The sequence below is a fragment of the Hymenobacter sp. DG25B genome (genome assembly GCF_000801315.1).
GTDB lineage: Bacteria > Bacteroidota > Bacteroidia > Cytophagales > Hymenobacteraceae > Hymenobacter.
Genome location: NZ_CP010054.1, coordinates 1,551,298 through 1,608,560, shown reverse-complemented (window position 1 = coordinate 1,608,560; position 57,263 = coordinate 1,551,298). Strand labels below are relative to the sequence as shown.

At 57.4% G+C, this 57,263-nt stretch carries 52 protein-coding genes and 1 tRNA gene (2 of these 53 only partly in view); 18 read left to right on the top strand and 35 right to left on the bottom strand.

The genetic code is table 11. The features are described from left to right. The 6 genes from mraY to mraZ form a co-directional block, all read right to left on the bottom strand. A protein-coding gene (gene mraY / locus PK28_RS06885; protein ID WP_044512736.1) for a phospho-N-acetylmuramoyl-pentapeptide-transferase crosses the window boundary here: on the bottom strand, positions 1–589 show its 5' portion. 632 nt of this gene lie to the left of the window's left edge; 589 of the gene's 1,221 nt are visible here — the first part of the coding sequence; it begins with the start codon at positions 587–589; the stop codon falls past the left edge of the window. A 140-nt stretch (positions 590–729) separates the two neighbouring features. After that, entirely contained in the window at positions 730–2,211 is a 1,482-nt protein-coding gene (locus PK28_RS06880) for a UDP-N-acetylmuramoyl-L-alanyl-D-glutamate--2,6-diaminopimelate ligase (protein ID WP_044512734.1), read from the bottom strand. Between the two features lie 45 nt (positions 2,212–2,256). Next, entirely contained in the window at positions 2,257–4,581 is a 2,325-nt protein-coding gene (locus tag PK28_RS06875) for a PASTA domain-containing penicillin-binding protein (RefSeq protein WP_082016999.1), read from the bottom strand. After that, positions 4,565–5,296, bottom strand: coding sequence for an FtsL-like putative cell division protein (locus PK28_RS20720; protein WP_065814132.1), 732 nt, complete (start codon positions 5,294–5,296; stop codon positions 4,565–4,567). The genes PK28_RS06875 and PK28_RS20720 overlap by 17 nt, the downstream gene beginning before the upstream one ends. Positions 5,297–5,420: 124 nt before the next feature. Then, entirely contained in the window at positions 5,421–6,365 is a 945-nt protein-coding gene (gene rsmH, locus PK28_RS06865; protein ID WP_071885079.1) for a 16S rRNA (cytosine(1402)-N(4))-methyltransferase RsmH, read from the bottom strand. Further along, positions 6,362–6,835, bottom strand: coding sequence for a division/cell wall cluster transcriptional repressor MraZ (gene mraZ / locus PK28_RS06860; RefSeq protein WP_044512732.1), 474 nt, complete (start codon positions 6,833–6,835; stop codon positions 6,362–6,364). The genes rsmH and mraZ overlap by 4 nt, the downstream gene beginning before the upstream one ends. 445 nt (positions 6,836–7,280) lie before the next feature. Here mraZ and PK28_RS06855 point away from each other — a divergent pair, with 445 nt between their 5' ends. The 3 genes from PK28_RS06855 (at position 7,281) to PK28_RS06845 (ending at position 10,494) form a co-directional block, all read left to right on the top strand. Further along, positions 7,281–7,730 carry an HYC_CC_PP family protein gene (locus PK28_RS06855; protein ID WP_044512730.1) on the top strand — a complete coding sequence of 150 codons (450 nt, stop codon included), beginning with the start codon at positions 7,281–7,283 and terminating at the stop codon, positions 7,728–7,730. A gap of 93 nt (positions 7,731–7,823) precedes the next feature. Further along, entirely contained in the window at positions 7,824–10,082 is a 2,259-nt protein-coding gene (locus tag PK28_RS06850; protein WP_044516481.1) for a TonB-dependent receptor, read from the top strand. Positions 10,083–10,119: 37 nt separating this feature from the next. After that, a complete protein-coding gene (locus PK28_RS06845) occupies positions 10,120–10,494 on the top strand; it encodes a heavy-metal-associated domain-containing protein (protein ID WP_044516479.1) in 375 nt (124 codons plus the stop codon). Positions 10,495–10,567: 73 nt separating this feature from the next. Here the strand turns inward: PK28_RS06845 and PK28_RS06840 are convergent, their stop codons facing one another. Next, positions 10,568–11,137, bottom strand: a complete 570-nt coding sequence (locus PK28_RS06840) for a hypothetical protein (protein ID WP_156126283.1) — start codon at positions 11,135–11,137, stop codon at positions 10,568–10,570. A 291-nt stretch (positions 11,138–11,428) separates the two neighbouring features. Between PK28_RS06840 and PK28_RS06835 the strand changes: the two genes are divergently transcribed. Next, a complete protein-coding gene (locus tag PK28_RS06835; protein WP_044512726.1) occupies positions 11,429–12,163 on the top strand; it encodes a LytR/AlgR family response regulator transcription factor in 735 nt (244 codons plus the stop codon). Here PK28_RS06835 and PK28_RS06830 read toward each other — a convergent pair. The 14 genes from PK28_RS06830 to PK28_RS06760 all read right to left on the bottom strand — a co-directional run bounded on the left by PK28_RS06830 (position 12,144) and on the right by PK28_RS06760 (position 26,611). Next, positions 12,144–12,824, bottom strand: a complete 681-nt coding sequence (locus tag PK28_RS06830) for a sensor histidine kinase (RefSeq protein ID WP_231576247.1) — start codon at positions 12,822–12,824, stop codon at positions 12,144–12,146. The genes PK28_RS06835 and PK28_RS06830 overlap by 20 nt on opposite strands. Beyond that, positions 12,809–14,224, bottom strand: a complete 1,416-nt coding sequence (locus tag PK28_RS06825) for a tetratricopeptide repeat protein (RefSeq protein ID WP_044512722.1) — start codon at positions 14,222–14,224, stop codon at positions 12,809–12,811. The genes PK28_RS06830 and PK28_RS06825 overlap by 16 nt, the downstream gene beginning before the upstream one ends. A 110-nt stretch (positions 14,225–14,334) precedes the next feature. Further along, complete coding sequence (locus tag PK28_RS06820) at positions 14,335–15,072, bottom strand: fatty acid desaturase (protein ID WP_044512720.1); 738 nt, start codon at positions 15,070–15,072, stop codon at positions 14,335–14,337. 30 nt (positions 15,073–15,102) lie between these two features. Then, on the bottom strand, positions 15,103–15,951 hold the full coding sequence (locus PK28_RS06815; protein ID WP_044512718.1) for a 4-hydroxy-3-methylbut-2-enyl diphosphate reductase: 849 nt from the start codon (positions 15,949–15,951) through the stop codon (positions 15,103–15,105). Between the two features lie 173 nt (positions 15,952–16,124). Further along, positions 16,125–16,598 carry a hypothetical protein gene (locus PK28_RS06810; RefSeq protein ID WP_156126281.1) on the bottom strand — a complete coding sequence of 158 codons (474 nt, stop codon included), beginning with the start codon at positions 16,596–16,598 and terminating at the stop codon, positions 16,125–16,127. Positions 16,599–16,670: 72 nt separating this feature from the next. Further along, positions 16,671–17,513, bottom strand: coding sequence for a phytoene/squalene synthase family protein (locus PK28_RS06805; protein ID WP_044512713.1), 843 nt, complete (start codon positions 17,511–17,513; stop codon positions 16,671–16,673). A 112-nt stretch (positions 17,514–17,625) separates the two neighbouring features. Beyond that, entirely contained in the window at positions 17,626–19,095 is a 1,470-nt protein-coding gene (crtID, locus tag PK28_RS06800) for a bifunctional phytoene desaturase/3,4-desaturase (protein ID WP_044512710.1), read from the bottom strand. A 300-nt stretch (positions 19,096–19,395) separates the two neighbouring features. Continuing rightward, positions 19,396–19,911, bottom strand: coding sequence for a sigma-70 family RNA polymerase sigma factor (locus tag PK28_RS06790; RefSeq protein ID WP_044512694.1), 516 nt, complete (start codon positions 19,909–19,911; stop codon positions 19,396–19,398). Between the two features lie 252 nt (positions 19,912–20,163). Further along, positions 20,164–21,075: a MerR family transcriptional regulator gene (locus PK28_RS06785; RefSeq protein ID WP_044512691.1), complete on the bottom strand. Its 912-nt coding sequence runs from the start codon at positions 21,073–21,075 to the stop codon at positions 20,164–20,166. Next, complete coding sequence (locus PK28_RS06780; RefSeq protein ID WP_044512689.1) at positions 21,075–21,575, bottom strand: sterol desaturase family protein; 501 nt, start codon at positions 21,573–21,575, stop codon at positions 21,075–21,077. Before PK28_RS06780 ends, PK28_RS06785 begins: the two co-directional genes overlap by 1 nt. 149 nt (positions 21,576–21,724) lie before the next feature. Then, the gene (locus PK28_RS06775; protein WP_044512687.1) at positions 21,725–22,534 is read right to left on the bottom strand and encodes an enoyl-CoA hydratase/isomerase family protein; all 810 of its coding nucleotides are present in this window, start codon (positions 22,532–22,534) and stop codon (positions 21,725–21,727) included. Positions 22,535–22,688: 154 nt separating this feature from the next. After that, complete coding sequence (locus PK28_RS06770) at positions 22,689–24,917, bottom strand: ComEC/Rec2 family competence protein (RefSeq protein WP_082016998.1); 2,229 nt, start codon at positions 24,915–24,917, stop codon at positions 22,689–22,691. Between the two features lie 152 nt (positions 24,918–25,069). Further along, positions 25,070–25,510: a GNAT family N-acetyltransferase gene (locus PK28_RS06765; RefSeq protein ID WP_044512683.1), complete on the bottom strand. Its 441-nt coding sequence runs from the start codon at positions 25,508–25,510 to the stop codon at positions 25,070–25,072. A gap of 21 nt (positions 25,511–25,531) precedes the next feature. Further along, complete coding sequence (locus PK28_RS06760) at positions 25,532–26,611, bottom strand: PhoH family protein (protein ID WP_044512681.1); 1,080 nt, start codon at positions 26,609–26,611, stop codon at positions 25,532–25,534. Between the two features lie 129 nt (positions 26,612–26,740). On the opposite strand from PK28_RS06760, the gene PK28_RS06755 reads away from it, so the two are divergent. The 5 genes from PK28_RS06755 to PK28_RS06735 all read left to right on the top strand — a co-directional run bounded on the left by PK28_RS06755 (position 26,741) and on the right by PK28_RS06735 (position 29,285). Then, positions 26,741–27,514 (top strand): SAM hydrolase/SAM-dependent halogenase family protein, encoded by a 774-nt coding sequence (locus tag PK28_RS06755; protein ID WP_044512679.1) that lies wholly within the window; start codon positions 26,741–26,743, stop codon positions 27,512–27,514. 127 nt (positions 27,515–27,641) lie between these two features. Next, complete coding sequence (locus PK28_RS06750; protein WP_044512676.1) at positions 27,642–27,959, top strand: putative quinol monooxygenase; 318 nt, start codon at positions 27,642–27,644, stop codon at positions 27,957–27,959. 41 nt (positions 27,960–28,000) lie between these two features. Then, positions 28,001–28,537, top strand: coding sequence for a Fe-S protein assembly co-chaperone HscB (gene hscB / locus PK28_RS06745; RefSeq protein WP_044512672.1), 537 nt, complete (start codon positions 28,001–28,003; stop codon positions 28,535–28,537). Positions 28,538–28,561: 24 nt separating this feature from the next. Continuing rightward, positions 28,562–28,643, top strand: a tRNA-Leu gene (locus PK28_RS06740). A 237-nt stretch (positions 28,644–28,880) separates the two neighbouring features. Continuing rightward, positions 28,881–29,285, top strand: coding sequence for a hypothetical protein (locus PK28_RS06735; protein WP_044512669.1), 405 nt, complete (start codon positions 28,881–28,883; stop codon positions 29,283–29,285). Between the two features lie 76 nt (positions 29,286–29,361). On the opposite strand, the gene aspA is transcribed toward PK28_RS06735, so the two are convergent. The 6 genes from aspA to PK28_RS06705 all read right to left on the bottom strand — a co-directional run bounded on the left by aspA (position 29,362) and on the right by PK28_RS06705 (position 37,233). Then, entirely contained in the window at positions 29,362–30,768 is a 1,407-nt protein-coding gene (aspA, locus tag PK28_RS06730; protein ID WP_044512667.1) for an aspartate ammonia-lyase, read from the bottom strand. A 201-nt stretch (positions 30,769–30,969) separates the two neighbouring features. After that, entirely contained in the window at positions 30,970–31,887 is a 918-nt protein-coding gene (locus PK28_RS06725) for a DUF6929 family protein (RefSeq protein WP_044512664.1), read from the bottom strand. A 59-nt stretch (positions 31,888–31,946) separates the two neighbouring features. After that, entirely contained in the window at positions 31,947–33,971 is a 2,025-nt protein-coding gene (locus PK28_RS06720) for an RICIN domain-containing protein (RefSeq protein ID WP_082016997.1), read from the bottom strand. A gap of 176 nt (positions 33,972–34,147) precedes the next feature. After that, positions 34,148–34,369, bottom strand: a complete 222-nt coding sequence (locus tag PK28_RS06715; RefSeq protein WP_156126280.1) for a hypothetical protein — start codon at positions 34,367–34,369, stop codon at positions 34,148–34,150. Positions 34,370–34,658: 289 nt separating this feature from the next. After that, positions 34,659–35,384 (bottom strand): response regulator transcription factor, encoded by a 726-nt coding sequence (locus PK28_RS06710; protein ID WP_048825697.1) that lies wholly within the window; start codon positions 35,382–35,384, stop codon positions 34,659–34,661. A 283-nt stretch (positions 35,385–35,667) separates the two neighbouring features. Beyond that, complete coding sequence (locus PK28_RS06705; RefSeq protein WP_044512656.1) at positions 35,668–37,233, bottom strand: amino acid permease; 1,566 nt, start codon at positions 37,231–37,233, stop codon at positions 35,668–35,670. Between the two features lie 202 nt (positions 37,234–37,435). Here PK28_RS06705 and PK28_RS06700 point away from each other — a divergent pair, with 202 nt between their 5' ends. Beyond that, positions 37,436–37,924 carry a DUF4890 domain-containing protein gene (locus PK28_RS06700; protein WP_044512653.1) on the top strand — a complete coding sequence of 163 codons (489 nt, stop codon included), beginning with the start codon at positions 37,436–37,438 and terminating at the stop codon, positions 37,922–37,924. Between the two features lie 92 nt (positions 37,925–38,016). Here the strand turns inward: PK28_RS06700 and PK28_RS06695 are convergent, their stop codons facing one another. Both PK28_RS06695 and PK28_RS06690 read right to left on the bottom strand, forming a co-directional pair. Next, positions 38,017–38,661, bottom strand: coding sequence for an NADPH-dependent F420 reductase (locus tag PK28_RS06695; RefSeq protein ID WP_044512651.1), 645 nt, complete (start codon positions 38,659–38,661; stop codon positions 38,017–38,019). 72 nt (positions 38,662–38,733) lie between these two features. Continuing rightward, a complete protein-coding gene (locus PK28_RS06690; RefSeq protein WP_044512649.1) occupies positions 38,734–39,171 on the bottom strand; it encodes a MarR family winged helix-turn-helix transcriptional regulator in 438 nt (145 codons plus the stop codon). 213 nt (positions 39,172–39,384) lie between these two features. Here PK28_RS06690 and PK28_RS06685 point away from each other — a divergent pair, with 213 nt between their 5' ends. The 4 genes from PK28_RS06685 to sbcD all read left to right on the top strand — a co-directional run bounded on the left by PK28_RS06685 (position 39,385) and on the right by sbcD (position 43,198). Further along, positions 39,385–40,764, top strand: a complete 1,380-nt coding sequence (locus PK28_RS06685) for an MBL fold metallo-hydrolase (RefSeq protein WP_044512646.1) — start codon at positions 39,385–39,387, stop codon at positions 40,762–40,764. 117 nt (positions 40,765–40,881) lie between these two features. Beyond that, positions 40,882–41,220 carry a DUF6970 domain-containing protein gene (locus tag PK28_RS06680; RefSeq protein ID WP_156126279.1) on the top strand — a complete coding sequence of 113 codons (339 nt, stop codon included), beginning with the start codon at positions 40,882–40,884 and terminating at the stop codon, positions 41,218–41,220. 70 nt (positions 41,221–41,290) lie between these two features. Continuing rightward, the gene (locus PK28_RS06675; protein WP_156126278.1) at positions 41,291–41,797 is read left to right on the top strand and encodes a hypothetical protein; all 507 of its coding nucleotides are present in this window, start codon (positions 41,291–41,293) and stop codon (positions 41,795–41,797) included. Between the two features lie 171 nt (positions 41,798–41,968). Further along, the gene (gene sbcD / locus PK28_RS06670; protein WP_044512639.1) at positions 41,969–43,198 is read left to right on the top strand and encodes an exonuclease subunit SbcD; all 1,230 of its coding nucleotides are present in this window, start codon (positions 41,969–41,971) and stop codon (positions 43,196–43,198) included. 89 nt (positions 43,199–43,287) lie between these two features. Here sbcD and PK28_RS06665 read toward each other — a convergent pair whose 3' ends face one another. Beyond that, a complete protein-coding gene (locus PK28_RS06665) occupies positions 43,288–44,568 on the bottom strand; it encodes a glycoside hydrolase family 2 TIM barrel-domain containing protein (RefSeq protein ID WP_231576231.1) in 1,281 nt (426 codons plus the stop codon). Positions 44,569–44,772: 204 nt separating this feature from the next. Here PK28_RS06665 and PK28_RS20380 point away from each other — a divergent pair, with 204 nt between their 5' ends. Together PK28_RS20380 and PK28_RS06660 are read left to right on the top strand one after the other, a co-directional pair. Then, positions 44,773–45,009: a hypothetical protein gene (locus PK28_RS20380; RefSeq protein ID WP_156126276.1), complete on the top strand. Its 237-nt coding sequence runs from the start codon at positions 44,773–44,775 to the stop codon at positions 45,007–45,009. A gap of 308 nt (positions 45,010–45,317) precedes the next feature. Beyond that, positions 45,318–46,130 (top strand): IS5 family transposase, encoded by an 813-nt coding sequence (locus PK28_RS06660; protein ID WP_044512637.1) that lies wholly within the window; start codon positions 45,318–45,320, stop codon positions 46,128–46,130. 280 nt (positions 46,131–46,410) lie between these two features. Here PK28_RS06660 and PK28_RS06655 read toward each other — a convergent pair whose 3' ends face one another. The 4 genes from PK28_RS06655 to PK28_RS06645 all read right to left on the bottom strand — a co-directional run bounded on the left by PK28_RS06655 (position 46,411) and on the right by PK28_RS06645 (position 52,161). Beyond that, positions 46,411–48,705, bottom strand: coding sequence for a GH92 family glycosyl hydrolase (locus PK28_RS06655; RefSeq protein WP_044512635.1), 2,295 nt, complete (start codon positions 48,703–48,705; stop codon positions 46,411–46,413). A 78-nt stretch (positions 48,706–48,783) separates the two neighbouring features. Then, complete coding sequence (locus PK28_RS20375; RefSeq protein ID WP_156126275.1) at positions 48,784–49,182, bottom strand: hypothetical protein; 399 nt, start codon at positions 49,180–49,182, stop codon at positions 48,784–48,786. Between the two features lie 57 nt (positions 49,183–49,239). Continuing rightward, on the bottom strand, positions 49,240–49,731 hold the full coding sequence (locus tag PK28_RS06650) for a nuclear transport factor 2 family protein (protein ID WP_044512632.1): 492 nt from the start codon (positions 49,729–49,731) through the stop codon (positions 49,240–49,242). A gap of 141 nt (positions 49,732–49,872) precedes the next feature. Beyond that, positions 49,873–52,161 (bottom strand): GH92 family glycosyl hydrolase, encoded by a 2,289-nt coding sequence (locus PK28_RS06645; RefSeq protein ID WP_071885068.1) that lies wholly within the window; start codon positions 52,159–52,161, stop codon positions 49,873–49,875. Positions 52,162–52,344: 183 nt separating this feature from the next. On the opposite strand from PK28_RS06645, the gene PK28_RS06640 reads away from it, so the two are divergent. Then, complete coding sequence (locus PK28_RS06640; protein ID WP_044512630.1) at positions 52,345–55,776, top strand: AAA family ATPase; 3,432 nt, start codon at positions 52,345–52,347, stop codon at positions 55,774–55,776. Here the strand turns inward: PK28_RS06640 and PK28_RS06635 are convergent. Next, positions 55,773–56,837 (bottom strand): DUF6687 family protein, encoded by a 1,065-nt coding sequence (locus PK28_RS06635; RefSeq protein WP_044512627.1) that lies wholly within the window; start codon positions 56,835–56,837, stop codon positions 55,773–55,775. The two genes, PK28_RS06640 and PK28_RS06635, sit on opposite strands and share 4 nt — an antisense overlap. 420 nt (positions 56,838–57,257) lie before the next feature. On the opposite strand from PK28_RS06635, the gene PK28_RS06630 reads away from it, so the two are divergent. Continuing rightward, positions 57,258–57,263, top strand: partial view of a hypothetical protein gene (locus tag PK28_RS06630; protein WP_044512625.1) — the start only. The gene runs 444 nt beyond the window's last position; only the first 6 of its 450 coding nucleotides appear in the window; the start codon lies at positions 57,258–57,260; its stop codon lies beyond the right edge, outside the window.

Sequence of the window (57,263 nt, the reverse complement as noted above, 5' to 3'; positions counted from 1 at the left end):
AGTTCAGCTCGTTGTTTTTGGCGAAGGGAATGGTGGTAATCATCAGCTTCACATCCTGATACACGGTGCTGGCATCTACCGCCGACAGCTCCCCGTTGGGCAGCAGGTACTGGCGCACGGTTACGTCCTTGCTGAAGAACAGCACCCAACCTACCGTAAGACCCAAACCAATCTGACCCAGCACCTTAAAGCGCCCGGCCAGGCCTTCCTTATCCTTCTTTACTACTTTGATGTAGTCATCCACAAACCCAATCAGGCCCAGCCACACGGTGCTCAGCAGCATCAGCACGATGTACACGTTATCAAGCTTGGCAAACAGCAGTACCGGCACCAGAATGGCCAGCAGGATAATGAGGCCGCCCATGGTAGGTGTGCCTTTTTTCTCCATCTGGCCCGTCAGGCCCAGGTCGCGGATGCTCTCCCCTATTTGCTTGCGCTGAAGGATGCGGATGAGCGGCTTGCCAAAAAACTGCGCGATAATGAGCGAAGTAACCACCGCCATGGCCGCCCGAAACGAAATAAACTGGAAAACACCCGCGCCCGGCAGGTGGTAAGTCTTATAGAGATACGTAAAAAGGTAATAGAGCATGGGCGCAGGGTTCAGCTGATAACAGAGAGGTAGTTTCCTTACTGCAAATATTCCGCTTTTTGGGTTGGGGTCAAAGGTTGTGTTTTAGCAGATTTTGAAGTACTACTGGTTCATAGTCGGCGCTATTAGCTGGGTTATTTTCATTTTCCCAATAGCGTAAACATTTCCTGTAGTGTCTGTTTGTCGTCGAAGGCGGAGCGTACGCCTTTGATTTCCTGATAAGTTTCGTGGCCTTTGCCGGCTACCAGCACAATGTCGCCGGGGCCGGCCAAGGCGCAAGCGGTTTTGATGGCCTCGCGCCGGTCGGCAATGGTGAGTACTTTGCCCAGGTCCTGGGGCAGTACGCCGGCCTGCATTTGGGCCAGAATATCATTGGGGTCTTCGAAGCGGGGGTTGTCCGAAGTCAGAATTACTCTATCGGAACCCTTGCAGGCCAGGTTGGCCATGATGGGGCGCTTGGCCCCGTCGCGGTTGCCGCCGCAACCCACCACGGTAATCACCTGCTGCTGGGGCTGGCGGATATCGGCAATGGTATCGAGCACATTTTCCAGCGCATCGGGCGTGTGGGCGTAGTCTACAATGCCCGTTACGCGGGTTTTCGCTGAAACCACCGGCTCAAAACGCCCGGGCGCGGAGGTCAGCCCCGATAGTACGGTGAGCACCTCGGCGGCATCTTCGCCCAGCAGCACCGCCGCGCCATAAATGGCCAGGATGTTATAAGCGTTGAACACCCCAATGAGGCGGAACTGCACTTCGTGGCCGCCTACCTCCAGGTGCAGGCCATGCACGGCATTTTCAATCAGCCGGGCCCGGAACGTGGCCGGACCGCGCAGCGAGTAGGTTTCGCGGCGGGCGGCGGTGTTCTGCAGCATCACCATGCCGCGCTTGTCGTCAGCATTGGTCAAGGCAAACGCCGTTTTCGGCAGCGCATCGAAAAAGCCTTTTTTGGCTTTCAGATACTCATCAAATGTGCCGTGGTAGTCGAGGTGGTCGTGGGTGAGGTTGGTAAACACACCGCCCGCGAAGTGCAGGCCCGTGACGCGGTGCTGCACCACGGCGTGGGAGCTTACCTCCATAAACACGTGGGAGCAGCCGGCCTGCACCATACGCGCCAGCAACTCGTTCAGCCGGATGGCATCGGGCGTGGTGTGCGTGGCCGGAATTACCTCCTCGTCAATCTGATTCTGCACCGTGCTCAACAGGCCCACATGGTAGCCCAGCTCCCGGAAGAGCTTGTGCAGCACCGTGGCGCAGGTGGTTTTGCCGTTGGTACCCGTAATGCCCACCAGCTTGAGCTTGCGGGAAGGCTGCCCGTAGAAAGCGGCGGCCACAAAAGCCATGGCGGCCGCGCTGTCGGGCACCTGCACGTAGGTGGTGGCGGGGTTCAGCTCGGTGGGCAGCTCTTCGCAGAAAATAACGCTTACCCCCTGCTCCACCGCCTTCGGAATAAACTGGTGCCCATCAGTAGCGGCGCCGCGCAGGGCGAAGAAGGCCAGCCCGGGAGCTGCCTGCCGCGAGTCCAGCGTAAGGCCGCGCACTGCCACCTCGGCCGGGCCGTGCTGGGCCACTACATTCAGGCCGGTCAGCAGAAACGAAAGGGGGTGCGAGAGAGAAGATTCCATGCAGAAAAAGAGCCTAGGCCGGGCAGGTAGCCCGGTGCCGGAGCGTTATACTTTAGCTTTCGATTTAGATTTGATTTCCGGCGCGTCGGCGTCTTCCTGGGTGAGCTGCTGCTTGAGCCGGCGCTGCTTTTCCAGCAGGGCGGCCCGGGTTTTAGCAGGGTCGGGGTCGGCGGGGGTCAGCAGCTTGTTTTCGGCCAGCTTGGTAGCCTCCGGAGCCGGCAGCGGGGCCGGAGCCGCCGCTTTCTGGCCAATAGGCTGCAGCTCCAGCATCACGGTAGCGCCCCGCTGCAAGGGCGTGCCAGCGGCTATCGACTGCGCCTTTACCCGGCCAGTGCCGTTCAGGCGCACGCGCAAGCCGCGGTTTTCCAGCAGGAACAAAGCATCACGCAGCGTCATGCCCACCACGTTAGGCACCCGACCGCGCTTAATAGGATTCACCTGCAAGGCCAGGGTTTTAGTATTGCTGTCCGTCTGCTCGGTACGCACCCAGTCGTCACCATCGGCCTGACTTTCACTTTTCAGACCAATACGCTCACACACCAGCTGCAGCTCATCCTGCATACCGCCGCCCACGTAGGGAATGCGCTTTTTGTTGACGGGCGCCCGGGCCAGCAGGGGCCGCTGGCTGGCGGCGTCGCGGGCCATGGCTTTGTCGGCCAGCTCCCGGAAAACGGGGGCCGCCACGTCAGCGCCATAAATGCGGCCGTTCTTGGGCGAATCGACCACCACAATGCAGCTGTACTTGGGCTTATCGGCGGGGAAATAGCCGCAGAAGCTGGTGGAATATACTTTGGTGTAGGCGCCGTTCTTGAATTTCCAGGCGGTGCCGGTTTTGCCGGCCATGGTAAAGTCGGCGGAGCGGATGCCGCGGGCGGTGCCTTCCGTTACCACGCCTTCCATCATGGCGCGCACTTTGGCCAGCGTTTCTTCCGAGCAGATTTTCTGATTCAGGATGCGGGGCTCAAAGTGCTCCAGCACCTTATCGGCCTGCTTGATTTCCCGCACAATAATGGGCTGCACCTTCACGCCATCGTTGGCCACGGCATTATAGAAAGCCAGGGTTTGCAGGGGCGCCAGCTTCAGCTCGTAGCCAATGCTCATGGTAGTGAGCGAGGTACGGCTCCAGCTACGGTCGGTGGGGTCTTTCACGTAGGGGCGGGCCTCGCCGGCCATCTGGAAGCCCAGCGGTTTATCCAGCCCAAACTTCTTCAGGTAATCGGTGTACTTGCTGGGGTCTTTGCTGAACTGATGATCTACCAGCTTGGCCACGCCAATGTTGGAGGATTTCTCGAACACCTGCTTCACGGTAATCTTGCCGTAGCCGTGTGAGTCCGTTTTTACGGCGCCCCCCACGTATACGCGGCCGTTGCCGGTGTCCACCATGTCGTCCAGGGTGATGTCGGGGTTTTCCTCAAACAGGGCCATCATGGAAGCCAGCTTGAAGGTGGAGCCCGGCTCGGTCCGGCCCTGGTCGGCAATGGCGTAGTTGTAGTCTTCCTTATAAATGCCCTCGGCCACCTTACCCAGGTTGGCCACGGCCTTGATTTCGCCGGTTTTCACCTCCATCAGAATCACGCAGCCATACTGGGCATTGTTATCTACAAGGGACTTGTACAGGGCATTTTCGGCTACGTCCTGCAGGTTGATGTCCAGGGTGGTTTTCACGTCGTAGCCGGGCACGGGCTTCACCTCGGTGCCATCGTAAATGGGCTTGTTGCCGCCGGGCAGGCGCTCAAACAGGGCTTCGCCGTCTTTGCCGGCCAGGTGCTTGTTGAAAGTATACTCCAGGCCCGCACCGTTTTTGTCTTCGTTGATGAAGCCAATGGTGCGCTGGGCCAGCCCGCCGAAGGGCCGGAAGCGCTTGTCTACCTTTTCAAAAATAGCCCCGCCCTTGTTTTTGCCGGCCCGGAAAATGGGCCACTGCGCCAGCAGCTTTTTCTCCTGAAAGTTGATCTGGCGTGAGTTGAGGCGCAGGTAGCGCACGGCCGGGTCCCTGGCACGCTTGGCATTCACCAGCTTGCGGCGGTATTCCTGCGGGCTGCGGTCCTTGAAAAACTGCGAAAGCAGCAGCGCCAGGGAATCTACCCCACCACGAAAAGTCTGCTCATTTACCACGGAAGGGTCCCAGGCCACCCGGTAGAAGGGCAGCGAGGTAGCCATGATGCTCTCGTTATCGGAGTAGATATTGCCGCGGGTGGCAAACACGGGCTGGTACACAATGCGGCGCTCCTGCTCCAGGGCGCGCCACTTTTCCCCTTCGTTAAACTGAATGCGCGCCACCTTCCACACCACTGCCGCCGAAAACAGGCAAACGCCCAGGAATGCCAGGCGGACGCGGGTAACAATGGATTTTTTAACGTTTCCTTTCATTGCGGCGGTTGGCTGAACGATTGGAAGAAGGCTTGGCGGTAGTTTTTGCTTTGGGTTGTTGTAAGCCGGTTTCAGTAGCCTCAGTGGTGGGCACTCCCACCGGCACGGGCGGCGCACCTACATCCACGGGCTCATCTTCGGCGGCGGGCGGGTTGGCACGGGCGGCGGAGTCGGCCACGGCCTGGGCCGCTACGGAGTCAGCCGTCAGCAAGGGCTTGGTATCCAGCTCGGCGGCATCCAGGCGGCCGGCGGGCACGGTAATGCGGAACGGCGGCGAGGAGCTTTCCACCAGACCGTAGGCGGCTACTTTGCGGGCCACCTCGCTTTGCTTGCTGGCCTCCATGTAGTCTGATTTCAGCGTGGTGTAGTCGGCGCGCAGGTCTTCAGTTTCCAGCTTCAGCTTCTGAATGCTGCGATTCATGCGCAGGCCGTAGTGCGTGTTGCCGATGTAAACCAGCGTCAGGAACATGATAAAGAGCACGTGCGGCAAAAAGCGCACGGGCAGCCCTTCGCGGAACAACCCATCCATACTGGCGAGGCGGTCCAGCAGGGAAAAAACGCTCCAGGTGCTGCGTGGCCGTGTGGGGCGCGGGCGCTCCGGCTTTTCGCGCGCTGGCTCGCGCGGCGGCTCCGGAGCGGGAGCCGGCGGCACCACCTCCCGGGGCACATTGGCCCGGGGCTGCGAGGAAGGCGGACGGAGCGTGTTAAGGGCCATGTTTACTTAATTCTGAATTTTGAATTCTGAATTATGAATGGGTAGATAGTGCTTCTTGGCAGGCAAACTTTAAAATTTCGGTTGGCCTTGAATGGACGAGGAAGGTTAATTCAGAATTTATCATTTAAAATTCAGAATTGAACGTGTTGCGAACTGCAATGCGCAGCTTAGCTGAGCGGGCGCGGCTGTTGGCAGCTACTTCCTCCGCCGACGCTTCTACCGGCTTGCGCGTGAGCACCTCAAAGGGCACGTGCGTGTGGCCGAAAAGGTCTTTCTCGGCTTCACCGAAGAATTTTCCTTTGGCCATGAAGTTCTTCACCAGCCGGTCTTCCAGGGAGTGGTAGGACATGACTACCAGCCGGCCGCCGGGGCGCAATACCCGGGCGGTTTGCTCCAGCATTTCCTGCAGGGCCGTCATTTCATCGTTTACCTCAATGCGCAAAGCCTGAAATACCTGGGCCAGGTACTTATTCTCCTTGCCGCGGGGCATGCAGCTGGCAATGGCCTTTTTCAGCTCGCCAATGGTCTGGATGGAATTTCCGCGGCGGGCGGTGGACAGGGTGCGGGCCAGGGTGCGGGCGTTGGTCACCTCGCCGTACATCCCAAAAATGCGGTGCAGGGCAGCTTCCTCGTACTCATTTACTACGTCGGCGGCGCTGGGGCCATCCTCGGAGTTCATGCGCATGTCCAGGGGGCCATCAAAGCGGGTGCTAAAGCCGCGCTCCGGGGTATCAAACTGGTGGGAGGATACGCCCAGGTCGGCCAGCAGCCCATCTACGGGCAGAGCGTTGCGCTGGGCTAGCTCCTGGTAAAGGTTACGGAAGTTGCTGCGGATAAAGGTGAACTGCGGACGGGCCAGCTGGGCGGCTTCGCGCTCCGCGTCGGCATCCTGATCAAAGCTGTAGAGGTGGCCGGTGGTAAGGCGCTCCAGCATGCGGGCTGAGTGGCCGCCGCCGCCAAACGTCACGTCTACGTACCGGCCGTCGGGCTGCATATCCAGCCCGGCCAGGCATTCGGCCAGCATGACGGGGCGGTGGTAGGCGGTATCGTTCTGGTATTCGGTGCTCATGCGGCCAGGGGGCCAGCAGGGCCAGTTTCGGTGGTCAGGAATTTCTGCGCCAGCTTGGAGAAGCTCTGCTGGTCTTTGATGAGGTATTCTTCGTAGCGCTCGGGCTCCCAGATTTCGCAGCGGTTGCCGAGGCCCACAATAATGGCTTCCTTCTCAATGCCGGAGTAGCGCAGCATAGTGCGGGGCAGCATAAAGCGGCCGATGTTATCCAGCTCTACCTCCGTCATGCCCCGGAAGAAGTTGCGCTGAAACTGGCGGTACTCCTCATTGAACTCATCCAGCGCCATCACCTTATCATGAATTACACGCCAGGACTCCCGCGGGTACAGCACCAGGCAGGGCTCAAAGCCGCGCACCAGCACCAACTGGTTGCCGGAGGCTTCCGGCAGGTTCCCCTTCACCTTGGCGGGCAGCACCAGGCGCCCTTTCGGGTCCAGCTTGCACTCGTATTCGCCAGAGAGAAGATTCATGAATTAAGTGGGGCGCGTTTCAGGGATGTTAGCAAAAGTACACATTGCCCGGCAAAACACAACCACGATTTACCATTTTCTACCACAATCCAAAAACCGCATTTCAAGCCAATAGAAAGGGTTTTTTGAATATTCAAGGGGGCATCGTGCTCCTTCTTGGAAGAAAGTGGAAAGGCCTTTGACAGAATGTCAGGTCCAGAAAACCGGCTCCCACTTTACACCATCAGCGCCGTTTTTGGTCCTTAATCCGCCGGGGTCAATCAACTACCACCAACTGTTTTATCCCTCGTCCTCGCCCCCTCTTATTTCCTACCAATAGGCCGGCAAATATCCGTGTTTTTTGTGGGATGCGGACGATGGCCGGCAGCATTTCAGGCCCGGATTATATACACCCCGGCGGCTGGTTTGCACGCAACCCTGCTTCTGGCTGTGTATCTTTGTATCTGTGAAACGCCCCCTTGCTCATCGGCTGTTTAGTGCCTGGCTGGCGCTGCTGGTCCTTACCGCCTCGGTAGGGTTCACGGTGCAGCAGCATGTATGCCGGAGCAGCGGGCAGCGTACGGCGCAGCTGGTTTTTACCACGCCCCAGCACGGCTGCGGCACTGCTATGCCGGCCGCGGCTAAGTCTGACGCTGGCAAGTTCCAGCTCAAAGCCCCTTGCTGCGACTTTAAAGCCCACCTGCACAAGCTGAGCGTACCCGGCACCGAGCACGCCTGGAGCAAAGTGCTGCTCCCTGCTTGGATGACGGCTGCGTTTGTGGCGCCCAGTTGGCCCGGTATTCCTTCGGCTTCGTTGGCCCGGCAGGCCAGCGCTTGGCACGCTTCTGATTCTTCCCCGCCTGGTGCCCGGGCCGGGCGTGTGCTGCTGACGTTTGTCTGCACCCTGGTGGTATAGTTGTTTTCAACCCTGTGCTGCCCTGGCAGCCGGGCCGGTTAGCCTATGTCTTTCGGCCCGAGTGTGTTGAATAACCGCTTTACCTCCATTATTATGAATTTCTTTGAAATGCCCCGCCTCCTGCTGGTGGGCGCCCTTTCCCTGGGCGCGGTGGCCAGCCAGGCGCAGTCGGCGGCCATAGCGCCGGTGCGGGGGCAGGTAACCGATGCCGCTACGGCCTCAGCCGTGCCCGGCGCCGTAGTACGCTGGTTGGGTACTACCGATGCCACCACTACCGACGATAAAGGCGCCTTTTCTCTGGTGCGGCCAGCACGAGCCGAGGCCAGCCAGCTGATAGTCAGCTTTCTGGGCTACAAAGCCGATACCGTAAACGTAGCGGCCACCGGCAGCCCCTACCTGCGCGTAGCCCTGCGCCGCAATGCCGAGCTGCAGGAAGTGCGCGTAGAAGCACAGGCCCTCTCCTACTCTTCGCTCACGCCTACCAATACGCAGGTTATTACCAGCCGGGACCTAACCAAATCGGCCTGCTGCAACCTGGCTGAAAGCTTTGAAACGAATGCCGCGGTGGAGGTGTCTACCACCGATGCCGTTTCCGGAGCCAAGCAGATCCAACTACTGGGGCTGGATGGGGCTTATTCTCTTTTGACGGTAGATAATCAGCCCGCCCTGCGGGGCCTTTCCACCCCCTACCGCCTAAGCTATTTGTCGGGCACCTGGATTGAGAGCATCGATATCATTAAGGGTATGGGCTCGGTGGTGAATGGATACGAAGGCATATCCGGCCAGGTGAACGTGCGCCTGAAGGAGCCCGACAAAACCGACCGGCTCTCCTTTAATGCCTACGGCAACGACCTGGGCAAATTCGACCTGAACCTGAACGCCTCCGCCCGCCTCACCAATAAGCTGAGCACCGTGCTGCTGCTGCACTCCGACCACCTGGGCCGCCGCGTAGACCGGAACAAAGATGGGTTTATGGACCTGCCCCTGGCTACGCAGTACAATGCCTTTAATAAGTGGAAGTATAACACCGGCAAAGGCATCGTAACGGAGGTGGGCCTGGGCGCGCTGCGCGAAACCCGGGAAGGCGGCCAGCTGCAGTTCCGCAAGGAGGCCAACGACACCACGCACTACGGCACCACCCTCACCACCGACCGCTACACCGGCTATGCCAAAACCTCCTACACCTGGGCCGGCCGGCCCTACCAGAGTCTGGGCCTGCTGCTCTCCGGCACCAACCACGATTTTAACTCCCAATACGGGCGCACCACCTATGATGGCACCCAGCGCACGGGCCAGGCCACGCTATTGTTTCAAAGTGTGCTGGGCACTACCGCCCACACCTACCGCACGGGCCTGAGCTATCTGTATGATGATTACCGGGAGGTATTCCAGCAGAAAACTATTCCTGTGGAACACCGCAACCGCTTGGAGCGGGTACCCGGTGCATTTGCCGAATACACCTACCAGAACGCCAAAAATCTGACCCTGGTAACCGGCCTGCGCCTCGACCACCACAACCTCTACGGCTGGTTTCTGACGCCGCGCCTGAACGTGAAGTTTGATGCTACCAAGAACACGGTGCTGCGCCTGGCAGCGGGCCGGGGCTTCCGCACTGCCAACCCCCTAGCCGAAAACAGCGGAATGCTCGTCAGCTCCCGCCGGTTTGTAATTGATAATAACCTAACGCCCGAGCGGGCCTGGAACGTAGGCGGCAGCTTTACGCAGTACTTCACCGTAGCCGGCCGCGCCGCTACGTTCATCACCGACTACTACCACACCGAGTTCCAGAACCAGGTGGTGGCCGATATGTACCTGAACCCGGATTACCTGCGCTTGGGTAACCTGAATGGGCGCTCCTTCTCCCGCAGCCTGCAAACTGAAGTGCAGATTGAGCCTCTCAAAGGCCTGCAGGCCAAAGCGGCTTACAAGTACCTGGATGTGCGCACTACCTACGCCGGCGAGTTGCTGCCCAAGGTGCTCACGCCCAAAAACCGTCTGTTCCTGAATTTGAGCTATGCCACGGCTTTTGACAAGTGGCGCGCCGACCTGACCATGCAGGGCTTTGGCCGACGTCCCCTGGCCGGGGCACCCGGCAAGGCCGACCACCAACACAGCTTCGATGAAGGTGCCTTAGCCTATGCCCCCCGGTTTGCGCTGTTTAACACCCAGCTTACCCGCGCTTTCAAACACTGGGAAGTATATGCCGGGGTAGAGAATCTGCTGGATTATCGGCAGAAAGACCCCATTATGGGCGCCGCCGACCCATTTGGACCCACATTTGATGCGGCCATGGTTTGGGGGCCTACCTACGGCCGCCTGACCTACATGGGCCTGCGCTTCCGACTTGAGTAACCTTGAATCTTTTCCCCTCTTTTTAGCTTTTTACCCTATGAAATCTATCAAAGCGCTTTTGCTCACTCTCGTAGTTCTGTTTTCGGCTCAACTCACGCAGGCGCAGGAAAAAACCAAGACCAAAACCAAAGGTCCCGCTACTGAGCAGCTTCAGATTAAAACCTCCGCCGTGTGCGACATGTGCAAGGCCCGGCTGGAAAAGTCCATGGCTTATGAGAAAGGCGTGCAGGCCGCGGTGCTTGATGTTCCCTCTAAAATACTGACGGTCACCTACCGCCCGGATAAAACCTCGGCCGAAGCCCTGCGTACCGCCGTGCAAAGCACCGGCTACGATGCCGATGCTCAAATGGCTAATGACAAGGCCTATGAGCGGCTGCCGGATTGCTGCAAAAAAACCAACAGCACGCACTAAGCTGCCTGCCCCTACTACCAACAAAAAGCCCGCTAGCAGTAGCGGGCTTTTTGTTGCTGGAAGAAAAAGGAACCTAGGCCGCTAAGGCCTGCTGGGCTACCACATCAAACTCCAGCCGCACGCTAAAGCCCAGCGGCCTGACCAGCCGCCGCCGATTGGTGCCGGATATTTCCAGGGTAAACCACTCCGTACGTAGGTATTCCAGCAGGTTGGGCCGCCCCAGCAGCTCCATGGTAATATGGTTGGGGTGAGCCGAGTGATTGGTGAAGCTGGCAATATGTATCTTATGATTATTGGCCGTTAAAAAACAGTTGCCGGTTTCCAGTGCTGCCAGGGTAGGCGTGCCGCGGCCAATGGCATGGCCTTCCTCCGGGTGCCATTCCAGAGAAGCTTTGCGCAGCATAACGGCTATTACTTCCGGCCGCGTGAGGGCCTCCAGGCAGTCCAGGGAGCCCGGCAGCTGAATCTCTGATAAGTAGATCAGGTCCAGGCTGGGGTCTATGCGCAGCCGAATGGCGCGGGTATTGATACCAAAAGCTGAACGAAGCGAACGGCGCAGATCTTCCTGATGCTCTATCTTCAAATCTACCCCCAACACCACAGGCGGAATGGGAGGCACGGCCGACGAAGCTGGCTGTCTCATAGCAATAGGTGGTGTGGCAAGCGAGGTCAGAATAACTCAATGAAGCGCCTGGTTTACCAGGGCCTGATTAGAGGTAAAGAGGCAGAGTATTAAGTTGATATAAAATATTGATTACCATGGCGTATAGTAGAGCAAACGACCAAATAAGTATACCAGTACCTTGTGGAAAGGCATCAATATCCTGGATATTCATTTTTTCAGAGGCATGTATTTTTTAAATAATATTCAGTATTAATTGATTTATTTCCTTTATATTCCCCCCAATACAACTAGCTAATAGCTATCCGGAGTATGAAAATATCATGCTTGCTTCTTGATGATGATCCGCTGGTGCTGGACTTGCTGCAGGCTTACGTATCCATGACGGAGGTGCTGGAGGTGAAAGCCGCCTTCACCGACCCCCTGGAGGCGCATACTTATCTGCTCAGTCATGAGGTGCAGGTACTTTTCTCTGATGTAACCATGCCCCACCTGAGCGGGCTGGACCTGGTACGCTCCCTCCGCCAGCCCCCGCTGGTAGTCCTGATGACGGCCTACCCGCAATACGCCATGGAGGGCTTTAATCTGGATGTCATCGATTTTCTGCTGAAGCCTATTTCCCTGGAGCGCTTCCTCAAGGCCGTCAATAAAGTAGCCAGCATTCTGCGCACCAGCTTTACCGATACCGAGGGCAACGACATGCACTCCGGCAACGGTTCCTTCTTTATCCGGACCGATGCTCAGTTTGTGCGCCTGCACTACCGTGACGTTTTATTTATTGAGGCGCTAAAAGACTTCACCAAAATTAATACGGCCGATGGCCGCACGCACCTCACCCTGGTTAACCTAAAAAACCTGGAAGAGCAGCTGCCCGCCGGCTTGTTTGTGCGCACGCACCGCTCCTATCTCGTGAATGCTGCCAAAATTGAATCGGTGAGCAATCTGGAAGTGCGGGTGGGCGGCCATTCGCTACCGCTGGGGCAAACGTACCGGGAGCGGGTAACGGAGCGCATTGTAAACCGCACCCTTATCCGGCGGCAACACTAGCATCTTCGGCCTCATCCTGCACAGAAGTTATGGGTAGGTGGGCTTCTTTGGCCACCGCGGGCAGGGTAAACCGAAATACGGAGCCCGTTTTCAGCTCACTGGTAAAGGAGAGCTTGCCACCGTTCATCTCTACAAAATCCTTGCACAGGCGCAGGCCCAGCCCCGTGCCCCGCTCCCGGTCGGTGCCCAACGTAGAGCGCACCCCAATACCGAGTACCTTGTCCCAGTCGGCTTTAGGAATACCTACGCCCGTATCGGCCACGGCTATTTCCCAGAAAGCCCCCTCCCGCCGGTTAGCAATAGAAATACAGCCGCCGGACGGCGTAAACTTGATGGCATTGCCAATCAGGTTGCGCAGAATCAGCCGGGTCATGTCCACATCGGCCCGCACAAAGCAGCGCGTGGTTAAATGGTTCTGAAACATAAGCTCTTTGCGCTCCGCATCATTCAGAAGCAGCGTGAGGCACTCTTCTACCAAATCATCCAGCGCAAACACTTTAGGCTTCATGCCCTCATTGCGAATCTGCGCCATAGACCAGTTCAGCAAATTATCCAGCAGGTGCAAGGTAGCATCCAACGCCCGCGACACCCGCACGGAGTGCTCCGCCAGCCGTTGTGGGGAGGAGCTTCCCAGGTTCAACAGCGTCAGGAGAGAATACAGGGAGCTAAGCGGGGAGCGGAGGTCGTGCGAGATGACGGAGAAAAGCGTGTCTTTGGTGCGGTTGAGGCGGTCCAGCTCTTCCTTCTGCCGATGAATGGCCTGGTTTTTTCGGGTGAGCAGGCGGTTGATACTGGCCTGCCGCCGCCGGGCCCGGTACAGCCCGCCCACCAATAGCAGCAAGAGCAAGGCCCCACCCCCAAGACGTTGCGCCAACCTGTTTGGCGGCGCAAATTGGCTTCCTGCAATAGCCGCTCTTTCTGCAGCAGCTCTATTTCCTGTTCCTTTTTCTTGGTTTCGTAGCGGGTGCGCAGCTCGGCTATCTGGATGGCGCGCGTCTCAGCCGCCACGCTGTCTTCCAGATCTACATGACGAGTTAGGGCATCCAGCGCAGCGCCCGTTTGCCCCTGCTTCCGATAAATCATCGACAGGGAATAGTATAAGTCGCTCAGGCGGCTTTTGCTGCCCCCACGCCGCTCCAGGGCTAAGGCCTGCTGCAGATTATACTCCGCCGCCGGCAGATTACCGGTAGAGTCGTGCATGGCGGCAATGTTCTCATAGAGCGAAGCCTGCAACACGGGCGGGGCATGGTGGCGAGGCAACCGATTCAGGGCCTGGGTATAGATGCCCCGGGCCAACCCATAGCTCCCAAAACTGGCGTATACGCCGCCCATACTCTGCAGCACATAGCCAACGGCAATACTATCGTGCAGATCCTGTGAGCGTTGCACGCTCTGGCGCAAATAAAACAGGGCCCGGCTATACTGCTGCTGGGCCAGATACATGCGCCCAATGGCATGCATTGCCACGGCTATCCGACTGGCTTCCTTCAGCTTATGCCAGATTTTAAGGGCATTTTGATAGCTCCCCAGCGCCCGCTCCCAGCTGTGCTGGCTGGCATATAAATCACCCAGGTGCTCCTGTACTGCGGCCTGACTGCGTAAATCGTTCAGGTGGGTAAAACCTTGTAAGGCTTGTTGGTAGCGTTGGTGCGCCAGGCCACTGTCGCCGAGGGCTATATTTACGCTCCCCAGCAGATGATATGTCTGCGCTACGCCCTGGCTGTCGGCGTTGGCCCGAAACTCCTGCAGGGCCTGCCGGCCATGTAGCAAAGCGTCATTATACCGGCGCAGCGCCAGTAAAGCCGTAGCCATACGAACATGCGCCCGCGTGCGGGCTGGCAGCGTGGTGAGGGTTTTGAGCTGCCGCTCGGCTACGCGCAACGCTTCTTTCTGGTTTGGTGATGAAAGCATGCCCGGGTTCAGGCTAAGCTGGCCGGGCTGCTGGTATTCCTGTACTGCTGCCTTCTGGGCGGCCATACCCGGCCGGGCGCTCAGCACCACCCCTACCAGCAGGCAGAGCACACCAATACCACGACGACGCAACAGGGCAATAGGGAGCATAGGGCGGATAGAAACAGCGTTCCGGCAGTTGACACGCTCCTTCTGCTTCCTAAAATAGGAATTTTTTTATAGTATAAAATTATTTTTTTATTACGGTAAGGTTGGTCAAATCAGCTATTTGCTTCTTTTGCCTGCCATAAACGCCACCATGGCAGATAGGGCTGGTCGTGGTGCTCATAATGATATCCAAAAAAATAGCAGCTTATAAAGGCCCACAGGTGCTGGCGAAGCTGGCTCCGCGACTTATGCGGGTTGGAGGTGGCATGCTCGCCGCGGTGCGGCAGATAAGTGCCAAAGTAAAACAGCTGCACCGTGGCCAAGATAGCCGGCACCATCCAGAAGGCTATAACATTGGCCATCGGGAAAAACAGCTTCAGCACGTTATAGGCGGCGGCCATCAGCAATACCTGCCCTACGGTAACGTAGTTCCAGGCAAAGCGCCCAAACCACCAGAGGAAGCCAGAGTGGCGCCCGTCGTGAAAATCGGGGTCGTTGGGGGTGGCTACGTGGCGGTGATGGGCATGGTGCTTAGGCAGCATGCCGGGAAACCAGTTAAAGGCAAAAAGCCCGGCCGTGAGCAGGCCAATGGCATTGTTCAGGCGCTTGTTGGGGCTTACCACGCCGTGCATGGCATCGTGCGCGGTAATGAACAGGCCGGTATAGAGGTGCGTTTGTACTAAAAGAAGCAGGTAGGGGGCCGGGGTTTGCCAGTTGGGGCGGTAAAAAGCCAGCAGATAAGCGAGCAGCGCCACCCAGCATGTAAGTATCAGCAGGGCCACGGCCACCCCCTTATAACCCAGCGGCGCGGGCTTTAGGCGAGGAGCAGAAACGGCGGCTGGCAGAGGCATATGCGAAAAAAACGGGCAGGCAACTTCAACTTACAGCGCCAGCAGAGCGTCGCGCACTTGCTCCATTAGCCACATAGGCGTGCTGGTGGCCCCGCAAATGCCTACCGACTGGCCGGGCTGAAACCACTCCGGCCGCAGCTCGGCTACATTGGAAATAAAGTGCGTAGCCGGGTTGGTTTCCTTGCAGACGTGATACAGCACCTTGCCATTGGAGCTTTTCGTGCCCGAGACAAAGATTATCTGATCAAACTGCGCCGCAAACTTACGCAGGTCTTTGTCGCGGTTGCTTACCTGGCGGCAAATGGTGTCGTTGGCGTTTACCTGATAGCCGCGCTGCTCCAGCTCGTTCTTGATGCGGTAGAAGGAGTCGGTGCTTTTGGTGGTTTGGCTGTAGAGCGTAATGTTGGCCGGCAGCTCATGCCGCAGCAGCTCTTCCAGGTTTTCAAACACCACAGCCTCACCACTGGTCTGGCCCAATAGGCCGCGCACCTCAGCGTGTCCGTGCTTGCCGTAGATGAAAATAGGCTCCTTCCGGTCATAGCTGGTTTTGATGCGGTTTTGCAGCTTTAGCACCACCGGGCAGGAGGCATCTACCAGCGTGAGGTTGTTTTCCATGGCCATCTGGTAGGTGCTGGGCGGCTCGCCGTGGGCCCGAATGAGCACGGCTTCGTCGCGCAGAGCAGCCAGCTGCTCATAATCAATGATGCGCAGGCCGCGCAGCTTCAGGCGCTCTACCTCCTCGTCGTTGTGCACAATGTCACCCAGACAATACAGGTAGCCCTGTTCTTCCAGCAGATCTTCCGCCATCTGAATGGCATAGATCACGCCGAAGCAAAAACCAGAATTGGGGTCGATACGGACGCTCAGGTGGTACGGCATAGCTATCAGCGTAACCAACTCTACGGTTAGAAGGTTATGACCGGATTGCACTTAAGATACAGAATTTTGGCAGCTTCAGCGCAAACACCGGCAGCCTCGCTTCCAAAACAAAAGCAGCCCGGCGGTGGGCTGCTTTTGTTTGAGGCGGAAAAAGGGGGTTTAACGGCTGCAGCTTACAGGCGCGCCAGCTTAGCGGCATCGGCCTCCGAAACGTGCCCCCGGTCCAGCAAAAAGCTGCGTACCAGGGCAAAAGAATCGGCATCGAGGCCGGAAGCGGGGTGTTTCAGCAGCGTGGAAACCAGAAACTGCCGGTCTTCTTCCACGTGCTGACTCAGGCCCAGAAAGGTGGGCAGGTTGCTTTCCACGCTTAGGCGCAGAAAGCGAATTTCAGCATTATCTGTATCCAGTTTCACGGCTTTTTCAAACTGCTGACTGGCATTCTGCACGTAAGTGAGCTTGTTAAACATCGAAGCGTCGCGGGCCCGGATGGCCTCGGCGGCGGCTTTATACGCCAGCACCACGGCATCCTGCTGCTTGTAGGCAGCCATCAGCTGATGAAACTTCTCGCCGGCCTCTTTGCTGGCGGCGGCCTGCTGGTACTGGCGGCGCAGGGAAACTACGGAATACGGGTTGGCTTCAGTGGACACGAAGGTGGCGAGGGTCAGAAGGAGAGTAAGAAATAGGCAGGCGAGCCGGTTCATGCAGACAAACGTTCATGGCTAGATGGCCCGAAGGCGGTAGCGAAAGTACGAACCCAGCAGCAAAAGCAGCTTCGTGTTATCGGGCACCCGCACCCGCTGGCCCAGAATGCCGGCCGCCGGCAGCTGCCGGATGCGGTGAAAAAGCTTCAGGTAGTACACATACGCCAGGTACACGCCCAGGCGCGCGGCGCGCGGCAGCTGCACAATGCCCGCGTAGCCGGCATCAAAATCGGCCCGGATATCGGCCTCAATTTCGCGCTTCACCTCGTCGGTAAACCGCTCATACTGCACCCCGGGAAAGTACACGCGGCCCCGCTCCTCATAATCAGAGCGGATATCCCGCAGGAAGTTTATTTTTTGAAAGGCCGAGCCCAGCCGCCGGGCCGGCTCCCGCAGCCGGTCGAACATGGCCCGGTCTCCCTCGCAGAAAATGCGCAGGCACATGAGTCCCACTACTTCCGCCGAGCCATAGATGTACTGCTCATACAAGGACTGGTTGTAGTTGCGGTCATCCAGGTCCATTTCCATACTGAACAGAAAGGCATCAATAAACTCTCTGTCGATGCCGTACTGATGCACCACGTCCTGAAAGGCGTGCAACACCGGGTTCAGGCTCAGGCCCAGGTCCAGGGCCTCGTAGGTCTGGCGCTTGAAATCCGCAAACAGGGCCGCCTTGTCGTAGCTATGGAAGGTGTCCACAATTTCATCGGCCCAGCGCACAAAGCCATACACGGAGTACACCGGCAAGTGAAACCGCTTGTCCAGCGTGCGAATTCCCAGCGTGAAAGAAGTGCTGTAGCAATTGGTAATGAGCTTGCTGCAGGCCCGGCTGGTTTCAGTAAAAAGGGCAACGTGGTCCATTCTTTTTGAATTAATAATGAAGAATCAGTAATGAAGAATGGGCCCATACAGCGTTGCTTGTTGCCATGGGTTTCTCCTGCTTTACCAATTCTTAATTCTTAATTATTAATTACTAATTCTCCTTCTCCACTTCTTTGGCCACTACCTGCCCGGAAATGAGCGAGGGCGGCACCCCAGGGCCCGGCACCGTGAGCTGGCCCGTAAAATACAGGTTGCTCACTTTGCTGCTTTTCAACGAAGGCTTGAGAATGGCCGTTTGGCGCAGGGTATTGGCCAGGCCGTAGGCGTTGCCTTTGTAGCTGTGGTAGTCCTGCTCGAAATCCTGGTGGGCATAGCTGCGCTTATACACCACGGCATCCCGAATGCTGGTGCCGCAATGGCGCTCCAGCCGCTCCATAATAAGGTGGTAGTAATGCTCGCGGGTTTCTTCCGGGTCGGCTAAGTTAGGAGCCACCGGAATCAGTAAAAACAGGTTCTCGCAGCCCTCGGGGGCCACGGAAGGGTCGGTTTGGGATGGAGCCGATACGTAGAACAACGGCTTGCTGGGCCACTGGGGCTGTTCGTAGATTTCCTGGGCGTGCAGGCTGAAATCCTCGTCGAAAAACAGATTATGGTGCCGCAGCTTGGGTAGCCGCTTATTTACGCCCAGATAAAACAACAGGGAAGAAGGCGCCATGGTGCGCTTGTCCCAATAAGCTTCATCGTAGTGGCGCCACTGCGGAGCCAGCAGGTGCTGCTCGGCGTGGTGGTAGTCGGCGCCGGCCACTATTACATCGGCGGGGCGGAAGCCGGCGGCGGTTTGCACGCCGGTGGCGCGGCCGTTTTCCACTACAATTTGCTGCACCGGCGCATTATATTCCAGCGTAACGCCCTGCTCCCGGGCCAGCTGCACCATGCCTTCCACTATTTTGTGCATGCCGCCCATGGGGTACCAAGTGCCCAGGGCCAGGTCGGCGTAATTCATCAGGGAATAGAGGGCCGGCGTATTCTGAGAAGTAGCTCCCAGGAAAAGAATGGGAAATTCCACCAGCTCCAGCAGGCGTGGGTCCTTAAAAAACTTGCGCACGTGCTTGTGCATGCTTTGCAGCAAATCCAGGCGCACGGCATCTATCAGCAGGCGTGGGTCGGCAAACTCCAGCAGGGAGCGGCCCGGCATGTGCACAAATTTGCTGATGCCGACCTCATATTTATAAGCGGCCTGGCGCAGAAACTCATCCAGGCGGGCGGCGCTGCCGGGCTCGTAGCGCTCAAACAAGGCCCGCAGCACACTCATCCGGGCCGGAATATCTACGGCTTCCGGGCCTTTAAAAATTACCTGGTAGGAAGGATCCAGCCGGCGCAGGTCATAATAATCGGATACTTTCCGGCCAAAGCGGGCAAAGTACTGCTCAAATACGTCGGGCATCCAGTACCAGCTCGGACCCATATCAAAGGTGAACCCCTCAGCCCGGAATACCCGCGCCCTCCCACCCGGGCCCTCATTCTTTTCCAGAATTTGCACGCGGTAGCCGCGCTGGGCCAGCGAGGTAGCCGCCGACAGGCCCGCAAAGCCGGCCCCAATTACAATGACTTCTTTTGCCACAGATTACACAGATTTACCTGCAGATTACGCAGATTTTAAGCAACCCTCCTGGGAGAGCGGCGCCTGGCGCCCGGGCCGGTAGTGGTTGGCTCCTGCCCTGCCCGCCGCAGAAGGCATACCAGCAAACCGGGCAGTTGTTTAGCATGCAGCGAAAAAAGGCCGCTACCGGCTCCTATAAGGCCTTTAAAAAGGAAAAATGGGCCCTACGGGCAAAAAACCGGGCCGCGAGCGACACAGCTTGTGGCTGACGTCACCCGCGGCCCGTCTACGCCCGGGGCGGTTGTACTCTCTCCCTATTCCCTACACGCCGGGGGCGTATACCTTCAATACGTCTTTTAGCTCTTTTCGGGCAATGTGAATCCGATTTTTTACGGTCCCGATTGGAATTTGCAGTTTCTCAGCTATTTCCAGGTATTTATACCCGATGTAGTACATCATAAACGGTGTCCGGTAGTCGGCCGATAGGCCGGCAATGGCTTCGTTTATGTCCGTTACCACAAAGTCGCTGGTGGCGCCGTTGTGGGTAATGTAGTTTTCATCGGTATTGAAGTACTGGAAGTAGTCCGTACTATCAATATTGCTGTTGCGCTTCGTTATCTTATTGTAGTTGTTGATAAACGTGTTGCGCATGATGGTGTACAACCATGCCTTCAGGTTGGTGCCCGCTTTGAACTTGTCCTTGTTCAGCAGCGCCTTCAGCAGAGTTTCCTGCACCAAATCCTTGGCATCGTCAGCATCGCGGGTCAGGTTCATCGCCACGGGCTTCAAAGAGTAGGAAATCTTTTGTACTTGGTCGGTAAATTCCAGAGATGTCATCTTGTTTAGCTTTTCGTGGCAAAAAGTTAAACAAATATACGGGAAGAATTGAAAGATGTACCATTGTGCAAAAGAAAATTTTTCACAACCGACTTTTTTCTTTCTACTGACCCTATGAACGTACGAAGCGCCTGATAATCAGGATCTATTCGGGCAGTACATAATTCTGCCTATCCCCTTCCGAATGGCCGGGAGGCAGCTTAGAGAGCAATAAGGAGGAAAAAGCCGGGCCCGGGCCCCGGCTGGGTGGCTTTAGGAAGCCACCAGTTCCTGCGGGCAGGTGCACAAACGGCCGGCCAGCGCCAGAAAGTCTGTTATCAGGCGCATCCGGACGGTGTTGGGTGGCAGGCGCAGGCTTTCCTGCTGGGCCAGCGGACCATAGAGATACAGCATTACCTCGGGACACAGCGTATGAATCTGCTCTATGTAATCCTGCACCTGGTCGCGCTCCGGCAGGGCCGTCATTACGGTGCACAGTGCGTGCGGATTATAGGTTTCGCACACGGACCTTAAGTCTTTTACCGGCAGGTTCTGGCCCAGGTAGAGCACATGCTGCCCCCGAAAGCGCAGGGCATAGTTCATAAACAGCAGCGCCAGCTCGTGCATTTCTCCTTCCGGCAAAAACAGCACCCAGCGCCGGGCCTGGGCCGGCTGCACCGGAGGCAGGCTGTCAATGGCCACCATCATTTTCTGCCGCAGCAGATTGGTAACCAAGTGTTCCTGGGCCGGATTTACGGAACCTGCCTGCCAGAGCACCCCTATGCGCTGCAAAAATGGATAGGCCACCTGCAGAATGGCTTCTTCAAAGCCCAGTTCCTTAATAGCGCTGTCCAGCAGGAAGCAAAGGCGGCGCTCATCCATTTCCAGCATGGCCGCCAGCAGGGAGTTTACTTGCTGGCAGTAGTCGTGGGCATCATCGTGGCTGGAAATAACGGCCTGGTTGAGCTCATCGGGGTTTAGCTGAGCCACCCGCGAAATGCGGTGGCCCCGGGCGCACATAGTGGCCACGTTCAGCAGGCGGCGCAGGTCATCGTCGCAATACGTACGGATGTTGGTAGCCGTACGCACGGGCTGCAGAATGCCATAGCGCTGCTCCCACATCCGAATGGTGTGCGCCTTAATGCCGGAAAGCTGTTCCAGGTCGCTGATTGAAAACTGTCCCACTAGCGTATTCTTTCTTTATGAGCAGCACGCGCTGGCGCCTGGGTAGCCCGGCGCCAAGCCATAGCATAGTACTTAGGCGATACCCACAACATTCCAAACTCCTCGGAGCCATGCCGGCCAGTAGCTTTATGATGCATTTTATGGGCCATATTTAAAGCTCGCAAATAGGTATTGCGCGACTTCCGCCAGAAGCGCATCCGCCCGTGAATCAGCACATCGTGCACAAAGAAATACACCGTGCCATAGGCGGCAATGCCCGTGCCCACCCAAAAGCGCCAGTCTTTGGCCGGCGAGCCATAGATGATAAACAGCATGGAGAGCAACCCATAAAACAGGAAAAAGAAGTCGTTGCGTTCAAAGCGGTGCGGGTGCCGCACATGGTGGGAACGATGCAAAAACCACAACGGCCCGTGCAGCACATATTTGTGCATGCCCCAGGCCACGAATTCCATTCCCAGAAAAGTAGCTGTGGTAACGGCTACGGCTGCCAGCGTTGTCATGTGCTGCTAACCAGCAGAAAAGCGAAAAGTTGAGAAAACAGGCCTTGCCTACTGCGGAAAGTTTGGGCTAAGTCCGGCAAGATAAACAATATACGGCCTGACTTTGCGGCGGAAAGCAACAAAGTCAGGCCGGTTTATAGGGTTTGGATTTAATCCCAGGAAATTTTCTCCTTGTTGAGGAAGGCGGCAATACCGCGGCGGCAGTCCTGCGAGCCCCGGGCTTCGGCATTCATTTGCGCCGCATACAGCAGGCTATCCTCCAAGGGCATTTCCGGGATGCGAGCCAGCATTTCCTTGGTCAGCTCCATGCTCTGCCCGGAATTTTCGGTGCACAGGCGGCGAGCAAACCGGAGCACGTTATCGGCCAGCTCTTCCCGGCTCACCACAAAGTTGACGAGACCAAACTCGGCGGCTTTATCGGCCGTAATGATGTCGCCGGTGAGCAGCAGCTGCTTGGTGCGGGCCTCCCCTATTTTACGCAGCAGAAATACGCTTACAATGGCCGGCAGGAAGCCAATTTTTACCTCGGTGTAGCCAAATTTGGCTTCGGGCACCGTGAAAGCGAAGTCGCAGATGGTAGCCAAGCCGCAGCCGCCGGCCAGGGCGTGGCCCTGTACCTGCCCAATTACTACTTTGTTCAGGGTATAGATCTGGTGAAAGAGCTGCATCAGGTGGGTACTGTCGGCCAGGTTATCAGTGTAGCCAAAGCCTTGCAGCTCCTGAATATAGGCCAGGTCGGCGCCGGCGCAGAATACCTCCCCGGCCGCCCGCAGCACAATTACTTTGCAGGTCTCATCATCTTCCGCCGCCGCAAAGGCCAGCTTTAGTTCCGTCACCATGTCGGCGCTCAGCGCATTGCGTTTGTCGGGCCGGTTCAGGGTGATATAGCCGATAGCGTCGCGGCACTCATATTGAATGTAGCGCAGCGCTTCTAACTCTTGGGTAGGCAAGTTGTCCATGGTTATCGTTGCTGGCGGTGGTAAAAAGCCCAGCGGTAAAGCAGCTTTAGCTGCCGAACGGCCGGAAAGAGCAGTATCTAAACCTAACAAAAACGGTGCTACAAAGAAAGTGTTCTTCCGTTATTGTTACGATGAACTACGGCTTTTGGACGACTTACCGGGGAGGCTGAACGATGAAAGCTCCACGGGAAGCCACATCATATACCTGAATACCAGCCGCTTGAAAAAGCGAATCCTGCCGCATAATGTACCAGGACTTACAGGAAGAATCGAACACCACGGGCGCCTGCCGCCCAAACATGGCCGCTACTTCCGCGGCCTGCACGCGGGCATTCCGGCGCAGCACTACTACATCTACGGGCACTGGCTGCCGGTAGCCATCCAGACGGCCCGCCACCAGAGCCACGCGCAACCCCTGCCACACCAGCACCTGCACACCCGGCCCGATGGCCTGCGCTGCCAGCGGCGCCTGCTGCCAGCCCTGATAGTACCGCACCCGGCGCGCTTCGCGCTGAATAATACCCGGCACAATGCGGTAGGTGCGTTCGGTTTCGGAGAGCGGCAGTGAGTCGGCGGTGACGATTTCCGCCGAAGCACCGCGCCAGAAACCACATACCGAGCGGCGCGGAATGCTGTACACCACAAACTGCTCATCGGGCGCCAGGCGGTGAGCCGCCCACACCCGGCTGCCGGCAAATATGCCCAGCAGGGCACAAGCTACCATCAGCCAGGACAATTTACGCACAGCCAAAAAGGCCAGCAGCGCCAGAATACAGGCAAAAATAAGCCAGGCCTGCGGGGCGGTTACGTGAATTCCAGTAAGGAGTGCGCCCGGCATGGCCCGGCCAATCCAGAAAATATATTCATTGAACAGCCAGATCATCTGCTCAAAAACCCAGGCCACCAGCCGCGGAAGCCAGTCGAGTACCGAGGCAGCAGCCGGCACCACTAGCCCGAGCAGTGCCACAATACCCTTCAGCAGCAACAGCAGCACACCCACATACACCGCCCCGGAAGAAATAGGTACCGCTACCAGATTGGAGAACAGGAAGGTGAGCGGAAACTGATGAAAATAAAACAACCCCAGCGGGAAAGTGGCCACTTGCGCGGCCAACGATAAGGCCGTGGCCTGCCAGATCCAGTCGGCGCTGTGGCCGGCGCCGCGCCACAGCTGCTGCAAAAAGCGCGGCTGCCAAGGGCGCAGCTGATCCAGGGCTTTCTCTCGAAAGTCGAGCCAGGCCGCAATGCGCGGCTGCAGGTACACAATGCTCAGTACGGCCAGGAAGGAGAGTTGAAAACCGACATCTACCAGCAGGAAAGGGTCGTAGCAAAGCAGTACGAAGGCGGCCACAGCCAGCGTGTTATACATATTGCTCTGCCGACCCGAGGTGCGGGCAATGATGATGAAAGTGAACATCACGGCCGCCCGCAGCACGGAGGCCGAGAGCCCCGTGAGAAACGCGTAGCTCCAGATAACCGCCAGCCCCACGCCCGCCGACCAGTACCGAAAACCCGGCGTAGCCCCAAAGAACCGCGTGAGCAGCCACGTGACCAAGGCAAACAATAACCCCACCTGCAGCCCCGAAACAGCCATAATATGCGTGGTGCCCGTATTGGCATACGCCTGCCGGGTTTCCTGATCCACCTCATCCTTAATGCCCAGCACCAGCGCCGACGACAGCGCATATTCACGCTTAGCGTGCACATACTGCCGAAACACGCCATCCAGCACCCGGGCCGCCCGCATACTCATGGCTTTTAGCACATTGGGCGGCGTGTGCGCCAACGTGCGGTACTGATCAGGATGAATGAATTGCTGATGATAAACCTGATGATACTCCAGGTATCGGCGGTAGTCGAATTCGCCGGGGTTGAGCGGGGGCTTACTGGGTGCAGGCGCCCCACGCACCAGCCAGACGTCGCCGTACTGCGGGGTTACTACGCCGGAGTCGCGCGGAATGGATACCCGGATGCCACCCACGGCCGCCTGCCATTTACCCTTTATCCGCACCGCCGAAACCCGCACGGTGGTAGCATAAGTGGCCGGGCGCACCACGGTATAGTCGTCTACTATGGCGCGGTAAAACTCAATTTTAGCTCCGAACCGGTAGAGGTGATTTGCCCGGCGGCTTTGGGTGGCTTCCTGCGTTAGGGTAGCGCCGGCCACATACACTACCAGTATCGCCAGCACACCGGCCGCATCGGTAGCGCCCCGGCCCGGTTGGCGGGCGGCCCACCATTGCAAAGCGCCAAATAGCAGAACCAGGCTCAGCCATGGGGCCAGCAGCGGCGGCAGCCAAGTGCCCAGATAGAGGTAGGTGATAATGCCGGCAGCCAGCGCCAGCGTTAATCGCACAAAGGCATAAGGTGCCCGCGTTATCATGGATAATAGGATAGAATCGAAGAAATAGGATAAGACGAAGCTATAGTACGTAAATACAGGCAGTTGGACAAAACCTCACTAGCAAGGCCATAAAAAGCCCTGCTGATGAATGCATCAGCAGGGCTTTTTAAAACCAGAATGAACGGATCCGCTTACATGCCAGGCCGCTGCCACTCCATTTTATAGTGTTCAATGTCGCACTCCGTGAACTTCTCCCCTACTTTCTGAAAGCCATGCCGCTCATAGAACGGCACGGCCCGCAGTTGGGCATTCAGGTACACGGTAGCATCAGGGTGCTGCTGTTGCACATCTTCCAGTACCCGCTGCAGAATGGCGCTTCCGGCGGCGCGGTTGCGGAAGGCATTCAGCACCGCGAAACGCTCCAGCTTTACGCCGTTCTCGGTGGTGCGCCAGCGGGCGGCGCCACAGGGCGTACCCTCCTCAGATACCACCAGGTAATGGCGGGCGTCCTGCTCGTCATGCGCGTCATGCTCATCGGTGCGCGGCACGCCCTGCTCTTCCACAAACACCTTCTCGCGAATGGCAAAGGCGGTGGCCCGGTCTTCCGGCGTGGTAATCGGGTAAGCTTTCATGCGGCGTAAACAGACAAGGAATTACAGCTGCTCATGATTTACGGGCAGCTCAGCGGTATCATCATCGGGGCGACGGGCATCCGGATGATTCTCGGGGGTTTCGGGGCGGCGGTATTCGCGGCGCGGGCGCTGGGCCTGGTCGTGCTGCTGCTTTACATCGAAACGGTCGTAGGCCATCACAATTTCCTTTACCAGGCGGTGGCGCACCACATCCTCGGCCGTCATCTCCACAAACCCAATTCCGCTGACATCCTTCAGAATATCCATCGCCTGAATCAGCCCCGATTTCTGCTTGGTGGGCAGGTCAATCTGGGTCCGGTCGCCGTTCACCATCACCTTTGCCGAAGGGCCCATGCGCGTGAGAAACATCTTCAGCTGCGAAGGCGTGGTATTCTGGGCTTCGTCCAGCAGCACAAACGCATTGTTGAGCGTACGGCCGCGCATGTAAGCCAGCGGGGCTATTTCAATGATTTTGTTTTCCTGGTAGAACTTCAGCTTTTCGGCCGGAATCATGTCTTCCAGGGCATCATAAATCGGGCGCAGATAGGGGTCCACCTTCTCCTTCATGTCACCGGGCAGAAAGCCGAGGCTCTCGCCGGCTTCCACTACGGGCCGGGAAATGATGATTTTCTTGACTTCTTTGTTTTTCAGCGCACGCACGGCCAAAGCCACCGAAACGTAAGTTTTGCCGGTACCGGCCGGGCCCAGCGTGAATACCAGGTCGTGCTTCATTACAGCATCTACCAACCGCTTTTGGTTGGCCGTTTTGGCTTTAATGATGCCGCCTTTGGCCCCAAATACAATAACATCAGGGGCAGCGGCCAGGCTGCGCTCCTCCTGCTCCTCATCGGCGGCGTTCAGGTACTGATTAACGGTTTTGTCCGTGATTTGCCCGTACTGATGATAATGCTCGATGAGCGAGGACAGGATTTCGTTGATGCGGGCGATGATGGGCACCTGGCCCTGGATTTTAATTTCGTTGCCTCGGGAAATGATCTTGCTGCCGGGAAAAGCCGCGGCCAGCTGTCGGATGTTCTGGTTATCAGGTCCCAGGAAATCGACGAGGGAGACGTTTTCGAGCGTGATGATTTTCTCGACCAAACTTAAGGGATTTTGAACGGCGTTAAGAAAAGAAGAACCCGAAAAGACAGCACTTGTTCGAGGCAAATAGCCTACTTTTGCCGCCCTTAGGTGGGTAAACAATAGTACGAAGAACTCAGCATTTTCGGCATGGGCCTGATTACGTTTCTGTCTGATTTCGGCTACCGCGACCATTATGTGGCCGCCGTAAAGGCGCGGATTCTGCAGCTGGCTCCCATGCAACCGGTGCTGGACATCACCCACGCCATTGAACCCTTTAACATCGCGCACGCCGTGTACGTTCTCGGCGCCGTGTTTTCTGATTTTCCGGCCGGCACGGTGCACCTGGTGGGGATAAACGATTGGGGCGCAAACGGCGGTAGCTGGCGTGCTGCCCTCTACCAGGGCCACTTTTTTGTTACGGCTGATAATGGCCTGCTGCCTTTGCTTACCGATGGGCAGGCTGATGAAGTAGTGGCGCTTTCGGCCCTGGAGCCCACCGCCTCCCCCACCCGCGACGTGCTGGCTTCGGCGGCCGTGTTCCTGGCGCAGGGCCACTCCATATATGAGTTAGGCCCGCCCGCCCCGCCCCAGTACCAGCTCCTCAACCGGCAGCTGCGCTTGCAGGATCACCGCATTACGGGCCATGTGGTGCACGTGGACCACTATGGCAACCTGATTACCAATATCTCCCGCACCGCGGTGGAGGCCGTGGGCCACGGCCGACCCTTTACCATCCACTTTGCCCGCGAGGTAGCCCGCGAGGTTCTCCCCCACTTCCAGGCCACGGCGCCCGGCGAAGCAGGCTGCATTTACAACAGCAAGGGGTATCTGTGCATTGGCATCAATCAAGGCCACGCCTCCGAGTTGCTCGGCCTCCACTACGATTCGCAGGTAGACATTCGTTTTCCGGCCACTTCGTAAGCGAGTAAAACCATTCCTACAGCCAGGGGACGGCCTTTTCCCAAAAGAATCAGATTCATTTATTTGTTATGTTAAGTAGCTTGTGACAGCCTGTCATACGTTGCTTAGCTATTGCTTACTCTGCCTTATGTTGATTCGAATTGTGCGTATGAGCTTCCGACCGGAGGCGGTTGGTGCGTTTCAGACTATTTTTCAGGAATCGGAGCAGGCTATTCGTAGCCAGCCCGGCTGCTTGTATCTGGAATTATGGCAGGATGCCGATACGCCTACTATTTTCTGCACGCACAGCCATTGGGAGTCGGCGGCGGATTTAAATGCTTATCGCCAGTCTGAGCTATTTGGGCAGGTATGGCCTGCCACGAAGCGGCTTTTCTCCGCTCCTCCCCTGGCTTTTTCCGTACACCATGTTCAGGGCGACTCTGCTGCCACGCCAACTTCTCACTAGCTCGCGCAGTTGAGTAAGTTCTCCTTTTGTCTCCCTTCGCCATGCAACCAGACTATTTCGAGTTTTATCATCTTCCCGAAACGTTCCGCCCGGATGAGGCGGCTCTCAAGCGCGCCTACTATGCACTGAGCCGGGAGCATCACCCCGATTTTCACGCTACCGCCTCGGCTGAGCATCAGCAGCAAATGCTGCACATGGCCACGCTGAACACCGACGCCTACCGCACCCTCTCCAACCCCGACCTGCGCATGGCCTACATCCTGAGCCGCCACGGGCTGCTGGAAGAAGGCAAACAGGAACTCCCCGCCGAATTTCTGATGGAGGTAATGGACCTCAACGAGCAGTTGATGGAGCTGGAATTTGATGCGGACGCTACCACGGTGCGCCGGGTGGAAGATGAGGTAAATGTCCTCTTTGACACGCTGGAAGCCGGAATTGAGCCCGTACTAGCTGGCTATGAGATGCTTCCGGGCGATACTAAGCCGCAAGCGCTGGAGCAAATCCGCACGTATTATCTTAAAAGGCGGTATTTGTTGCGCATTCGTGAAAGTCTGGCTAAGTTTGCTGCCCGATCCTAAACAACTGTCCGAGTTGTTCCTCTTGCCCAGATGGCGGAATCGGTAGACGCGTCGGTCTCAAACACCGATATCGAAAGATGTGCCGGTTCGACCCCGGCTCTGGGTACTCTGTTCTACTGCCAAAAGGCCCTAAATACTGCTTCGCTGTACGCTAAAGCGGTTTTTAGGGCCTTTTTGCGTCCGGGGCTTTTCGTATTTACGCTAAACAGCGGTACGGCTACTTTCTATTCATGATGATAATTGCATCAGAAGCATTGATGCCCGTAACAAAGAACCCTACCGGCTCCACACCGTTACGGTAAAGATTACTAGGACTTCACATCACGGCCAAACACCTGCTACCATGGAAAAAAAAGAGGTTCAAAACCAGGTTCACCTGGATGCCGCTACAGCTTTGCTGACTGGCGATTTACAGGAAGAAGCTTCCCGGGCGGGGCTTGATAACACATTTCAGCGCTGGATTCAGGACCTGAAAGACGCTGACAATCCGGAACTGCACCAGTTAGTGGTGGATATGCAAGAGCTGAAAGCTCATTTTGGCTCCGGCACCTTAGATAAGGACGTAATCAGTCGTTTGCTGCAGCGCCTTGGTGAAAACACCTTGAAAGCCGCCATTTTCTCGGAAGGCAATACCAGGCCGCGCGTGGAGCAACTCGGCGAAGCGCTGCTGGCAGCGGCTAAGCAGGTACAAAGCCCCGGTACTTCTTCCGAAGAAGATTTGCAGAATGCGAATCGGGAAGCTCGCTAAGGCCTCAAAACCTGATAAAGTAAAAAGCCCGGCGCTAAAGGAGTAGCGCCGGGCTTTTTGTTGCTGTGGAGGCCGGTTATTGAATAAAACCGGGTCGAATCAGGTTCTCAAACGTGAATATTTCGTCCCACTTAGCCTGAGTCAGCAGATGGCGCTCGGTTACGGCAATCTGGTAGACGGACTTACCCATCAATAAGGCTTCCTTGGCAATTTCGGCGGAGGTTTCGTAGCCCAGTACCGGGTTTAGCTGGGTTACAATACCGATGCTGTTGTGCACTAGGCTTTCTGCGTGCTGCTTGTTAGCCGTTATGCCTACCACACACTTTTCGCGCAGGGTATGACAGGCGTTGGTCAGGTAGGATATGGAAGTGAATAGCGCAAAAGAGATAACCGGCTCCATAACGTTCAGCTGCAGCTGTCCGGCTTCGGCGGCCATGGTTACGGTCAGGTCGGCGCCAATGACGTAGAAGGCCGTTTGATTCACAACTTCGGGCACTACCGGGTTTACTTTGCCGGGCATAATGCTGGAGCCAGGCTGCAGGGGCGGTAGGTTAATTTCATACAACCCCGCCCGCGGACCGGAGGAAAGCAGGCGCAAATCATTACATATCTTGGAGAGTTTCACGGCGGTGCGCTTCAACACGCCCGATAGCTGCACGTAGGCACCGGTATCGTAGGTGGCTTCGAATAAGTCGCCGGCCAGGCTCAGGTCCAGCCCCGTGATGGTGCGCAAATGCTGGGTTACCAGCTCGGCGTAGCCCTGGGGCGCATTTACGCCGGTACCAATGGCAGTGGCCCCCATATTAATTTCGCTGATGAGGCGGCGGCTATCCTCAATGCGCAAGAGCTCTTCCCGTAGGTTGGTGGCGAAGGCATGAAATTCGTCGCCCATGCTCATGGGTACGGCATCTTGTAGCTGCGTGCGGCCCATCTTCAGCACATTCCGGAATTCCTCGCCTTTAGCGTGAAAGGCATCGGCCAGTTCGCCCAGGGCCTTGCTGTAGCCCACCAGCTTGTTGCTCAGCGCAATGCGAAAGGCCGTGGGGTAGGCATCGTTGGTAGACTGGGAAAAGTTGACGTGGTTGTTGGGATGGCAGAACTCATACTCGCCCTTTTGCCGGCCCATTATTTCCAGGGCCACGTTGGCAATAACCTCGTTGGCATTCATATTCACGGAGGTGCCGGCCCCGCCCTGAATCATATCCGTAAGAAACTGGTCATCAAACTCTCCCGCGGCTACCCGGTCACAGGCTTTTATAATGGCTTCGGCAATAGGAGCCTCCAGCACGCCCAGGTCCCGGTTAGCCATAGCAGCCCCCTTCTTTACATAGGCCAGCGCCTGCACAAATAAGGGCTCTACTTTTAGCGGAATGCCCGTAATGTAGAAATTCTCAATGGCGCGCAGCGTCTGAATGCCATAGTATACATCGGTGGGAATGGCCCGTTCGCCCAGGAAGTCGTGCTCAAGTCGGGAGGTCTGCATTCTGTATGGTTGAGGTTTGGAAGTTCTTGTACGGTAATAGGCCGTTGAAGGGAAAGAGTACCAGCATTACTTCAAAATGTATCGTTTTCACGGCGCCCTTATCAGTATTTCAATAACCGCTGATTATAAGTACATAAGTACCCTGCAAGTAGCTGGGCAGGCGCGGATAAAAGAATGATGAAAGCAATGAAGAAAGACCTTTTACAACACAAGCGCCACCGCTACGGCCGTAGAGCCGCCGGCATCATCATCCGTTACCAGCAGCAGCTCGTAGTGCCCGGAGCCGGTGCGGCGGCGCACCGCCACGCTTTCTACTTTACCCCGGTAGGGCTTGCCGTTGGGGAACTCCAACTGTGCCAGTGCTACTGGCAAGGGCCGCTCACTTCCCTCGGTAAGCTGGAGTACGCCCACAAACGAGCCTAGCACAGCGCCGTCCAGCACAGCATCCTGCGTGTCTTCCACGGAAGCGGTGATAAAGAGCGTATCGGCAAACCAGGAGGCGCCCGAGAAACCGGCCGGCTTGCCAGCAATAGCAGGCAGCTCCGCGAACTGCCGATGAACGGGCGGCAGTTGAGGCGTACGGTGGTGCAGGTAATCCAGGGCGGCAACCAGCGGGAGCCGGAAAACCAGGTTGCCGGAAGCCGCGCCCACCGTGCGCTGAAATAACAGCAATTCCGTAGCCGTGGCCGCAGCGGCTTCCAGATTTAAGACAATGCCCGCCGGCAAAAGAGCGCGCAGCGCCGCGTAAAGCCCGCCCAGTGCCAGCGGATACACACTGGCAACGGCCCCGGTAGTACCAGGCAGCGGCACCCAGAAGCCCTGCTCGCGGGCAGTGGTGGCGCCGGAGCCCAGCACCAGCAGGCCACTTTCTCCCGTGGGCGTGGTTAGGGCCGTAAGGCATTCCAGATCCAGCTTGATGTCTTTAGGAATACGGCCGGTGCTGAAATGGGCGGTTTCAAATAAAGGCACTCGCTCCCCGGCTGCCAATGACGAAGCCGACAGCTGGTACAGAAACGGAGAATCGTCGCCGATGACGTAGGCAACCTCCCCAATTATCTCAATGCCGGATGCCGAGGGCAGGTCTGGCAGTGGTGTTTCCTGTAGAATAGTGGCCCGCATGGTTGGTATTTGAGGCACATACATGTTTTACCGATGGGGCTGCCACCCTACCCTTTTGGCTACTTCACAATGGTAAATTCTACGCGGCGGTTGAGGCGACGGGTTTCTTCCCGCTCGTTGCTGGCGCGGGGTTTGGAGCCTCCGTAGCCGACGGTACTGATACGGTTTTCGGCCACGCCGCGGCGCACCAGGTAGTTTTTCACTTCCTTCACCCGGTCCTCGGAAAGCTTCACGTTCAGGGCTGGGTTGCCTACGTTATCGGTGTGGCCTTCCAGCCGGATGTTCACTGTGGGGTTATCTACCAGCGTAGCGGCCAGACGGTTGAGCTCCGTGAAAGAGGCAGGCAGCATGGTATACTTGCCCTGGGCAAAAATGAGGGTGGGCAGTTCCAGGCGGGAGCCCACGCTGGCAGGCATCACCAGGAACTCGCGGGCCTGGTTGGTGGTGAGGGTAATGGTATCGGTGGCGGTGAGGAAGCCACCAGCGGTAGCCGCCACGCGGTAGCGGCCTACCGGCAGCATCAACTGGAACGTACCACCGCTGGCTTCGCTGCGCGCGTTGGCCAGCAGCATCACATTCTCATCCAGGCGCTCGGCCTTAATGGTGGCGGCAATGGGCTTGCGGGTTTTAGCATCCAGCACGCGGCCCGTGAGCGTGGCCCGAACCAAGGCAGGCGGCGCCACAACCGTATCGGGCTTGGGCGGAGGCGGCGTTACGCCTACTTCAGCCCGTACAATATCGGCCGGGCCATTGGGGGTGCCGGAGGTAGCATAATAAGCCTGCTTACCGTCGGGAGTCAGCTGAAAATAGGCATTGAAGCCGGGGCCGTTCACGGTAGGGCCCAAATTCTGGGGAGTGGTCCAGGCCGTCCAGGAATTATCGAGGCGGTGAGATACAAAGACATCTGCTGAGCCGTAGCCAGCGTGGCCATAAGAGGCAAAATACAGGGTTTTGCCATCCGGCGAGAGCCAGGGCGCAAACTCAAAGCCGGGCGAGTTGATAACATTACCCAAATTGCGCGGCTCACTCCAGGCACCGTCGCGGGTGGGCAGGCTCACGTACAGGTCGTTGGCCCCGTAGGCATCGGGGCGGTCCAGGGACAGGAACAGCACTTTCTCGTCGGCCGGCGCGAAAAACGTGGTGGAGGTGCCGTTGGAATAGTAGTTAATGATATCGAGCGACTCGGGCTTTAAGGCCTGCTTGCCGCTGAGCTCGGTGCGGGATACGCCTTCGTCGCGGAAGCTGCCGTCCCGCTCATAGAAACCCCGCACCAGCAGGACCTTGCCGTTTTCCACCACTGCCATTACCCCGTTGTTCTGGGGCGTATTCAGCGCATCGAGACGCTGGGCCAGGCCCCAGGTGCGGCCGTTATCTGTGGAGCGGCTCACCCAGATATCGGCCGATTCCGTGTTGCCTTCCAGATTGCCGGCAAAGCGGTTCCGGGCAAAGTACAGCGTGTTGCCATCGGGGCTGAGCACGGGCTGCATTTCATTGCCTATGCTATTCACGCCGGGCCCCAGCGAGGTGGGCGCGCCCATCAGGGGGTGGTCGGTGGCCAGGTTCAGCTTCAGCGGAAACAGCCACCACTGCTGGCTGGCCCGCCCCAGAGCCCGCTGGCCCACTACGGGGGTAGCATTAGCTTTGTCGGCGGAAATGAGGGCCAGGCTGAAATCATTGCCCCGGCTTACCAGCTGAAAGGAGCCGATGGGCCCGGCCGGCACTATGCGCCACTGCTGGTAAAAGCTGCCCGACCACGGCCGCTGCACCACGGCGGCATTTTCGGCGGGACCATCCAGCGTGAGCACCTTGCCGCTGTGGCGGGCTTCAATGCGGTAATAGGTGCTGTTGGGCGTAACGGGCGTGAGGCGCCATTGCTGGCTCTGGGCTTGGGTAAACTCCCACTGCACGGCCTTGGCGCCCGTTTCGGGCGAGGCATTGCTGATATCCAGGGAGCGGCCACTGCCGCGGGCCACCACCCCGTACCATACGGCGGGGTCGGGGATGAAAGCTGCCTGTTGGGCCATAGCCGGGGTATCCAGCCCGAATAATACCAACCAAAGCAAGCAAATCAGTAAACGAATCATAAGCACGCGAAACGGATGAATCGGCCCCAAGTTAGCCGATTTCCGGGCGGCAGGCGCAAACCCGTTAAAAGAGCAGGGCGTCCATCTCTCTCCGAAGAAAGAAAACGGGCGCCCTGGTCTGGCGGATACAAAGTAGTGGTTTCAACTATAGAGAGACACTAAATGAAACACCGGGACTATTGATTATTGATGTACTTGAAGCGCACAAAACGCTCATTTTCATAAATAGCCGCAAAATGGCCACCGCCGGTGCTGCTGGTGTTAGCCGGCGAAGAGGAAGAAGTAGCGCGGCGTTCCGGGCGCTCAGCCGGGGCTTTAGGAGTAGTAGGAACGGCGGGATATGCTCCGGGTGTGAGGCCCGGAACATGGCAGATAAAGGAGAGGATTTTTGAGGGCATGTTGGTAGACATTAAGAGGTGTGAAACAACTCCGGTGGTAATAAAGGAAAGCAGAGCGGCGTATCAGAAAATAGTTTAAAGAAATTTTATTGAACGATGCTAAGATAAAACAATAATTTTCAATTATCAATCCGTACTATCCCGTAAATTCACCTCCGTACCAGTACGGAGTTTAGTTTCTGCCCGTTATCAGGCCACAGCGGCCTTCCGGGTAACGCAAAGGCGCGTAGCAGATTCCCGGCGGCAGAAAGTACCGCAGGCTGATTATCCGGGAAGGTTTTGGTGCTGTTTAGCTAATCAGCTTATGCCGGAACGCATACTTGATGAGCCCCACTATGGACTTGGAATTGGTTTTGGCGAGGATATTTTTGCGGTGCGTTTCCACCGTCCGCTCGCTGATAAATAGCTCCTCGGCAATGCGGTTATTGGAATATTCCCGCACAATAAGCGCCAGCACCTGCCGCTCCCGCTCTGTTAGTAGTACCGCCGGCTCCTGTTGTGGCGTGCGGCGGGCCGGAATATCCAGGTTCTGCAGCAGGGCGGTGGCTACTTCCTGGCTGAAGAACGTGTTGTGGGCCGCCACCTGCCGGATGGCCAGCACCAACTCCGACTTGGTAGAATTTTTCAATAGGTAACCGGTACCTCCGGCGGCCAGCACCGCCCGTATTCGGGCGGCATCGGGCAGGGAGGAAAGCGCCAGCACCTGCACGGCCGGCTTTTGCTGTTTAATGCGCCCCACCAGTTCCACGCCTTCCGCGGCGGGCATATTCAGGTCCACAATGGCCACCTGTACCTGCGGCAGCGCGTTTAGTAGCCGCAGGGCTTCTTCCCCATTGCTGGCCTGGCCCACCACCTGTATATCCTGCTCCGACCGCAGCAGGGTCCGGATGCCTTCCAGTACCATCTGGTGGTCATCTACCAGAAGAACCTGGATGCCGGGCGGGCTTCTTTCTTCGGTGGTAGTTACCGCAGGCAGCCTGCCCGCGGGCTTTGCAATAGATTGGTGGTTGCTCATCTTTCAGTCCCTGGTTGTATAGCACCATACTAAATATAGAAATATTACTGATGTAATCAAATTTATATTTTATTGTCTTAATTATACAATATATTTTATAAACAATTGATTTATTGATTAATACATCATAAAAACTAAACCAGAGTGCCGGTATTAATGGGTGGGGTTATGATTCCGGCGGCTAAAGGTTTTTGCCCGCTGACTTCCTCTCATACTTCAGCAAGTAAAAACCCCGCCAGTTAGTACTGACGGGGTTTTTTACTTGCTGAAGTATGGGGTTTGACTATTCGTGCACCTTCACTTCATCCATTTCAGTAGGCATTACTACAATGCCCTGCTGCAGCTTGGAGTTGCGCTTGCCATACAGGAAGTACACAATGAAGCCCAGAATCATCCAGCCAAAGGCCACCTTCAGCGTAAACGAATCCAGGGCCATAATCATGCTGGTGCACACCAGTACGCCCATAATGGGTACCAGAGGAAACGAGGGCGACGACAGCGGCGCGCGGAACGGCCGGTGCTGGGCGGGGTCGGAGCGGCGCATAATCCAGATACCAGCCGATACCAGCACAAAGGCCAGCAGCGTGCCAAAGGAGGTTAAGTCACCGGCCAGGGAGCCGGGCACGAAGGCCGCGAAACCACCCACAAAAACCAGCAGGGCCAGGTTCGATTTATAAGGCGTACCAAAGCGGGGGTGCAGCTCGGAAAAGGCTTTGGGCATCAGGCCATCTTTGGCCATGGAGAAGAACACGCGGCTCTGGCCCATCAGCATTACCAGAATTACGGAAGAGAAACCCAGCAGAATGGCCACCGTTACGGCTGTGCTCAGCCACTCGTAGCCGGGCATGTAGTTTTTAATAGCATAGGTTACCGAGGCCTCACCGCCCTTGGCTGGGTCGGCAAAATCGCGCCAGTTGGCTACGCCCGTCAGCACGTGACCGAACAGGATGTAGAGGATAGTACATACGGCCAGAGAGCCCAGAATACCAATGGGCATGTCGCGCTTGGGGTTTTTGGCTTCCTGCGCGGCGGTGCTCACGGCATCAAAGCCAATGAAGGCGAAGAATACAATGGCCGCACCACCCAGGATGCCGCCCCAGCCGTGCTTGTTCCAGGCTGTGTATTCGCGTATGATCTTGCCGGCCGCATCTTTCACGGGCTCCGCGTTTTCGGGAATCAGGTAAGGCGTGTGGTTGGCGGGGTTGATAAACTGCCAGCCTACGGCAATGAAAACCAGCACAATGGCTACTTTCAGAAACACCACAACGGCGTTAAACATAGCCGACTCCTGGGTGCCTTTAATGAGCAGCAGCGACAGGGCCACGATAACGAGCAGCGCCGGCAGGTTAATGATACCGTGCTCCGTAACGCCATTTACCACGGCACTTTCAAAGGGCGAGTGGCTTAAGCTGTACGGCATACTGGTGCCAAAGACTTCTAAGAGCTTGTTCAGGTATTCACTCCAGGCAATGGATACCGTAGCGGCGCCCAGCGCATATTCCATAATAAGTGCCCAGCCAATTACCCAGGCAATAAACTCGCCCATGGTGGTGTAGGCGTAGGTGTAGGCCGAGCCGGCAATGGGAATCATGGCTGCAAACTCAGCGTAGCACAGCCCCGCGAAAACGCAGCCAATAGCCGCCACAATGAAAGCCAGCGTTACGCCCGGGCCCGAAGCCTGCGCTGCTGCAGCTGCCGTGCGCACAAATAAACCCGCACCGATGATGGCTCCCACGCCCAACGCTACCAGGTTGCCGGCCCCCAGGGTACGTTTTAGTGTGCCGTGGCCGGTGGAGTTGGCCTCGCCCAGAAGCAGGGCCAGCGGCTTTTTGGCGAAAATATTTGCCATAGAGGTGAAAAGAGAAGAGAAAGAAAAGGGTGAGTAGGAAAGAAACCGATGGTTGCTACACAGCAACGGCAAGGCCAATATAGCCGATTATCCGGAGTGTAAGGCCAGATAAGCCGTTTGGCGCCGGGTTTCTGGTCCTGATTAAACCTGGCACCAGCTTTGTAATCTAACCCGGCAAAACCATTCCACAGACTCACTTCCTATGAAAAAGATGCTTGTACTGGTAGCCATGGCTGCCCTTTTTACTACTGCCGCTTCTGCTCAAACCACCACTACCCCCGCTGCTCAGCACCAGGGTATGCACCACGGCCAGGGTATGGGCATGGGAATGGGCCACGAGAAGATGCCCCCGGAGCAGCGCGCTGAAAAGATGTCGCAGCGCCTCACCCAGCAGCTTTCGCTCTCCGCTGATCAAACCACCAAGGTGCAGGCCATCCTGCTGGCCCAGGGTCAGGAAATGGACGCCATCCATACCAAATACGCTGCCTCCACTGACCGCAAAGCCGCTATGCCGGAGATGAAGGCCTCCCGGGAGAAATACGAAACCCAGCTGAAGGGCGTGCTCACCGCAGAGCAGTACACCAAGTATGACCAGATGCGCGACGAGCGAATGCAGAAGAATAAGTCCAAGATGAAGGACGGCAAAATGAAGATGAAGCACGACAAGATGAAAATGAAGGCTCAGTCTTAATTTCTGCTCTCTACTACGTACCACCGTATGCAAAAGCCCCGGCCGTTTGGCCGGGGCTTTTTGTTTGAATGCGTTTCCGCAAGCGGGCGGTCTTAGAAGCGCATAGCGTGCGTCCAGGTATTGTGAATGATGCCGTAGCGCACCCACAGCAGCACAAACGGCTCGGTGGCGCGGGCTTCCTGAATGCCGCCCAGGTCGGTGATGCGGCGCCAGCCCATTTGCCGGAGCAGCTCTGTTACCTGCTGCTTGGCGCCGGCATCGTCGCCGCACAGGAACATGTCGGGCTCTCCGCCCCCATTGGCCGAAGCGGGGTCAATCATTTGGGCTACGTTTACCAGGTTCAGGGTTTTTACCACGTGGGCGCCGGGCAGGGCGCGCTGCACCTGCTCGCCCAGGGAGTCGGTAACACCGACGAACAGCTGGGGAGGCATGCCCTGGGAGAAGTCCAGCGGATTGGTCAGGTCGATGACGGTTTTACCGGCTGCGTTGGCCGCGCCGGCCTGCTCTACGGCGGCTATGGTGCCCGTGCCCATGGTGGCCACAATCAGCAGTTCGCCGAATTGAGCTGCGTCGGTAAAGGAACCTTCGCGGGCAGTGCCGCCGTGCTGCTGCACCCAGGCTACCGCCTTTTCATTGCCCGCCTGGCGCGAGCCCAGCATCACTTCATGGCCCAAAGAAAGCAGCTTAGCGCCCAAGGTCTGCCCTACATTGCCGGTACCTAAAATTCCGATTTTCATATGTTAATTGGTAAAGGTGAGAAATGAATTTGTTTGGTTGTACATGCAATTATTAATCGACCAAAAAAAAGGCTATTCAGCCTCTTCCAGCGCCTGAATGGCGGTATAGGATTGTTGGGTGAGCATTTTAGCTGCTTCCACGCCAATTAGCTCAGAGTAGCGAGCATACAGGCTGCGCCAGGCGGCCTGCAGTTGAGGCTGCAAGGCCTGCCCCTTTTCCGTGGCATGCACCTGCGTGGTGCGCCCGGTTACCTCCCGGCGGAGGTAGCCCTGATGCTCCAGCTTTTCCACTAGCCTTGACACGGTAGAGGGCGTCAGCTTCATCAGCTCGCTGAGCTGGGACGGCTGAATGCCGGGCTGCCGGTTCACGTTCATCACCACAAACGCCAGGCTGGGGGCCAGCCCCGTGGTCCGGAATTCCTGATCCGCCAGTCCGGTTAACAGCCGGCCCAGCGCATTGGCCGCAAAATACAGGCAGCCGCAGTAAGGGGAATTCTTTTTGTCGCTCATGATGGCTCAAAGGTAAATGATTTTATAATTGTATGTACAAGCATTATTAAAAATATTTTTTTCCTTTCTCTGCAAAGAGCCTTTCCTGCGGCCGCAGCCTGTCAATTTGCCACAGAATCGGCCTTTGCCATACAAAAGGAACTACACTTGCTTATATTTGAAAATATGCCTCCCGCGTAGCTGCGTCCGAGGCATCCACCAAGTTATACCCCTATGAGTCCCCTCCCCAGTAGTACCTCGTCGGTACAAATTCAGCAGTTTTACGATAAAGGGCTGGCCCACGCCAGTTACGCTATCCGCAGTGGCCGCCAGGTAGCTATTATTGACCCGGCCCGCGACCCCCAGCCCTACTATGATTTTGCCGACGAGCACGAGGCCCGGATTGTAGCCGTTATTGAGACGCATCCGCACGCTGATTTTGTATCCTCGCACCTGGAAATAGCCGAAGAAACCGGCGCCACTATTTACTGCAGCAAGCTGGTGCACGCCACCTATGCCCATCATGCCTTTGATGATGGTGACCGGATAGCGCTGGGCACCGTGGAGCTCCACGCCATCAATACCCCGGGCCACTCCCCCGACAGCATCAGCATTCTGCTGATAGACGATATGGCCCAGACCCGCGCCGTATTCACCGGCGATACGCTGTTTGTGGGCGATGTAGGCCGCCCTGACCTGCGCGAGAGTGAGCTGGTAGGCGGGCACCAGCGCGAGCAGCTGGCCGCCCAGCTCTACCTCTCCACCCGCAACAAGCTCATGACGCTGCCGCCTACCACCAAGGTGTACCCGGCGCACGGCCCAGGCTCCCTGTGCGGCAAAACCACCAGCCCCGATCTGGACAGCACTATTGGCAAGGAGTTGAAAACCAACTACGCCCTGCAGCCCATGACGCAGGATGAGTTTGTGCGGGTATTGCTGGAAGACCAGCCCTTTATGCCCAAGTATTTTGGGCACGATGTAATGCTGAACAAGCAGGGCGCACTGCCCTTCGAGGACAGCATCCGGCGGGTGCCGCGCCCGCTGATGGATGCGCCCGTAGAGCCCGGCATTCTCATTATTGATACCCGCCCGGCCGCGGAGTTTCGGGCCGGCCACCTGCCCGGCGCCATTAACCTGATGGATGGCGGCAAGTTTGAAACCTGGCTGGGCTCCATTGTAGGCCCCAGGGAGCCGTTCTACCTGCTGGCCGATTCCCAGATTGCCCTGGACACCGTGATTCGCAAAGCCGCCAAAATCGGCTACGAAACCAACATCAAAGGCGCCCTGCTCACGCCCCACCAGCTACCGGCCACCAGCCCCACCACCGATGTGGAGCACGTGCGCCAGCAGCCCCAGGATTTCACCATCGTAGACATCCGCAACCGCACCGAAGCCCAGCACCCCATTTTCGATAATGCCCTGCTGATTCCGCTGCCCGAGCTGCGCGAGCGGGTGCGCGAAGTGCCGACCGATAAACCGATTCTGGTGCATTGCGCCGGTGGCTACCGATCCGCAGCGGGTGCCAGCATTCTGGAAGCGGCCCTGCCCGGCGTGCCGGTTTATGACCTCGGCGAAGCCATTACCACCTTCCAGACGCAGTCAGCGCACGTGTAAACAACTTTGCGCAGTGCAACTATCTGGCACGGCGCGTACTCTTAAAATGACCAGGGACTTGCGAGCCTCTGGTCATTTTTGTTTTCTATAGCACCCGGCGCCTTCACCTGCATTCCTATGAAGAAGATTTTCTACTGTTTGATTGGCTCTGCCTTTGCATTCACGGCCTGCGAGAAGGTCGATATTGCCAAGGATTCTCCCAAGTGTATAAAGCAAAAAGCCGTGGACCTGAAAGAGGCTCCTTGTGAGTCGGATGTTAACATCAAGGAGTACTTTTTTCAGGGGAAACTGGTCTATGTTCTCAACCCGGGTGATTGTATTGCTGATGCTAGTGCGGAGGTGATAGATGGCAATTGCAATTCGCTCGGCTACCTGGGCGGATTCGGAGGAAACACCAAAATCAACGACGAGGACTTCAGTAAGGCCGAGTACAAGCGCACCATCTGGGAGAAATAAGGAATAAACAAGGACATCAATAGCTGTTCTCAGTAATATTATCCTCTTAAAACCTTCTGTCTTCCTGAGCTTGGCGAAGGATCTAGACTACCCTCCGCTAATTTGCAATATTCAAACAGCATATGCCTACACAATGAAATCGGAATATATCAAAGCCATAATTAACAAACTCGAAAAACTGATGTATGGCCATAATTACCAAGTGTATTTTTCATTCCATATTTTCACAAACTGCTCTAATAAATCAGAGTTCAATAATGAAATAAATAAACATTGCATCGAATTCAGCGAAGACTCCCAAAACAAAACCCCAATTGAATTAGATGATTTCTGGAAGAGGATAAACTATGGACTGAACTACCGTGGTGACACTACAGCGGGATTACACCTAGACCAACACAAAGAAAAAGAGCTAGAAAAAGCTACAAACGAATACATTAGCTTCATAAATGAATTTATTAAGCCAACAACTATTATTTATTCTACCATAGCACAAGAGGGAATTTATTGGAGCTATAGTTTTTTATTAAGGAACGACGACAAATCACTATATATTTCAGGTTGCGCGGAAGATTAATCTATATAATAAATTTAAAATATATACTAAAATAATTACCCTATTAATTGCTTTCAATTTACGAATTACTGTAGTACTAATTCCTACTTAACTTCATCTTGGCTTGATTGCTTATACTAACTCTTTCGCTTCTAACTAGGTTGAAGTATCTTTGAGATTCACTGGATTCTCATGCGCGTACTACACACCGCCGACTGGCACTTGGGTCAACGCTTCATCAGCGGGCACGAACGCACCGATGAGCACCGCCATTTTCTGGACTGGTTGGTGCAGACCGTGCGCGAGCAGCAGGTGGAAGTGCTGATAGTGGCCGGTGATATTTTCGATACTGGCTCGCCCTCCAACCAGGCCCTGGAGCTATATTACTCCTTCCTGCTGAATATGCGCGGCACCGGCTGCCGCGACATAGTGGTAGTAGGCGGCAACCACGACTCGCCCGCTACCCTCAACGCCCCCGCCCGCCTGCTGCGCCACCTGCGCGTGCACGTGGTAGGCTGCGTGCCCGACTGCTTCGAGGACCAGGTGCTGGTGCTGGATGATGCCCACGGCAAGCCCGGCCTGGTGGTGTGCGCCATTCCCTTTCTCCGCGACCGGGACGTGCGCCTTTCCGTGCCCGGCGAAACCGCCGAGGAGCGCGAAGCCCGCATCAAGCAAGGCATTGCCGACCACTACGCCCGCTGCGCCGAAATAGAGCAGGTGTGGCAGCTCAAAGACCTGGGCCTGCCCATTATAGCCACCGGCCACCTCTACGCCGCCGGCGCCGCCCCTTCCGATTCCGAGCGCACCATTCACGTAGGCAACCTGGGCCAGGTTACCGCCGACCACTTCCCCGCTATCTTCGATTACGTGGCCCTGGGCCACATTCACCGGCCGCAGCGCGTGGGTGGTCGGGAGCATATCCGCTACTCGGGCTCCCCTATTCCGCTGTCTTTTTCCGAGGTAGACCACCCGAAGGAAGTCTTGCTGCTGGATTTTAAGGGCGGCTGTCTGGCCGAGCTGCAAAGTCTGCTGGTACCGGGTGCCCGCCGGCTGGTGCGCTTCCACGGCACCCTGCAGGAAGTCACCCTAAGCCTCACAACCTACGATAATACCGGCTACCACCTCCCCGCCTGGGCAGATGTGCAGGTGCACTCTGAACTCACCCAGCTGGAAGTAGCCGATGCCCTGCTCAAAGTTATTCAGGAGCTGGACCGGCAGCAGCTGGAAGTGCTGGCCCGCCGCCACTTCCGCCTAGTCAAGCTCCGCGCCCTGGGCGAGGAAGAGGAAACCGACGCTCCCCTCACCCGCAGCCTCCACGATTTTACAGAGCGGGAAGTGTTTGCCCAGCGTCTGGAAGCCGAGCCGGAGGACAGCCGCGCCGAGCTGCTGCGCACATTTGATGAGCTGCTGGAACGCATGTAAAGAAAAAGGCCACTGAATCTCAGTGGCCTTTTTTATGCAGACTCTTTAGCAATTAGATGGCTGCTGTGCTTACAAGAAACCGACAACGGCTACTTGCCCTTCACATAAATCGGAATGTTGGCCGTGGCTACGTTGTCGTGCCCATCATAGGTGTAGATGAACAGGCGGTAGGCGCCTTCCTTATCAGGGGCTTTGAGTTTGGTTTTAGCTTTGGCATTCGCCGGAATCAGCCCTGCAATGGGTGCCGGGCGGCTTTCCCGGTCGCCGCCGGATTTCAGGTCGGTGCTTTCCGGGAGCAGCTCCCAGCGGTAAGTCAGCCGGTCTTTGTCGGGGTCGGTAACGGAGACCATGGCGGGGTAGCGCTTGCCGGGTTGCAGGTACACGCTATCCGTGGCCTGCTTTCCGTTCAGGCGGAAACCGGCCAGGTGCGGGGCGCGGTTTTCGGGCCATTGGCCGCTCCACAGGTACTGCATCACATCTACCACTTCCGACTCCTTCCCATCCTCCGTGAAGATGCCGTACCAGGTAGGGGTGCGCTCCTGTTTCTGGCCCCACAGAAACACGTAGGTGCCCAGGCACTGGGTTTTGTCCTTGGCCACCGAGGCCTCGTAGCGGCTCTGGTACACGGCGGCTTTCTGGCTGCTGGTTTCCTCTACTGAGGCTTTCCAGGGTGTAACGGGGCTTTCCCAGTGGCCGGTGGGGCCCCACTCGGCTACCACATACGGGCCGGCCCAGCCGGTGGCGCGCACCTGCTGCGGAATGGCCGCCAGCCCGGCGTAGGTATTAATGCTGAGGATATCCACGGCCGGGCATTTGGCCTTGATCAGGTCAACCTCCTTTTGGTTGAGGCCCGCCAGAACGGTGCTGGTGGGGTGGTTGGGGTCCACTTCGTGAATCATCTGGGCAATCTGCTGCACGGCGTCCCACACTTTAGGGTTGGTGTACTCCAGGTTCAGCTCGTTGCCGATGCCCCAGAACAGTACAGCCGGGTTGTCCTTGTACTTGAGTACATCGGCGCGCAGCCTTTGCAGCTGCTCGGCCACGGCCTGCGGGTTATTGTAGTCGAAGCCGTGCCGCTCCCGGGCCACGTCCAGGCCCAGCATCACGGTCAGGCCGTTTTTGTTGGCTTCGGCCAGCGTTACGTCGGCGCCATCGGTGCTCCAGGTACGGATGGAGTTGCCGCCGTAGGCCTTCACGCGCTCCGGGAACTGCCCGCCCCCCGCGCCTTTGATGAAGTATGGCTGGCCGCCCCGCAGCAGCTCGTAGCGGCCATCGGTCTGTTTTACTTCGACTTTAACCGGGCCGCTTTGGGCATAGGTAACGGTGCTGAGAGCCAGCAATGGTAGCAGAAAACGCAGATTTACGGACAAAATATGAGGAGTAAGGAGGCAGAAGGGGGTACCAAATCTAACGCAGAAAACGCACGTTACGCTGCTTCCCTACCCTCAAAATACGCGCGGCTCTGCGTCAGGCCACCTGTTTATGCAACCCAATTCCTGATTTACAGCCTTTTGAAACTAACCCCAATGGCACCGTCTGCGTTATTATAGCCTACACCATATCCCTTGTCAATCATGAGCATATTTGGTTCTGACCGCCCCAGCGGCACTATGGGTGGCCTGCTTTCAGGCCTGTTTGGGGGTCGCAAGACCGTTTACCCTACTACTGGCACCTATGACACCGCCGGCCGGTCTGGCGGTACTGGCCGTAAGCTCGTCACTGGCGCGTTGCTGGCGGCCGGCGCGGCGTATCTCTATAATCGGAATAAAAACAAGAGCGGCGCAACTCCTGGGTTTTTGCCTAACCGGTAGTATTTTTCTAGTAATTTAAAAGTCCCACTTCTCCAGTCCAACCAGACTGGAGAAGTGGGGCTTATTTTATAGGCAGACCACTAACGGGCTTTAATTATTAACTAATTTATATACTCCGTTCCAATACAAAGGTCTTGGTGTATTCATAGACGAATCAGAGATAAATAGATTCACAACTACTTTAGAATTGTTTACTACTACACTGCCTCTATAACCGTAGTAACCAGGTTTTACAGGAATATTCTCGCCTTTAATTATTCCATTTTGAGAACTAGAGCGTGTTAATGACTAATTGAAGAAATTCGGGGATGAAAAAGCCCCACCCTGGTTATCCGAGCGATGTAAGCGACGAAGAATGGGCGTTTGCTGCCCCCTATTTGACGCTGATGAGCGAAGCGGCCCCGCAACGGGAATATCCGCTGCGGAGCTTGTTCAATGCCGTACGCTATTTGGCCCGCACCGGAGTGCCTTGGCACTACCTGCCGGGTGATTTTCCGGCTTGGCCGGCCGTCTACCAGCAGCTACGGCGTTGGCTCGAGGCCCGCTGTTTTGAAACGATGGTCGATGATTTGCGCCAGTTGCTACGCACAGCCCAAGGCCGCCCGGCCGAGCCCTCGGCCATCCTGCTCGACAGCCGCACGCTGCAAAGCACACCCGAAAGCGGGCACCGGGCCGGGTATGATGGGGCCAAGCGGCGCAACGGCAGCAAGGTGCACATGGCCGTGGACACGCTGGGGCATTTGCTGGCGGCGCTGGTCACGCCGGCCAACGAACAGGACCGGGCCCAGGTGGCAGCACTAGCCGAAGAAGTACAGGCCATCACGGGCCAATCGGTCACGCTGGCCTACGTCGACCAAGGGTACACGGGGCAGGAACCAGCGCAGGCCGCTGCCGAGCAGGGCATTGCCCTGCACGTGGTGAAATTGCCCGCGGCCAAACGAGGCTTTGTGTTGCTGCCCAAGCGCTGGGTGGTGGAACGCTCCTTTGCTTGGGCGGCCCGTTTCCGACGATTGGCTAGGGATTACGAACGCCTTACCTCCACCCTGGAAGGCATTCATTACCTCGTCTTTGCGTGTCTGATGCTCGTCAAAGCAAATCACATTAACCTGCTAAGTCATTAACACGCTCTAGAAAGAGGAATAAGTAGAGTATCCGTATATGTACTACCAAATAACATAGAAATAGGGTCATGTACCATCAATACTCTTCTCCCACGAAGCTCTATAAATTCCTTTCCACTCACTTGCTTTATTCGGGCATGCTTATAATTCTTTGCACCACATTGAAAGAGACAAAATACTATTAGCAGAAGGCATACAGTAGTAGATTTTTTCATGTTTATAAAGCTTGACAGTAGATAGACACCATTCTTACCTGTTGAAACTTATAAATTTTTCTTCCTCACGGCTTGCCCGCCATCGTAAACACCAACTCTCCCCCATTCATAATATCCTGATGTTTGAGGAACGGCCGCGTCAGCTTCTGGCCGTTTAGGCGCGCTTCTTTCACATACACGTTCTTGTCGCTCTGATTTTTGACGGTGATGCGGAAGATTTTGCCGTTTTCCAGCCGGAGCGTGGCGCCGTGGATGGCGGGGCTGCCGAGGGTGTATTCCGGGGAGCCAGGGGCTACGGGGTAGAAGCCTAGAGCCGAGAAGACGTACCAGGCCGACATCTGCCCGCAGTCGTCGTTGCCGCCGAGGCCGTCGGGGGTGGGGCGGTACATTTTGGGAAGAATCATGCGCACGCGGGCCTGGGTTTTCCAGGGCTGGTTGGTCCAGTTGTAGAGGTAGGCGGCGTGGTGGGCGGGCTCGTTGCCGTGCACGTAGTTGCCAATGATACCGTCGCGGGTGATGTCCTCGGTTTCGGCGAAGAACTTATCGGGCAGGTGCATGGTGAACAGCGAGTCCAGATGCTCCGTGAAGCGGGAGTTGCCGCCCATTTTGGCGATAAGCGCGGCGGGGTCCTGGGGCACGTAGAGGCTGTAGTTCCAGGCGTTGCCTTCGATGAAGCCCTGGTTGTTGGTGCTCAGCGGGTCAAACTCTTTGCGGAAGGAGCCATCGGAAAGGCGCGGGCGCATAAAGCCGATGCGCTGGTCGTACACGTTCTGCCAGTTCTGGGCGCGCTTGCTGAACTCCTGCTCAATATCCGCACGGCCCAGCTTTTTGGCGGCCTGGGCAATGCACCAGTCATCGTAGGCGTATTCCAGGGTTTTGGAGACGGAGGAGCCGCTTTTATCCTCGGGCACGTAGCCCAGGCGCAGGTACTCGCCTATGCCGTCGTACCACTGCTGGCGGGCAGTGGTTACGCAGGCATCCAGGGCTTTGTTGGCATCGAAGGGCGCGTTGCCTTTCACAATGGCATCGGCAATAACGGGCACCGCGTGGTAGCCAATCATGCACCAGTTTTCGTTGGCGTGGTGGCTCCACACGGGCAGCATGTGCTCGGCGCTCTGCCCAAAGTGCGCCAGCATGGACTGAATCATGTCGGCGTTGCGCTTGGGCTGCACCACGTTAAACAGCGGGTGCAGGGCGCGGTAGGTATCCCAGAGCGAGAAGGTGGTGTAGTTGGTGAAGCCTTCGGCCTTGTGAATGTTCTGGTCGAGGCCGCGGTACTGGCCGTCCACGTCCTGGTAGGTAGTGGGGCTGAGGAAGGCGTGGTACAGGGCCGTGTAGAAGTTGTCCTTGTCCACCTGTTTCGGCGAGTCAATGGTGACCTTGCTAAGCTCCTGCTGCCACTGCGCCTGACCCTGGCGCTTCGTCTGCTCAAAATCCCAGCCCGGCAGCTCGGCCCGCAGGTTACGCAACGCCCCTTCCGTACTCACCCCGGACAAGGCCATTTTCAGCTTGATCTTCTCCCCTGCCTGGGTCTGAAAATCGAAGTATAGGCGTAGCTGCTCGCCGGCCTGCTCCGGGAAGTTGTGCGCCTGATCAAAACGACCCCAGAAGCCCCGGTAAGCCTGCTTTTTGGCGTAGTTGCGGGCGCCGTACTGGCGGAAGGGCTTGGAGAATTGCAGGGCGAAATACTCGGTGCGGGTGCGGGCCCAGCCGTTGGTCTGGCGGTAGCCGGTTACCAGCGAGTCGTTTTCCACGCGCACAAACGTCCAGACGTTTTTATCGGGGTAGTTATAGATGCCGGCCGTGAGGTCGAGGATAATGTGGGCGTCGTCGGCCTTGGGGAAGGTGTATTGGTGAAAGCCGACGCGGTTGGTGGCCGTCAGCTCGGCCAGGATGTTGTGGTCGTCGAGCTTTACCTTGTAGTAGGCCGGCTCGGCTACCTCATTCTGGTGCGAAAACCGGGAGCGGAAGCCACTTTCGGGCTTATCGGCGGTGCCGGGGTTGAGCTGCAGCGGCCCGGTGGTGGGCATGATGAGGAAGTCGCCCAGATCAGAGTGGCCGGTGCCGCTGAAGTGCGTGTGCGAAAACCCGACGATTGTTTTGTCCTCGTACTGGTAGCCGGCGCAGTATTCGTACACCTTGGGGTTGTACTTGCCGTTCTGCTCGTAGCTGATGGTGTCGGTATCGGGCGAGAGCTGCACCATGCCAAATGGCACCGTTGCGCCCGGAAATGTGTGCCCCATGCGCTGCGTGCCTACAATGGGGTGCGCGTATTGAACGAGGTTTTCGGCGGGTTTAGCCTTTTGAGCGAAGGTGGGAATAGATGAGAGGAGGAGCGCGGCGAGGAGAAGGCGGGGCATTGGCTTCGGAGGGAGTAGCGTTGAAGCTGACAAGGTATGAATCAACTACCTTCTCTCGTTCCCTAACGACTCATTGCTTTACCGCTTCGAAATAGATTCAACCTTTCCAAGATAGGTTCGCTTGAGTGAACATGTCCGAGGATCAACAGGTACTGAAATATTTTCAGCTTCAAAAGCCGTGTCTGGTTGTATCAACACGAATTCTCCATTAGCGAATTTCTTACTGAGGTTACACAACTCTAATACTCTTATAGTATCGCCTTCATTTGTTTTCACTAAAGTGACAGAGGCAGTTGGTAATAGCCCGCACAACTCGTCAGTATTTTTGTGAAAAATAACTCTGCCTTTTATCTTCTTACTACTGACAACATATTGCCATTTGGCTTGACAACTATCCGACTGATCTTGTAAAGATTTTTTGGGTGAGAAGCTGAAAAAACTAGCAGCAAGCAGGGAGACAATAGCAACTCTTTTCATTTCAAATACAATAACGTTACTCAACTACAGCTAATAACAGCATGGTAGCCAAAAGTATCAATGTCCATAACTCACCACCCGCGTTACATTCCACTGCCCATCCTTTAGCCGCCAGACCATCATATTCTTGAAGGTACCGCAGTCGTCTTTGCCGTTTTCCACGTGGCAGAAACGGTGCTGGTAGGTTTCCACGGCGCCGTAGCCATTGATGGGATACACTTCCAGTGTGCCCGGTACCAGCTGGCGGTTCAGGCCGGTGGTTTTGTTTTGGTCGAACATATTTCGGAAGGCCTGCATGGTTTGCTGAAAGTTGGATAAGCCGCCTTTGTCGTGGTAAAACTCCACATCCTCGGCGAAGAAGGCTTGCAGCTTTTCTACATCGTGCTGGTTGAAGGCCACGAACATCAGGCTGTCCTGCTGGGCAATGGCGCGGTACAGCTGCGCATCGACTGGCTTGTATGTCCCCACCGCAGTTGGCGTGGCGGGTTTTACCGTGGCGCAGGCGCTCAGCATGGCCACACTACCTGAAAGCAAATACCGATTTTTCATACTTCAATTTTTCTGCGTCATGTCGAGCGCAGTCGAGACATCTTGCGTGCTGATGTTGTGATGGTAATCATCATATACTACACTAGCGAGATGTCTCGACTGCGCTCGACATGACGGGCAATTTAGATTGTATAGCCGGCTCTACCTCTCCCCTTTTGAAAACGAATACGGCGCGTCCTCAGCCTTCGTACCACGCATCATATTCGGCTTATCGGTCATTTCAAACTCTACCGTTCCGCCCTGCATCAGCGTTTGGTGGCTGAGCCAGTTGTGGGTGTAGGACTGGCCGTTGAGGCGCACGGCCTGCACGTAGCGGTTGGCGGCGCTATTGGCGGGGGCGTTCAGCACGATGGTCTTGCCGTTGGCGAGGTGTAGGGTGGTTTTCGGGAAGAGCGGGGCGCCCAGCACGTACTGGTCGGTGGCGGGGCATACGGGGTAGAAACCCAGGGCCGAGAAGACGTACCAGGCGGAGGTTTGGCCGTTGTCTTCGTCGCCGCAGTAACCGTCGGGGGTGGGCAGGTAGAGGCGGTTGAGGGTTTCGCGGGCCCAGTACTGGGTTTTCCAGGGCTGACCGGCGTAGGCGTAGAGGTACACCATGTGCTGAATAGGCTGGTTGCCGTGAGCATAATTGCCCATGCCCGCAATCTGCATCTCCCGGATTTCGTGAATCACGGAGCCATAATATGAGGCATCGAACACCGGCGCCAGGGTAAATACCGTGTCCAGGGCCGCCACAAAGGGCTTGGGGCCGCCCATGAGCGTCATCAGCCCGTTGATATCGTGGAACACCGACCAGGTGTAGTGCCAGCTGTTGCCCTCCGTGAAGGCGTCGCCCCACTTAAAGGGGTTGAAGGGCGACTGGAACGTGCCGTTCTGGTTGCGGCCGCGCATCAGGCGGGTTTCTTTGTCGAAGAGGTTGCGGTAGTTCTGGCTGCGCTTCTGGTAGAGCGCCACTTCCTTTTTGGGCCGCCCCAGTGCCTTGCCGAGCTGGGCAATGGCGAAGTCATCGTAGGCGTATTCCAGGGTGCGGGCGGCGCTTTCGTTGATTTTGACATCGTAGGGCACGTAGCCGAGCTTGTTGTAGTAGCTGGCGCCGGCCCGGCCCACGGCTTCCAGCGGGCCCTGGGCGTTGGCGCCTTTCAGCAGGCCCTCGTAGAGCTTGTTGATGTCGTAGCCGCGCACGCCTTTCAGGTAGGCATCAGCCACCACAGAGGCCGAGTTGTTGCCCACCATAATGTCGCGGTAGCCGGGGCTGGCCCACTCCGGCAGCCAGCCACCTTCCTTGTAGGTATTCACGAGGCCGGCCTGAATCTGGCTGTTCACGTCGGGGTACAGCAGGTTCAGGAAGGGAAACAAGGCCCGGAAGGTGTCCCAGAACCCGGTATCGGTGTAGAGGTAGCCAGGCTGCACCTGGCCATTGTAGGGCGAGTAGTGCACGGGCTGGCCGGCAGCATCCAGCTCGTAAAACTTGCGCGGAAACAGCAGGGAGCGGTACAGGCAGGAATAGAAGGTGCGCTGCTGGGCATCGGTGCCGCCTTCCACCTGCACCCGGCCCAGCTGCTCGTTCCAGGCCGTTTTTCCCTGCTGCTTCACGGCCTCAAAGTCGTTGGAACCGATTTCCTGGAGGTTGCGCTCGGCCTGCTCGGGGCTGATGAAGGACGATGCTACCCGCGCCTGCACCTGCTCGCCCTTGCGGGTTTTGAAGCCCACCACGGCCCCGGTGTGGCCGCCGGTAGCTTCCAGCCGCTGCCCGTAGAGTACTTTATCCAGGTAAACGGTAGTGCTGCTGAAGTCGTGGTCGAACTCAATAATGAAGTAGTTCTTGAAGTTCTGGGGCACACCGCCGCTGTTGCGGGTGGTGTAGCCGATGATGCGGCGCTGCTGGGGCTGCACCTGCACGTGGGAGCCGCGGTCCAGGGCATCGAGCACCACGTAGGCGCTGTCGGTTTTGGGGAAGGTGAAGCGGAAGCGGGCGGCGCGCTCGGTGGGCGTCAGCTCAGTGGTAATGTCGTAGTCGGCCAGGTACACGCGGTAGTAGTAGGGCGTAACTACCTCGGCCTTGTGCGAAAACCAGCTGGCCCGCTCCTCTTCCTCAAATCGTAGCGCCCCGGTGATGGGCATAAGAGCAAACTGCCCGTAGTCGTTCATCCAGGGCGAAGGCTGGTGCGTCTGTTTGAAGCCTTTGATCTTATCGGCCGAATACTGATAGGCCCAGCCGCTGCCCATTTTGCCGGTTTGCGGCAGCCAGAAGTTCATGCCCCAGGGCCGCGCAATGGCTGGGTAGGTGTTACCATTGGAAAGACTGGGCTTGGAATCGGTGCCCATCAGCGGGTTCACCAAATCGGCCAGGTTGGGGGTTTGATCCTGGGCGAAGAGAGGGAGGCACGCGAGGAGCAGCGCGGCGAGAGGAAATACTTTCAGCAGCTTCATGCAAGGGGCTTTGAAGCGGGGAATATAGGGAGGTGAATGGGCTGTTTGCTTATTCTTCTTTAGTAGCTCGCAGGAACGCCCGCTTCGGCGTAACTTCGTGGACTGTGTGCCCGGCGGCTTATTAGCCGGTTGCCGACCTTCTCTTCTGCTTTTCCCCGGCCTCTCCCCTGGTCGGTTTGCCCTATGAAAATTCTCCGCGTCCGCTTTTATAATCTGAACTCCCTGCGCGGGGAGCACACCGTCGATTTCAGCCAGACACCGCTGGTAGATGCCGGCCTGTTTGCCATTACCGGCCCTACCGGCGCGGGCAAAACCACCATTCTCGATGCCATTACCCTGGCCCTTTATGGCCAGGTGCCCCGCCACGAAACCAGCGGCCCCGAGCACGTGATGAGCCACGGCACCGGCGAAAGCTGGGCCGAAGTGGAGTTCGAAGTAAACGGCCAGGAGTACCGCAGCAAGTGGAGCCAGTACCGCGCCCGCCGGAAGCCGGAAGGCAACCTCCAGGACCCCAAAATGGAGCTCAGCGAAAGGAAGGTGGCAGAAGACGGCACGGAAACCTGGCCGTTTCTGGAAACCATGAAGCGCAACGTGCCGGTACGCGTGGCCGAGTTGAGCGGCTTGGAGTACAAGCAGTTTCTGCGCTCCGTTTTGCTGGCGCAGGGCGACTTCACCCGCTTTCTGAAAGCCCCGGCCGGGGAGCGGGCTCAGCTGCTGGAGAAGATTACCGACACCCGCAAGTACTCCGATATTTCGCGGGCAGCGTTTGAGCGGGCCAAGCAGGAAACCCAGCAGGTAGAGCAGCTGCGCGCGGGCCTGGCGGGCCTGGTGCTGCTCTCGCCGGAGGAGGTATCCTCGTTCGAATCCGAGATTCAGGAGCTGACTAACCAGCTGACTACCGCCACAGCGGCCCAGGAACACCTGCGCGAGGCCCGGCAGTGGCAGCTGCGCCTGCGGGAGCTGCGCCTCAAGCTCCAAACTACGCAGGAGCGTCAGCAGCAGCTTCAGCTTCAGGCCGAAACCCTGGTTTCCATTCGGCAGCGCGTGGCGGTGCACCAGCAGGCAGCGCCCTTCCGCACGCCCTGGGCGTTGCTCCAGCAGGCCGATACCCATCTGCAACGCCTGCACCACGAAGCCGAGCAATTCCGTCGGCAGCTACCGCAGCAGCAGGAGCAGCTGGCGCAGGTGCGGCAGGCCCGCCAGGCAGCCCAAACTGTGCACCAGCAGGCCCAGGCCGTACTGCAGCAGCAGGAGCCGGAGCTGCGCGAGGCCGAACGGCTGGATAGCCTTATTGGCCAGGCCGAAGCCCAGCTCATTAAGGAAAAGCAGGAGTACGACCTAAACAACGAGCAGTGCAAGCGCAGTAAGGCCGAAGCCGACCAAGCCACTACCCGCCTGCATACGCTGCAGCACACGCTGCACCACCTGGACAAGTGGCTGACCGACAATGCCCGCCTGAGTGAGCTGGCCGATATCCTGCCGGAACTGTCGGCCAACGCGCAGGACTGGGACAGCCTGGCTACCGAGCGGGGCCAGCTCAACCAGCGCCTAAGCGAGGCCCAACAGCGTCTAAGAACGTTGCAAACCGCTGCTGAGCAGCATCAGAAGGAAGCCGCGCAGGCCCGTCGGCAGCTGGAGCAGCTGGCCGCCGACCAGGCCGCCGCCACGGCTGAGCATAGCACTTGGCTGCGCCGCCTGCGCCACCATGTAGCCTTCCTGCACCAGGAGCAGGAGCAGCAGCAGCAGCATTGGGACGATTTGCGCCGCAGTGTGCACCTGCAGCAATTGGTATTGTCGCATGCTGAAACCCGCCAGCTGCTAATCCCGGGGCAGGCCTGCCCGGTGTGCGGGGCCACCGAGCACCCCTATCTGGCCGGGGTGCTGGGCGTGAGCGAAGACGGCTTTCAGCGCGACCAGCAGCGGGAAGAGGCGCTCAGCCAGCGCGTGCGCGCCCTCGGTACCCGCTTCAATCACCTGAATACCTTTTTGGCCATGTTAGAGCAGCTGGCCCCTGAGCCTTCGCCCTCCGACGAGCCCATCCCGCTGCTGGCTGAAGCCGACGAAAAAGCTGCCAGTGACACCATAAAGGCCCTCGTAAAACACATCCAGGATCTTGCGCGCCAACGCACCAGCGCCGAGCTACAGCTGCAGCAAGCCAACACTCAGCACCACCACGCCGCCCGGCAAGCGCAGGACTTTACCCTTGAAGCTCAAAAAATTTCCGCGCTCCTGGCCGATAACGCCGAGCGCACGCCCGTAGTGAAAGAAATGCTAACCAGCTTACTGGCGAATTTCGGCATTGCGTTTCAGGGAGAAAATGGCCGGGGCCTTCTGGAGCAAGCGGGCCGCCGCAGTGCTGAGTTTCGCCAACGCCAGCAGCAGCGCGCCGATGCCGAGCGCGAGTTGGGTGAGTTGAAAGCCGCGGCAGCCAAAGCCGAAGCCGAGAAGGGGCAGCTGCAAGCTTGGTTGTCGGCCCGTAAACAGGCGTTAGTGGAGCAGCACGCCGCCATTCAGGCGCAGCAGAAGCAACGGCAGCAGTTGTTTGCCGGCCCTGACGTGACGGCCGCACTTCAGCAACTGGCGGCGACTGTAGAGCAGGCAGCCCGGGAGATGGAACGCAGGCAGCAGCTGGAACAGGAGCAGGAAACAGCCCTGGCTTTGGCTACCGCCGCCCTTCGCCAGCGCGAGCAGGATGCCCAACGCCAGCAGCAGCAGCGCCAGCAGCAGCACGACGAGTTAGTGGCGGCTCTCACCGGCGCTGGTCTGGCCCCCGATCCGGCCACCCTACCGGCATTGCTCCTCGACGACCACGAGATGCGCCAACTGGCCGATCAGCTGCGCCAGCACGAGCAGGAAGTAGCCGCGGCCCAGCACGCCCTGGCCGACATCACGCAGCAGCTGCAGCAGGAAGATGCCCGCGCCCTCAGCCCTGAGCCCTTGGAGCAGCTGGAAGCGCAATTAACCACCACCAACCAGCAGCTGGCCGCACTCAATCAGCAGCTGGGCCAGCGGCAGGAACGGCTGGGCAGCCACCAGTCAGGCCTGGAGCGCCATGCCGCCCTGGCCCTGGAGCTGGAAAAGCAGCAGCAGGAAGCCCGCCGCTGGCGGCAGCTCGCGGAGCTCATCGGCTCGGCCGATGGCAAGAAGTTCAGCGAGTTTGCCCAGGGCCTTACGCTGGCGCGCCTTATCGACCTGGCCAACCGCCACCTGCACCGTTTCACGGACCGCTACCGCATCCTGCGCAACCCCGAGCAGCACCTCGATTTGCTGATTCAGGACGATTACCAAGCCAGCAGCGTGCGCACCATGAACTCGCTTTCCGGTGGCGAGAGTTTTCTGGTGAGCCTGGCGCTGGCGCTGGGCCTCTCGGAGCTGGCCGGGCGCAAAACGCAGATTGATACCCTGTTCATTGACGAGGGCTTCGGTACGCTAGACCCCGATACGCTGGACGTGGCGCTTTCGGCGCTGGAAATGCTGCAGGGCACGGGCAAAACCATCGGCATCATTTCCCACGTGGAGGCGCTGAAGGAGCGCGTCACCACGCAGATCAACATCCGGAAGGGCGCGGGCGGGTTCAGCTCCATTCAGGTGCTGGGCTTTGGCGAGGAAGTTTAGACGGTTTCGCTGGCCGCCCGGATTTCTGCCCAGGTCCAGTACCGTTTAGGCTCGATGCCGGCGTAGCCGGCGCGAAAAAACGCCACTACTTCCGCTTCCATCGTTTCCGGAGCAATGGAAGAAGCATAGATGGGTCGTTGGTCGGGGTCGGCGTAGCGCTGGGCTTTGCTGAGGCCTTTGCCGCTCAGGCGCAGCAGCGGGCCGGTGTCCGTAATGCCATCAAAAGTCCAGCGGCGGGGCGGGGTTTCCAGGGCATTGAGGCGCTGGGCCAGCGCATCCAGGCGCAGGCGCGGCAGCGTGGGGCGGCTTTCCAGGTCAATCCAGGTGGTGTATTTGTACTCGAATTCGTAGCGCTGCCCATCGTACAGGCTCAGCACCATATCGGTGCCGGCGGTGGGGCCAAACAGGGCGTAATACGGCAGCGGCTGCGGGGTGCGCACCACAATCAGCCCAATTTCCGGGTAACGCGTGCTTGTGGTGGCCGGGCTTTGCATGATGGCCACGGCCTGCTTTACCCGTGTGTACTCCGGCTCCCAGGCCGTGCGGCCAGCATCCGGGTTGTCCAGCATTTCCGCGAAGCGGGGCAAAAACCACTCGAATTTCTCCGCCGAAGCTTCATCCTCGCGCCGGCGGCGGGCCGGCGCCCCGAAGGGCTCGTAGAACCGGGCTTTTTCTTCGGCATTCAGCCAGCACACCAGCTGCAGGGCCTGGTCGGCCAGAGGATGCTGCCAGTCAATTTCGCGGAAGTCGCCGAGCGTGGCTACCAGCCGCAGCAGAGACTCATGCCGGAGGGCCAGCTCCGGATGCAGCAGGCTCCACACGCCTACAAAGCCATCCACATCAAAATGATTGGCCGTTACGGCGGCGGCCGCCAGTTCCGGCGTGGCAGGCTCGTGCAGGGCCCGCAGCACGGAGCCGGCGCTGGTATCATCGCGCAGGGCCTCTGGAGTAGCGGCTCCGCGCCAGTGCGCCAGCGTGAGGGCCGCGCCGAGGCCTACGCTATCCACTACAATAGTAAGCTGCCGGCGAAGTTGGGCAAAAGGCACGAAGGTGCGGCTCATAGCAAATGGTTCAGGCGAAGTACCGGTGGCGGCAAAGCTACAACCGCCTGCCTCCGGTTTCAGAAATGTCGGTTGGCCGATGAGGCACCCTAGCTGTACGCTGTGCGGCCGGAAGTAGGACTTTTGTAGAAATCAGACAAAAACCGCCTGCGTGTCGCTTTGCCCGATTTCCGGTAGCCAACCCAGATTATCAGGCAAAAAAACGTCTTAAAGCAGATTATCAGGCTGATAGCAAATATTACAGATTTAGTAGCATGTCAAAAAAATTCCATTGAAATCATTGTGAATTACTGAGTTGGCTTTTTATATTTGGTTGGCCAGAGTATGTATTTGCTTCGCATTCTCATGCTTCAGCCAGCTTTTAATTGCTCTTCTGGCGTCCTGCCGCTTCCGCTTGTCACACTCTTATTTACTCGCACCATGCAA

What these genes read in the sequence shown, in the direction of transcription:
- PK28_RS06880 (WP_044512734.1), bottom strand. Translation starts at nt 2,211, where the DNA reads ATGGAATCTTCTCTCTCGCACCCCCTTTCGTTTCTGCTGACCGGCCTG.
- PK28_RS06875 (WP_082016999.1), bottom strand. Translation starts at nt 4,581, where the DNA reads ATGAAAGGAAACGTTAAAAAATCCATTGTTACCCGCGTCCGCCTGGCA.
- PK28_RS20720 (WP_065814132.1), bottom strand. Translation starts at nt 5,296, where the DNA reads ATGGCCCTTAACACGCTCCGTCCGCCTTCCTCGCAGCCCCGGGCCAAT.
- rsmH (WP_071885079.1), bottom strand. Translation starts at nt 6,365, where the DNA reads ATGAGCACCGAATACCAGAACGATACCGCCTACCACCGCCCCGTCATG.
- mraZ (WP_044512732.1), bottom strand. Translation starts at nt 6,835, where the DNA reads ATGAATCTTCTCTCTGGCGAATACGAGTGCAAGCTGGACCCGAAAGGG.
- PK28_RS06850 (WP_044516481.1), top strand. Translation starts at nt 7,824, where the DNA reads ATGAATTTCTTTGAAATGCCCCGCCTCCTGCTGGTGGGCGCCCTTTCC.
- PK28_RS06845 (WP_044516479.1), top strand. Translation starts at nt 10,120, where the DNA reads ATGAAATCTATCAAAGCGCTTTTGCTCACTCTCGTAGTTCTGTTTTCG.
- PK28_RS06840 (WP_156126283.1), bottom strand. Translation starts at nt 11,137, where the DNA reads ATGAGACAGCCAGCTTCGTCGGCCGTGCCTCCCATTCCGCCTGTGGTG.
- PK28_RS06835 (WP_044512726.1), top strand. Translation starts at nt 11,429, where the DNA reads ATGAAAATATCATGCTTGCTTCTTGATGATGATCCGCTGGTGCTGGAC.
- PK28_RS06825 (WP_044512722.1), bottom strand. Translation starts at nt 14,224, where the DNA reads ATGCTCCCTATTGCCCTGTTGCGTCGTCGTGGTATTGGTGTGCTCTGC.
- PK28_RS06820 (WP_044512720.1), bottom strand. Translation starts at nt 15,072, where the DNA reads ATGCCTCTGCCAGCCGCCGTTTCTGCTCCTCGCCTAAAGCCCGCGCCG.
- PK28_RS06815 (WP_044512718.1), bottom strand. Translation starts at nt 15,951, where the DNA reads ATGCCGTACCACCTGAGCGTCCGTATCGACCCCAATTCTGGTTTTTGC.
- PK28_RS06805 (WP_044512713.1), bottom strand. Translation starts at nt 17,513, where the DNA reads ATGGACCACGTTGCCCTTTTTACTGAAACCAGCCGGGCCTGCAGCAAG.
- PK28_RS06790 (WP_044512694.1), bottom strand. Translation starts at nt 19,911, where the DNA reads ATGACATCTCTGGAATTTACCGACCAAGTACAAAAGATTTCCTACTCT.
- PK28_RS06780 (WP_044512689.1), bottom strand. Translation starts at nt 21,575, where the DNA reads ATGACAACGCTGGCAGCCGTAGCCGTTACCACAGCTACTTTTCTGGGA.
- PK28_RS06775 (WP_044512687.1), bottom strand. Translation starts at nt 22,534, where the DNA reads ATGGACAACTTGCCTACCCAAGAGTTAGAAGCGCTGCGCTACATTCAA.
- PK28_RS06770 (WP_082016998.1), bottom strand. Translation starts at nt 24,917, where the DNA reads ATGATAACGCGGGCACCTTATGCCTTTGTGCGATTAACGCTGGCGCTG.
- PK28_RS06765 (WP_044512683.1), bottom strand. Translation starts at nt 25,510, where the DNA reads ATGAAAGCTTACCCGATTACCACGCCGGAAGACCGGGCCACCGCCTTT.
- PK28_RS06755 (WP_044512679.1), top strand. Translation starts at nt 26,741, where the DNA reads ATGGGCCTGATTACGTTTCTGTCTGATTTCGGCTACCGCGACCATTAT.
- PK28_RS06750 (WP_044512676.1), top strand. Translation starts at nt 27,642, where the DNA reads ATGTTGATTCGAATTGTGCGTATGAGCTTCCGACCGGAGGCGGTTGGT.
- hscB (WP_044512672.1), top strand. Translation starts at nt 28,001, where the DNA reads ATGCAACCAGACTATTTCGAGTTTTATCATCTTCCCGAAACGTTCCGC.
- PK28_RS06735 (WP_044512669.1), top strand. Translation starts at nt 28,881, where the DNA reads ATGGAAAAAAAAGAGGTTCAAAACCAGGTTCACCTGGATGCCGCTACA.
- aspA (WP_044512667.1), bottom strand. Translation starts at nt 30,768, where the DNA reads ATGCAGACCTCCCGACTTGAGCACGACTTCCTGGGCGAACGGGCCATT.
- PK28_RS06725 (WP_044512664.1), bottom strand. Translation starts at nt 31,887, where the DNA reads ATGCGGGCCACTATTCTACAGGAAACACCACTGCCAGACCTGCCCTCG.
- PK28_RS06720 (WP_082016997.1), bottom strand. Translation starts at nt 33,971, where the DNA reads ATGATTCGTTTACTGATTTGCTTGCTTTGGTTGGTATTATTCGGGCTG.
- PK28_RS06715 (WP_156126280.1), bottom strand. Translation starts at nt 34,369, where the DNA reads ATGCCCTCAAAAATCCTCTCCTTTATCTGCCATGTTCCGGGCCTCACA.
- PK28_RS06710 (WP_048825697.1), bottom strand. Translation starts at nt 35,384, where the DNA reads ATGAGCAACCACCAATCTATTGCAAAGCCCGCGGGCAGGCTGCCTGCG.
- PK28_RS06705 (WP_044512656.1), bottom strand. Translation starts at nt 37,233, where the DNA reads ATGGCAAATATTTTCGCCAAAAAGCCGCTGGCCCTGCTTCTGGGCGAG.
- PK28_RS06700 (WP_044512653.1), top strand. Translation starts at nt 37,436, where the DNA reads ATGAAAAAGATGCTTGTACTGGTAGCCATGGCTGCCCTTTTTACTACT.
- PK28_RS06695 (WP_044512651.1), bottom strand. Translation starts at nt 38,661, where the DNA reads ATGAAAATCGGAATTTTAGGTACCGGCAATGTAGGGCAGACCTTGGGC.
- PK28_RS06690 (WP_044512649.1), bottom strand. Translation starts at nt 39,171, where the DNA reads ATGAGCGACAAAAAGAATTCCCCTTACTGCGGCTGCCTGTATTTTGCG.
- PK28_RS06685 (WP_044512646.1), top strand. Translation starts at nt 39,385, where the DNA reads ATGAGTCCCCTCCCCAGTAGTACCTCGTCGGTACAAATTCAGCAGTTT.
- PK28_RS06680 (WP_156126279.1), top strand. Translation starts at nt 40,882, where the DNA reads ATGAAGAAGATTTTCTACTGTTTGATTGGCTCTGCCTTTGCATTCACG.
- sbcD (WP_044512639.1), top strand. Translation starts at nt 41,969, where the DNA reads ATGCGCGTACTACACACCGCCGACTGGCACTTGGGTCAACGCTTCATC.
- PK28_RS20380 (WP_156126276.1), top strand. Translation starts at nt 44,773, where the DNA reads ATGAGCATATTTGGTTCTGACCGCCCCAGCGGCACTATGGGTGGCCTG.
- PK28_RS06660 (WP_044512637.1), top strand. Translation starts at nt 45,318, where the DNA reads ATGAAAAAGCCCCACCCTGGTTATCCGAGCGATGTAAGCGACGAAGAA.
- PK28_RS06655 (WP_044512635.1), bottom strand. Translation starts at nt 48,705, where the DNA reads ATGCCCCGCCTTCTCCTCGCCGCGCTCCTCCTCTCATCTATTCCCACC.
- PK28_RS20375 (WP_156126275.1), bottom strand. Translation starts at nt 49,182, where the DNA reads ATGAAAAGAGTTGCTATTGTCTCCCTGCTTGCTGCTAGTTTTTTCAGC.
- PK28_RS06650 (WP_044512632.1), bottom strand. Translation starts at nt 49,731, where the DNA reads ATGAAAAATCGGTATTTGCTTTCAGGTAGTGTGGCCATGCTGAGCGCC.
- PK28_RS06645 (WP_071885068.1), bottom strand. Translation starts at nt 52,161, where the DNA reads ATGAAGCTGCTGAAAGTATTTCCTCTCGCCGCGCTGCTCCTCGCGTGC.
- PK28_RS06640 (WP_044512630.1), top strand. Translation starts at nt 52,345, where the DNA reads ATGAAAATTCTCCGCGTCCGCTTTTATAATCTGAACTCCCTGCGCGGG.
- PK28_RS06635 (WP_044512627.1), bottom strand. Translation starts at nt 56,837, where the DNA reads ATGAGCCGCACCTTCGTGCCTTTTGCCCAACTTCGCCGGCAGCTTACT.